Here is a 57671-nt window from a genome sequence, read left to right on the forward strand (position 1 = left end):
CCTGGCCTTTGTCGTCCAGAGTGACTGGGTTGCCAATCGGATTGCCGTTCTGGTCCTGCACCTGCACGGTCGCGCCCGGCTTGCCGGTGACCGCTACATTGCCGGTCTCAGGATCGACAGTGCCCAACTGCGGTGCCAGCAGCGGCACGTCAACGTTGGTGGCTGGAGACTGGGTGTCACCTTCCTTGATCACCACGCCAACCTGCTGGCCGCTGGTGTTGCCCGGCAGGGTCACGGTGCCCTGGCCTTTGTCGTCCAAAGTGACTGGGTTGCCAATCGGGTTGCCGTTCTGGTCCTGCACCTGCACGGTCGCGCCTGGCTTGCCGGTGACCGGCAATTCCCCGGTGTCGGGATTTAGCGTGCCCAGCGTCGGCTTCATCAGCGGCAGGGTGAGTGCTACGGAGGGATCAGACTGAAGGCCATTCTCCGTCTGAGTCGTGGTGATAGTTTGATGGCTGGCACTTGAAGGTAGCTCGACCTGCACACGTCCATCATCACCCAGCGTGCCGGAGGCAAGTACCTGACCACCCTCCCCCTTGACCTCAAATGCAGCGCCGGGGCGGCCCTGGATAGCGAGCTTGTTGGCCTGAGTATCGAAACTGATCACAGGCGCAGACGGTTTGGTAGCGCTGACAGAAGCGTTTGCGCCACCGCCACCGCCACCGCCACTGTGACTTGCCAGCGCCACTACGCCGCCAAGCCCAAGTGCACCAATGAGCCACATGAAGGTGTTGTCACCGTCCTCCACAAGCAGCTCATCTACATTGGAAATCTCTTTTAAAGAAAGTGATGCCTGGCTTGGCTCATAAGTCGCGTGCCAGAATTTCCCTTCGTTTTCCAACACCAACTCATTGTGCAGACCGTCAGCCGCCACAACAAAAAAGCCCTTGAGCACGACCTGCTCACCGGACTTCAACACGATGACCAAATCGTCGCCAGCCCGGGAAGCAGACTTCAGCGTTTCAGGATTCAACGAAATCTTTACGATACTGGGGCTGCCAACGGTTGTGGAATGACCCGCTGCCTGCTCTACCAGTTTTCCAGATTTGATATCTATCAAACTAACCTGCGCCATACGTGCTTTCTCTCCAAATATGAGAAATCCGACTGAGCACCCTTCAAACAACGTCGAAGACTGGTCAGCCAAACCAATAACGCCCGGTCACACATGCGGTGTTCGGACATTTACCGGCGCACATACTCGTGAGAAATTTCCGGCCAATATGTAGGACATTTCCCAGCAGCATCACCACTGACTCGAGCAGGCGTTTCAGAAAAAAGGAGAGAAAACCAATGACGATCATTGACGAGCCAGCCAACGCTGGCCCGTTTTTTGACCTGACTATCGAGCGGAACTGATCAGTTGAGAAGGCTCCCAACCTCCGCCTAGCGCCTTGTATAGCTGGACTTGACTGTCCAGCTTAAGCAGTTGATCACTCAACAACCTTTGTTCAGCCGTGAACAACAGTCGCTGGGCATCGAGGAGGGTCAAATGGCTGTCTACACCCGTTTCGTAGCGCTGCTGCGCCAAATCGAAATAAGCGCGACTATCCATCACCAGATCACGCTGTGCCTGCAACTGCTTGCCAAAGGTGCCCTGCGCCGCCAAGCCATCGGCCACCTCACGAAACGCGGTCTGGATGCTCTTTTCGTACTGGGCAACGCTGATGTCTTTCTGGATTTCGGCGTAATCCAGGCTGGCGCGCAACCGTCCTCCATTGAAAATCGGCACGCTGATCTGCGGGGCAAAGCTCCAACTGCCCTGGCCGCCATTGAGCAGGTCACCCAACTCACTGCTGGCCGACCCAGCCGTCGCAGTTAAGCGGATCGAGGGGAAGAATGCCGCCCGAGCCGCGCCGATGTTGGCATTCGCAGCCAATAACTGGTGCTCGGCCTGCAGGATATCCGGACGGTGGCGCAGCAGATCGGACGGCAGGCCCACGGGAATATCCGCCAGGACGGCGCCGTCCAGCGGCGCGCCATTGGGCAGGTCATTCGGCAGGTTGGCACCCAGCAGCAGCCGCAGGGCATTGACGTCCTGGGCAACTTGCCGGGTGTACTGCAGCATTTGCGCCTTGGCCGTGTCGACTTGAGTGCGCGCTTGACGTACATCGAGCTCGGAAGACGTACCTGCCTGATGTGCCTGGTTGATCAGCGCCAGGCTCGCGCTGTAGCTGTCCAGGGTTCTGGTGGTCAGCTCAAGCAACGCCTGGTCCGTACGCCACGTTAGATACGCACTCGCCACATCGGCGATCAAGCCGATACGGATGCTGTTCTGCGCCTGTGCGGTGGCCAGGTAATTTTCCAGGGCCGCCGCGTTGAGGCTACTGACGCGCCCAAATACATCCAGCTCATAAGAGGTGATGCCGACATTCAGCCCATATTGACTCTGAATACCGGCGCTCCCCGTACTCGACAGATCAGCCGGCAACCGCTGCCGATTGCCGCTGCCACTCACATCCACAGAGGGAAACAGTGCCGAGCGCTGGATCCGGTATTGCGCACGATAAGCCTGGACATTCAGGGCCGCGACCCGCAGGTCCCGATTGTTCTCCAGGGCCACGGCAATCATCCGTCGCAGCCCGTCATCGCGGAAAAAGTCATTCCACAGTACCCGGGGCGCATTGGCCTCGATCAAGCCAGGCTGAGCATAGGCAGCGCCTTGCGGCCAGGCGTTCTCGGCAGGCACTTCCAACCAGGATTTTTTCGGAATCAGGCTGCACCCAGGCACGCCTAATCCGAGGCACACACAGAGCGTCAACGTTTTAAGTCTCATGCTTGCTCTCCCGACGGGGCGTTATCCGGTTGTTTTTTTTTGCTCAACAGGCCGGTGACGAACGTGTAGAACAAGGGCACGAAAAAGATCGCCAGGAAGGTCGCCGCGAGCGTACCGCCCACCACGCCGGTGCCGATGGAGTGCTGGCTGCCGCTGCTCGCGCCGACAGCCCGGGCCAAGGGCAACACGCCCATAATGAATGCAATCGAGGTCATGATGATCGGCCGCAAGCGCAGGCGGGCAGCCTCCACGGCAGCTTCGACCAGCGTGCGTCCCTGGTGCTCGTAAAGGTCTTTGGCAAACTCCACGATCAAGATCGCATTCTTCGCCGCCAAACCCATGGTGGTGAGCATCCCGACCTGAAAGAACACGTCGTTGGACAGCCCGCGCAGCAAGGTCGCACAGACAGCCCCGAGAATACCCAGCGGCACCACCAGCAGCACCGACACCGGAATCGCCCAGCTCTCATACAGTGCGGCCAGGCACAAAAACACGATCAGCAACGACAAGGCATACAGCATTGGCCCCTGCGCACCCGCGTGTCGCTCCTCATAGGACAAGCCGGTGTAGGACATACCGATGCCAGGAGGCAACTGCGCCGCGATGCGTTCAACCGCTGCCATGGCATCACCGGTACTGTAGCCAGGGGCCGGTGTACCCAGGAGTTCGATGGCAGAGATACCACCGTAGCGTTCCAGCTTCGGCGAACCATACACCCACTTGCCCGTGGCGAACGCCGAAAACGGCACCATTTCGCCCTGTGCGTTGCGTACGTACCACTTGTCGAAGTCTTCAGGCGCGATGCGTGAGTCCTGGTCGCCCTGCACATACACCCGCTTGACGCGACCGCCGTCGATGAAGTCATTGACATAGGCCGAGCCCCAGGCGACCGACATCGTCTGGTTGATGTCGGCGATAGACACCTGCAGCGCCCGCGCCTGCTCATCATTGATGATGACCTGGTACTGCGCTTCATCATCCAGGCCGTTAGGCCGGGTCAGCATCAACGTCGGATCTTGTGCCGCCAACCCCAGGAACTGATTACGGGCAGCCATCAGGCCGGCATGCCCGATGTTCCCGTTATCCTGCAGGAACACGTTGAACCCGGTCGAGTTACCCATCTCCAGAATCGCCGGGGGCACTAGAGCAATAACGTTGGCGTCCTTGATCGTGCCGAACTTTGCGTTCAACCGATCGGAAATAGCGAACACCGATTGATCCGGTGAGGTGCGCTCAGCAAACGGCCGCAACGCCACGAACGCGATGCCGCTACTCTGGCCGCGACCGGCAAAGTTGAAACCGCTCACGGTAAAGGCCGACGAAATACCAACACTCTCATCTTCCAACAGGAATTTACGCACCTGATTCAGGACGTCTTCAGTCCGCTCAGTACTGGCGTTCTGTGGCAGTTGCACCTGAACCGCCATGATGCCCTGGTCTTCGTCAGGCAAAAATGCCATTGGGATCTTGGTAAACAGCAACCCAGCTCCCACGGTCAGTAACAGGTAAATACCCATGAAGCGCCAGCGCCGCGTAAGGATGCCTTTGACGCCGCGCTCATAGCGCAGCGTGTTTTTTTCAAACGTGCGGTTGAACCAGCCAAAGAAGCCTTTTTTCTCGTGCGCGCCGGCTTTATGCGGCTTGAGCAAGGTGGCACACAGCGCAGGGGTAAATATCAGGGCAACCAGCACCGAAAAGCTCATCGCGGCAATGATGGTGATCGAGAATTGCCGATAGATCACGCCCGCCGAACCGCTGAAGAACGCCATCGGCATAAACACCGCCGAAATCACCAGGCCGATACCCACCAACGCTCCGGAAATCTGGTCCATGGATTTGCGTGTCGCCTCTTTAGGCGACAACCCCTCCTCGGCCATGATCCGCTCGACGTTCTCCACCACCACGATGGCGTCGTCCACCAGCAAACCAATGGCCAGCACCATGGCAAACATGGTCATCACGTTGATGGTGAAACCGAAGGCGAACAACACGCCGAACGTGGCCAACAGCACCACCGGTACCGCCAAAGAAGGAATCAGCGTAGCCCGAACGTTCTGCAAGAACAGGAACATCACCAGAAACACCAGCACGATCGCTTCGAACAGGGTGTAGATCACCGACTTGATCGAGGCCGCCACCACGGGCGAGGTGTCGTAGGGGAATACAATCTCGACCCCTTCCGGCAGGTAAGGCTTGAGCTCATCCGCGGTTTTCTTGACCGCCGCGACCGCATCCAGCAGGTTGGCACCGGTGGCAAGACGCAAGGCAAGGCCCGCTGCAGGCTTACCGTTGAACTGGCTGGAAATGGAAAAGTTTTCCGCTTGAAGTCCAACCTCGGCCACATCCTTGATACGCACCTGCGAGCCGTCGGGATTGACCTTGAGCAGAATCTCGCGGAACTCGTCCACGGTGGTCATGCGCGTTTTGCCGATGATCGTGGCCGACAGCTCAATACCTTTACGTGCCGGCAAACCACCGAGCATCCCGGATGAGACCTGGACGTTCTGCGACGAAATCGCGTTCATGACGTCCTGGGGCACCAACTGATAGCTGTTCAACTTGCCGGGGTCGAGCCAGATACGCATGGCGTTCTGCGCACCCAAGACCAAAAAATCACCGACGCCTTTGGTACGGGAAATAGGGTCCTGGAGATTGGCCACGATCAGGTTGCCCATGTCGAACTCCGACATTCGACCATCGGTTGAAACCAGCCCCAGAATCAACATGAAGTTGACCTGATACTTCACCACCCGAATGCCTTGGCGCTGGACTTCTTCGGGCAACATGGGGGTAGCCAGTTGCAGCTTGTTCTGCACCTGCACCTGCGCGATGTCCGGGTCGGTACCCTGATCGAAGGTGACGATGATCTGCATGCTGCCATCGGTGTTGCTGGATGAGGAGATATAACGCAAGCCATCCAGGCCATTGAGCTGCTGCTCGATCACCTGTACCACCGTGTCCTGCACGGTCTGTGCCGACGCACCCGGATAGGTCACGGTGATCTGCACGGCGGGTGGCGCAATATTCGGGTATTGGTTGACCGGCAGCGAAATCACCGCCAACGCGCCCCCCAACATGAGCATCAAGGCGATAACCCAGGCAAAAATCGGCCTGTCGATAAAGAAACGGGACATGGGTATCAGCTCCCTTCGCCGGTCGTGGCGCTGAAGTCGCTGATCAACTCAACGTTAGTGGCCGGGCTGGCCTTGACCTTCGCTCCTGCGCGCAAGCGTTGCACCCCTTCGGTGACCACTTGCTCTCCAGGTTCGATCCCCTTGCCGACCAACCAGGCATTGCCCACGGTGCGCAAGGTTTGCAGCTCACGCAGCTCGACGGTTTCATCCGGTTTGATCACCCACGCCGTGGCGACGCCCCGGCTGTCGCGAATAATGCCTTGCTGCGGCACCAGTTTGGCCGCCTCGCGCACACCTTCCTTTAGCTGGGCATGGACGAACATGCCTGGCAGCAACTTACCCTCCGGGTTAGGAAAAACCGCACGCAGGGTCACGGAGCCTGTGCCGGGGTCGACGCTGACTTCAGAGAACTTCAACGCCCCCGGCAACGGGTATGCACTGCCGTCATCCAGGGTCAGGGTGACGTGTGCCTGCCCTGCGCCCGTGCTCTGCAAGCTACCGGACTCCAGCGCACGCTCCAGCGCCAACATGCGAGTAATCGGTTGGGTCACATCGACATAGATGGGGTCGAGCTGGTTGACCGTCGCCAGTTCCGTGCCCTGGCCATTGGTCACCAGTGCGCCTTCCGTGATGTTGGAGCGCCCGATCCGACCGCTTATCGGTGACAACACCTTGGTGTACTGAACGTTGATGCTGGCTACCTGAACATCCGCCAACGCCTGCTTCCACGCGGCTTGCGCATCGTCATGCTGCTGACGGCTGATCGCGTTGGTTTCCAAAAGGCTCGCGTAGCGTTTGGCCAGGTTGTGCGCAGTGTCCAGGTTGGCCTGCGCCCGGGCCAGGGTGGCCTGATAGGTCGCCGGATCAATCTGGTAGAGCTGCTGCCCTTCCTTGACCTGAGCCCCTTCTTCAAACAGACGCTTTTGCAGGATGCCGCTGACTTGCGGGCGTACCTGCGCAACGCGATAAGCCGAGGTTCGCCCAGGCAGATCAGTGGTCATGACCAGGGACTCGGCCTTGACCGTATAAACCCCAACCTCCACCGGAGGACTGGCGGTCGAAACCTGTTCGGATTGATTACAGCCCACCAGTAACGCGGTGGTGAGCGGAAGGATATGTACAGCACGCGACGGCCATCTGAGCTTCACCAGAAGCACTCCCCAGGATCATGAAAAAAAGTTAAGTGAACCACGATAAGATTCAGTGTATCACTATACGATACACAAAAATCAATCCGTACGGTTCAAAAACCCTTGGCGAGCGCTCATACACTGCGCAACCACATGCGCCAATGGAGTGATCACCAGGACCAAAGGGCGCTATCGGGTAAGATGGGCGCCCGGCAAAAAGGCGAGCGAATACGACATGAGCGACGAGACACTCAAGCAGGAACAAAAAAACGGTGGCATCCAGGTCATTGCGCGGGCCGCCGCCATCATGCGCGCGCTGGGAAACAACCCGAAGGGCTTGAGCCATGCGGCGATTGCGCAAGCCGTCGACCTGCCTCGATCAACGGTGCAACGGATCATCACCGCCCTGGAAGAAGAACGCCTGGTTGAATCCATCGGCCCACAGGGCGGCTTTCGGCTGGGGACCGCACTGGGCTTGCTGATCAACCAGACCCAGAGCGACATCATTTCATCGGTTCAGCCCTTTCTGATTGAGCTTGGCCAACTGTTGAACGAGTCGGTGACGTTGTCGTCCCTGATCGGCGACAAGGTGTATGTGATCGATCGAGTGGTGGCTGAACGGGAATTGCGCATTGTCTTTCCGATCGGCATCAACCCCCCATCGTTTGCAACATCCAGCGGCAAGATACTCCTGGCCGAACTGTCACCTCAGGACCTCGAAGTCATCCTGCCAAAACAGCTGCCGGCGCTGACAAACTCCACGTTGAACAAAAAGGCCTTGTTGGCACAACTGCAACAGATCCGTGCCAGTGGCATCGCTGAGGAAACGGAAGAGTACATCGAAGGCATCTGCTCCTACGCCACCATCATCCGCACCTACCTGGGCAATTTCTCCATCACTGTCGTGGCACCGGCCTCGCGGGCCAAGGTGCATGTCGAGCGCTTTCAGGCCGCGTTGCTGGAGACAAAACACGCCGTAGAACGCGTGATCGGCCGCCAGCAGGACTGAGCGACTGCAGTGGACTCGCGACGAGCGGCTGTCACGCTCAAGCGCTGGAAAAGGCGTTCCGATAAGCAACCGGGCTTGTGCCCAGCAGCCGTCGGAAATGCTCTCGCAACGATGTCGAGGAGCCAAACCCGGTGCGCAGTGCCACCTGCTCCACGGACAAATTCGTGGTTTCCAGGATGTATTGCGCCCGTCGCACCCGCGCCTGTAATAGCCACTGCAGCGGGGTAACGCCCAGTTGTTCGCGGAAGCGCCGGCTTAGCGTTCGGGTACTGACCGACGCCCTGCCCGCCAGTTGCTCTAGCGTCAAAGGCTGGTCCAGATGCTGCTCAACCCACGCTTGCAGGTGTTGGAGCATCCCGGTTGATTCGGGAGGCTGGTGAACGATGAACTGAGCCTGCCCCCCGGCCCGTTCCAACGGCATGACCGCATGGCGCGCCACATCAGCCGCAATCTGAGCGCCGTGATCGCACCGGATCATGTGCAGGCATAAATCCAGGCCGGCGGATGCACCAGCAGAGGTCAGTACCTGGCCGTTATCGATAAACAGAACGTTGGGGTCGACGGTGACAGGTGGATATCGGTTGGCCAGCATCAGCGCTGCGGACCAATGCGTGGTGACCCGCAAGCCATCCAGCAACCCGCATTCCGCCAGGATGAACGCCCCCGTACAGATCGAGGCCACCCGAGTGCCCGCCGCCGCGGCGTCACTCAAGGCATCCAGCAGTTTTTTTGGCAGAGGTGCGGTGAAATCCAACGCGCCGGGCACAATGATCGTGTCGACATTGGCCAGCTCGCTCAACCCCCACCTCACGCGCATGTCAAAGTGCGCAGACTTGACCGTTCGCGAGGGGCCGCAGACCAACACCTCATAGACCAGCTCGCCAGTCTCGCGGCGCGCACGCCCGAACGTTTCAAGCGGTATGGTCAGGTCGAACGGCACCACGCCATCGAAAGCAAGCACAGCGATTTTATGCGCAGCAACGTGAATTGACATTTGGCTGTCCGATTTGGCTCGAATCCTTCGGTAATTGGCATTTTAGCCAATTGGCTTGGCATTGCAAGGTCGCCATACTCGACCGTCTACCCTTCATAGATACCCATCCCGATGACCGATTTACCTGTCCGCTCCTCTGATTCGCTACGGCCATTGCGGTATGCCGCCTGCGTAGAAGGCAGCAGCTTGCTCATCTTGCTGACCGTCGCCGTGCCGCTCAAACATTTCTTTGGGTACCCGGCGGCAGTGCAAGTCGTCGGCCCATTGCATGGCTTGGCATTCTTGACTTATTGCTGGCTGGCGATCAGCGTCGCCGCCAGCGAAAAATGGAAACCCACCAAACTACTGGGCGCCCTTGCATTGGCCTTTATTCCGCTCGGTGGCTTTTTTGCAGCCCGGTTTCTATGGCGGCGCAATAAGCAATCGCCCGAACAGCCCAAACTTGAGCAGAGCAATGGCGCATGACCTACCTGCTGATCAAGTCAGTGCATCTATGCGCCGTTTTGTTCTGGATAAGTGGGCTGTTCATGTTTGTGCTGTTGTTGCTCGCGGGGCGCGACCTGCCTGGCCCGGTCTTGCCGCTTGAACTATCACGGTTACGCACGCTGCGGCGCTGGTGCCAGCACATTACCGTGCCCGCGATGCTGCTTACCTGGCTGAGCGGCCTGACCCTCGCTGCACAAGGTGGTTGGGTCGGCGCCACCTGGCTATCGCTCAAATTGGTATGCGTGCTGAGCTTGAGCGTATTGCACGCGGGGTTGAGCGGCTTCCTGCGACGGCGAATGGAACACCCGACGGACACACCACCCGCGCGTTTGGTGCTGATAATGCCAAGCCTGATGATCGTAGCCGCTGCGATCGTTTTCCTCGTCGTCAACAAGCCGTTTTAGATCACCACGGCAAAAGCCCTGGGAAATTTCCTACATAGAAAGACTCATCACCCACGTACTTTCACGTTTCCTCCTTTGAGTTATCTCGCTAGCCGCTCGCATCGATGTGATCACCTTCGCGAAGCGGCTTTTTTATACCTCTAACCTCACTGTTGGAGATCATAGGAAGCCTTGTCAGTTTCACTGACGCGATAACCCCATCCCGGTATCGCCAAGAGTCGAATCAACAGCCGGCGATGAGCAGGGGAATTCCCTACTCAACCTGGCCCATTTCTCTCTTAGCGTTACAGCGTTCGCCCCGCCAGCGTTTTCCAAGCAGCCTTACCGGGGGACTTGCTGCTGGTATGGGTGAACTCCATCCATGGTGAAGCACCGTCCCTCAACGCGCAGCAGCGAGATGCCGCTGGCTTGGAGTGATGCGACCCGCCCGAGGGCAGGAGACCGTGATGAGCACGCCACTTCCTTGCTACCACTGCACCTTGCCGGTGCCTGCCGGCAGCCCCCATACCGCTGTCGTCCTGGGCACAACCCGCGAGTTCTGCTGCGCGAGCTGTCAGGCCGTGGCCCAAGCCATTGCTGCCAATAATCTGGAGGGTTACTACGGCCACCGCAGTGAAGCCTCGACCAACCCCGAAACGTTGCCAAAGCAGTTGCCGGATGAGCAAGTGCTATACGACCGGGTAGATGTACAGCAACACTTCGTCCAGCATGAGGGCGAGCTGGCCACAACCCTCCTGATGATTGAAGGCATCAACTGCGCCGCCTGCGGCTGGCTGATCGAAAAACACCTGCGCGCTCTGCCGGCGGTGGCTGAAGCACGACTGAACTTGTCCAACCATCGCTTGAATGTGCGTTGGGATGACCAGCAGCTACCCCTGAGCCAGGTGCTTAACGAGATCAGACAGATCGGCTACGCCGCGTACCCCTATCAGGCCGATCATGCGTCCGAACAACTGGCCAGCGAAAATCGCCTGGCCCTGCGTCAGCTGGGTGTTGCCGGGCTGCTATGGTTCCAGGCAATGATGGCAACCATGGCGACCTGGCCGGAATTCAATTTGGATTTGAGCCCCGAGCTGCACACCATCTTGCGCTGGGTAGCGTTGTTTCTCACCACACCAATCGTCTTCTACAGTTGCGCGCCATTCTTCAAAGGTGCCCTGCGTGACCTGCGCACCCGTCACCTGACCATGGACGTCTCGGTGTCCCTGGCGATAGGCATCGCCTATATCGCCGGGATCTGGACCGCGATTACCGGAGTCGGCGAGTTGTACTTCGATGCCGTGGGTATGTTCGCCTTGTTCTTGCTCGCCGGACGCTACCTGGAACGTCGAGCCCGCGAGCGTACGGCGGCCGCAACCGCGCGCCTGGTGAATCTGCTGCCGGCCTCGTGCCTGCGCCTGGACGCCGACGGCCAAAGCCAACGCATCCTGCTCAGCGAACTGCGCCTGGGCGACAAGGTACTGGTGCATCCCGGCGCCATCCTGCCGGCGGACGGCAAGGTCCTCGAAGGCCAGTCGAGCATCGACGAATCCCTGCTCACCGGCGAATACCTGCCGCAACCGCGCAGCCCGGGCGACGTGGTTACCGCCGGCACCCTCAACGTCGATGGCACGCTGACCTTGCAAGTCCTGGCCCTGGGCCAGGACACTCGCCTGTCCGCGATCGTCCACCTGCTGGAGCGAGCCCAGACCGAAAAACCACGCCTGGCCGAAATCGCCGACCGCGCCGCCCAATGGTTCCTGCTGTTCTCGCTGATCGCTGCGGCCGCCATTGGCTTGCTCTGGTGGCAACTGGACGCCTCACGGGCCTTCTGGATCGTCCTGGCAATGCTCGTCGCCACCTGCCCCTGTGCGCTGTCCCTGGCCACCCCGACCGCATTGACTGCCGCCACCGGCACCCTGCACAAACTCGGCCTGCTGCTGACTCGCGGTCATGTACTCGAAGGCTTGAATCAGATCGACACGGTGATTTTCGACAAGACCGGCACACTCACCGAGGGCCGCTTGACCTTGCGTGCAATTCACCCCTTGGGCGATCTCGACAGTCAGCAATGCCTGAGCCTGGCCGCAGCCCTGGAGAACCGCTCCGAACACCCGATAGCCCGAGCCTTCGGCCGTGCGTCGCTGGCTGCCGAACACGTGCTGAACATACCCGGGTTGGGTCTGGAGGGCTGGGTGGGCGAGCAACACCTGCGCATCGGCCAGCCAGCGTTCGTGTGTGACCTGAGCGCCTGTGCAGTTCCGCCGATGCCGGATGAGGCCGGCCAATGGCTGCTGCTGGGCGATAGCCAAGGGCCGGTGGCCTGGTTGGTCCTTGACGACCACCTGCGCAGCGACGCCCCCGCGCTGCTTGCCGCCTGCAAGGCGCGTGGCTGGACCACGCTGCTGCTGTCGGGCGACAGCTCGCCAATGGTTGCCAGCGTCGCCACCGAACTGGGTATTGACGAGGCCCGCGGCGGCCTGAGCCCGAATGACAAGCTGCAAGTGCTGCAACAATTGCATCGCCAAGGCCGTAAAGTGCTGATGCTCGGCGACGGGGTCAACGATGTCCCGGTGCTGGCCGCTGCGGATATCAGCGTGGCCATGGGCTCGGCCACCGACCTGGCCAAGACCAGCGCCGACGCGGTGCTGCTGTCCAACCGCCTGGATGCGTTGGTGCAAGCCTTCAGCCTGGCACGGCGCACACGTCGGATCATCATTGAGAACCTGCTGTGGGGGGCGCTGTATAACGGCCTCATGCTGCCGTTCGCCGCCCTGGGGTGGATCACGCCCATTTGGGCCGCTGTCGGCATGTCCATTAGTTCGTTGACGGTGGTACTCAACGCCTTGCGCCTGACCCGGATGCCGCGCCAAAACTCCACCTCAACCCCATGAAAAGGGCATGGAGCGAGCCTCCCTGCCCTGCTTAGGCTGTCTAGTCTCACTCAGCCTGTAGCGCGCCCGCCACCGTCGAGATATCAGCGATCAGCGCCATGGCGGACAGCGCGGCTTGATGCACGTGCGGCGCCGCCGCCGCACAGGCATCGGCGGCCACCGTGATGGCATAGCCCAGGTCTGCAGCTTCGCGCACCGTATTCTCGACCACCGAATGCGTGGCCACGCCCGCAACGATCAGGTGCTCCACCCCTAACATACGTAGCGTCTGCTCGACGGCGGTGCCCTTGAACGCGCTGATACGCGTGTGCGTCATCACGAACTCACGCTCGCTCGGCTGCGGCGCCAGCGACGCCATGAACTCTGCCCCCCACTCTCCGTTGCGTACCGCGCCCAGCTCCACGGTCTTGCGGAATATCGGTGTGTTCCTGGGGCAGTCCGCGTAATCGGGGCGAAAAGCAATGCGTACGTGCAGGATCGGCAGTTGCTTTTCGCGAGCGCCCGCCAGCAGCCGCCCGGCTGCTTCGATCACTTGATCGCGCATCGGATCATTCTCGGCCAGCCCCACGCGGATACGCCCCTTGGGGTGAAGCACTTCGTTCTGGTAATGCAAGGCAAGCACGGCGGTACGAACAGTCATGTCATTCATTCCTTATCGGGGATCATTAAGAGCGAGGCAATACGACTGAGGGGTCAGCCAGCACCGAGCGCTTGCGCGACATGCAAGCCCGACACGCCACCCACACCAGGCCCCGGATGGGTCGAGGCACCGATATGCCAGAGATGGGCCACGCAGGTCGTGTGATTACGCGTGGCGCGCAACGGCCGCCACAGCATCGACTGGTCCATCTCGCATGAGCCTCCATACGGATCGCCACCGACCAGATTGACGTTGAGCCCCTCGAGGTCGGCGGGAGAGAGAACATGGCGCGCCAACACGCTTGTGCGGATGCCGGGCAACTGCCGGGCAATCTGTGCCAGCACCCGGTCTGCATAGGCTTCTTTCAGGCTTTCGGTCCAGCGCCCATCAGCCGGCACCTGTATCTGGCCTGCTGCATCGCCACGAACGATACGCGGGCACGCGGGCAGTTGAATCCACAGGGTGGCCCGCCCGGCGGGCGCGCGCGAGGGGTCGTGGATCGTAGGTTGGGCAATGCAAATGGTGGGTTCTGCCGGCAGTAACCCTCTGTCTGCTTCGTTGATGGCGCGCGAGATCGAGTCCGGCCCATCACACAGATGAATGTAAGTCACCGAATCGAGCTCCGCCACGGGCCATTTGAGCGGCTCGGAGAGCGCCAGATGGATCTGCATGTTGCCCTTTCCGTAACGGTAGGACCGGCTTTGCTCCAGCACTTGCCTCGGCACATGATCCGGCTCAAGCAGTTGCCCATAAAGCTGTGTCGGCGTCACGCTACAGACGATATCACCGGCCTCGATTTTTCGACCGTCAGCCAATTGCACGCCGTACGCCCTTCCCTTGCGGACCAATACACGCCGAACATCGGTCTCCTGCTGAAGATGCCCGCCGGCCTTGCGGATCACCGCTACCAAGGCGTCAACCAGGCCCTTGCTGCCACCACGCACCAGAGGTAATCCAACGTTTTCAAGCATCGATGAAATGACTTTGGTCATCAGCGACGACATCGCACTGTCGGGCCCCAGCCCGGCGTGCAGCGTCCAGGGCGCAAGCAGCGCGCGCAGCGCCGGGCTTTTCACCGCGCCATCGAGCCAGTGCCGGCACGACATCATCGACTCACCCAAAAAATCGCACGTAGAATGCATACCTCTTTTGAGCACCTGCAGCGACAGCGCACAGGCGGTGGACGCCCGCCACAGCTCATTGCCCAATAAAGGGAAGATTAACTTTTCGTGGCGTTGCAGCCCCTCCATGGCTCTGGCGAAGGCCGCACCGTCTCCCACAGCCAGGCGTTCGAACCGCGCGAGATTTTCAATACGCGAAGTCGATAACCATGTGTGGGAACCGTCAGGCAAGAGCACACCGGTGGAGGCCACACTGGTGCAGAACACCAAGCCCTCTGCGCGTAAGGCGTCACCCAACGCAACATAAGCAGGCCCGGACACAAACAGTGGGAACGCCATGGCCAGGGTGTCATGCACGAACCCTGGCAGCGTGAGTTCATCACTGCGGATACACCCGCCAAAAACCGTTTCGCGCTCCAGCACCAACACCGAGCGTCCGGCTCTGGCAAGCATCGCCGCGCACACTAATGAGTTGATGCCACTGCCGACGATAATGACGTCGTATATTTGGGATTGGTTTATTTTCATGGCAGCAGCATGGGGGTTCATTGCGCACGCGCACTATCCATTTCCCGCATCAGGGCTGTCCATTTTTGGCAAGTTTGCCGTTTGCGGCGGTAGCAATATTTTGGGGTTGGACATTGCGCTCAGAATGTTCGTACTATCCGATGAGCCCAGAGACACACCTTGATCCGGCCCTATTTTTCACGCTTTGAAACGTCGATAACGCCAGATTTTTTCGATGTAACTTTTATAAAAAAACCAAACATCTTCTCTTACTGCCGTGAGAGCCACCGATGAACAGCTCCTTCCAGACACTCGATTTATCCCGCATGTACAGCAACCTGGTCTTTGAGTCGCGCAGTGCGGCGGACTTTCAGGCACACCTGCGCCAGGCACTCAACAATCACGTGATGAGCTGGGGGCCTGGCGAAGTGGACTCGGCGCTGTACAGCATCGATACCCGGCATCTGAGGCTGATGATTCTTCGCTATGGGCCGGCCGTTGAGATCCGGCCCGACCCGTTCGATGGTTTCATGTTGGTACAGGTGCCCTTGCGCGGACGCTCCGTCATCAAAAGTGACGGAGAGATCACCTCTATAGGCCCTGGCCAGGTCGCCGTCCTTGCACCGCGACGTGAAATCAGTTTTCGCTGGAGCGAAAACTGCGAGCAACTCATTCTGCGGGTGCCGTCCGCCTTTGCCAAAGCGGCTGCCTCGCGGCTTTATACACCGCTTACGGATCTGAACGAAGGAGAGGATCTGGCCCCCGTGGTACTCCTGGACAGTCACGTGGCTGCGCAATGGTGCAGCCTTGTTCAGTCGTTGGTCGACCAGATAAACCCTGGGCATAGCGAGGGCTTCGGCCACTGCCACCCCGCCTGGCTGGAGTATCTGGAGATCGGGTTGGCCCTGCTCCTTTTAACCCACATACACAAACAGCCTGACACACCGATCAGTCATGCGTTACAGCCCCGCTCAACGAAACGCTCGGCCCTCGACGCCGCGCGCCAGTACAGCCTTGCGCATTTGTGGGCGCCCATCTCACTGGAGGACCTGGCTCGCGCGGCCGGAATCAGTTCACGCTCACTGCACACCTTCTGCAAGCAGGAGTTCGGCGTAGGCCCAATGGCCTGGCTACGCGATATACGCCTGGAAGAAGCCCGCCGCAAAATCCTGGCCCGCTCGTCCAACAGCATTACCGACATCGCACTGGCGGTTGGTTTCGGGCATCTGGGCAGGTTTTCAGCGTACTACAAGGATAGGTTTGGCGAATTGCCAAGCGCCACGTCGGCATTGCACAAATGCACAATGCCTTAGGTTGGGTACGAAATAAGCCGGAACTTGTCAGGCGGGAACGACGGCGATAGCTTCGATCTCGAATAACATACCGTCGAGTGCCAGGCGCGGTACCGGGATCAAGGTACAGGTGGGTTTTGTCGCTGCGCCCCAGACCTGATTCAGTGCGTTGCCGAAAATCCCCAAGCGCTCATGGCTGTGGTCAACGATCAGTACAGTCAGCTTGGCCACCTGGTTGACTTGCGCGCCTGCAGAAGCCAAGGCAATTTTCAGGTTTGCCAACGCTTGCTCCACTTGAATCGAGAAATCATCGGCCAACTCAAGGTTGACGTTCTCCCCCCCCTGGCCGGAGATAAACACCAGCCGCGTGCCAGCAGCAATTTGCGCCACGTGGGAATAACCGTTGCCGCTCGGATCGTACAGCCCCAAAGGGTTCGTCAGTGTCAGCGCAGGCGCCTGGGTAAACAGGCCTTGCTCGTTGTCTTTCATGGTGTTCACTCCGTACTACTTAATAGGGGATCTGAGCCAAATAAAGCACTTGATGCTTGCTCGCACTCGTATTCAGATGGCGTGGAGCAGTCGCTCGTTTCTACGGCATACTTCATTCGTCGCGCCAGTAATCCCATCCGTGATTGGCGCAAGATGGGGCAGCAGTATGGAGAGTATTTCGTCGCCAGCCTGCTCCGGTGTACCCGTTGTAAAAGGTGGTGCTGGATCGTATTCAAGAAACAGCGTCATGGCCTTGGCAACATCTTCGCCAATCAACGTCGCCACGACCTTCAGGCCGAAATCGATACCCGAGGTAATCCCGCCGCCCGTGATCCGATTACCGTCAAAGACGATACGTTCCTTGACCACTATTGCACCCAGCCTGCCAAGCTCATTACGCGCTGACCAATGAGTCGTCGCCTTGACGCCCGTCAGAAGTCCGGCTGCGGCCAGGATCAGTGAACCTGTACACACCGATGTGATGTAGCGGCTGGAATGGCCTTTTTCCCGGATGAAAGACAGTATCTCGGCGTCCCGCATCATGCGACCGGTACCCGGCCCCCCCGGTACAAACACTATATCGAGATCGCTGGGGCAGTCGGCCAGTGTGCAATTGGGGTTGATCAACAGGTTTGTGTCGGTTTGTACGGGCTCCAGTGTCTTCCAGACGAGATAGATGTCGGCAAACTTGCTGAATACCGTTTCCGGTCCCAGCAAGTCCAGCAATGTCATATCTGGATAGCACAGCATTGCGATCTTTAACTTGGTATTCATAGGCCAGCTTTCCTTTAGGTTGGATGTCTTTCGCCATCGATCCAATAGGTAACATCGCCGGTCCTTTGGCACATGGATGATCCGCAAGGGACTTACTTGGTCGTCGATTTGCTTACTTTACGCAGGATCATGAACACGCCCATAAAGGCGCTGATCAAACCACTGATCAGTCCGGTAATGCCATGTCCTATTGAGTGCTCAAGGGAAGAGAGAGGCAGCGGTGAACTCTGGTTCACCAAAAAAGATATAACGGCTGAAATGATCCCGCCGATCAAACCTGCAATAAGCGATTCTTTCAGAATAACGTTCATAGACACGTTTCCTTTTACGGTTTTCAAGAAGGTATTCATAAACAGGTACAAGTGGCTCCGAACGTTCGGCGCTACTCCTGGCGTGACATGGAAAACCAGGCACGCGGCGAGTGCCCCTGGTCCGGCCCCAGGCAACTGAAACCACCGTCGACGGGTATGTCCGCCCCGGTGATCCAGGAGGCCGCGTCAGAACAGGCAAATGCGACCGCCGCCCCCACCTCCTCGCCCCTGCCGACCCGGCCGAGCGGGTGAAGCCGCGCGCCAACCTCATCTGCCCTATCAATGGAGCCTGCGCTGTGTTCAGCCAACGACGGCGACCACGTCCAGGCGGGAGAAATACTGAGACAACGTATGCCTTTTGGCGCGAGCGTGACGGCGATGTTTTTCGTGATCTGCAACAGGCCGGCTTTGGAGGCGGGGTAGACGGCGCGGCCCGATGTACCGAACTTCCCCCCCGTACTGCCCATATTGACAATGACGGAGCCCCGCCCCATGACGACAGCGGCCCGCTGGGCAAAAATCGCGGCGGAAACCAGGTTCACCCCTAACGTGCGGTGCCAATCCTGCCTCGATGAATCAAGCCCCTGATCGAGATAGATACCTGCACAGTTCACCAGTACATCCACCGCACCAAAACGCTCAAGCGTGCGTGCGATGCAGGTATCGATCTGCTCGTCAATCTGCACGTCGGTTGCAACGAACAGGCATGCTTTACCCAGCAGCCTAAGCACGTCGTCGTTCAGGCGAATGTCGGTCAACACGACCTTCGCGCCCTGCCCAAGCAACACTTTGGCGATATCCAGGCCCACCCCCTGCGCAGCGCCGGTGACAATCGCCACCTTGCCCGCCAGAGGGCCTTTTGCGCCGGCGCCACCAGCGCTCACGGGAACACCTCGATGTTGCTGAAGACGCTGTCGCAATTGACCAGGTCGACCCGTTTGAGTGCGATCTTGAAACCTTCGGGCGACTCAACCAGCTTGTGTACCACGCGCCCGGATAAATACCTCAAATCGAGCCGATATTCGCTGACATGCAGGCGGGAACTCACGATCAGACGCTCTTGAGCATCACGTCCCAGCACGCAGACATTACTCACCACGCGGCTGGTTCTTGTCGGCGGCTGTTGCGACCAGTTGCGCTCGTTCAGCAGACGCCGCACGCGCGTCTCACGCAGCATGGCGTTTTCCCAGAAAATTGAAATGTGCTCGTGAGGACTCGCCTGGTCGGGGGCTCGCGGCACCCAGTAGCGACCGTTTTCGGCCCAGAGGGCCAGCCAGCCATCGAACGCTCGTTCATCAAGCAACGACGCTTCGCGAAACAGAAATTGCTCCACCTGGAAGGTCAGTTGTGCGTCCGGCGACGTGGGATGTATGGGTTCGATCGAGATATCGAGAAAGCCATCATTCAACACAATGCACCTCCAGTCGCTGTTGTTCTTTGTGTGGTGTCAACGGCTCACTTTCCATATATTGCCGCCAGGCAGCGAACTGGTTGCGCATCGGCAGTTCACTGGTGCCATTGATCGAGACGGCGCCATCGGGCAAGACCACATCCGTCCCCGCATAACGATGCTGGCTGATCCAATCGCCACCCGCTGTCGTGTTACCGACCTGGCAGCGGCGATACACCTCGACATCGTCCGGCATGACGTTCGAAGACGGCGAGTTCACCACATTGGCGTACGTGAGTGCCCGGTCGAACACTTCCGGCGGTGCGCCCACACAACGGAAAACCTGGATCTCGACCAGAGTCCTGTCCACCGATACCGGGCGAATGACGCGAAACTGCTGGAACACATTGTGAGGTGAGCCGCTGCCATAAATAATTGTGTTATGCCGGCTCATTCCCAGGATTTCACGCGCCCGCTCTTCACCATAGGCATCGCTCAGGCAAGCGAAATGCCGACGTGAAACTTCATCACGCGTTGCCGCAGCGGGATCGAAAATGCCTTCCATGTAACCATGACCATAGTGATAGGCACGCAACTCGAGTTTTTCCCAGAAGCTGTACGGCTCGCCGTTACCGTCCTGAATCAACAGCTCGAACGGCATCTCACCGATTTCCTCAGCCTGCTCGCGCGCGGCGATCACCGAGGACTCGTGGGTAACCGGACCATGCATCGTGTCATGCAGGTTTTCGTAGAACATCTTCCAGTTCGACAACTGCATCACCCGGAACACGCCGCCTGCCACCTCGACCTTGCCAACAGGCGAGCGGTCGCAAAGGTTGTCGATCGAACTCGCCGCGCCGCCCAGGAACTCGACCAGGCCCGGGCCACCCACGCTCTGCTTGGCAAAGACGAATCCTCGATAGTTGTCGACCTGTGCCACCGGGACCATAGAAACCTCGGGGCTCGACGGGTCGAAGGAAGTGCCCTCCAAGCCCGCGCGCATGGGGGTGGTCAGCAGTGAGCCATCGAGCTTGAACGTCCAGGCGTGATAGGAACAACGGAAAAACTTGCCGACGCAACCCGCACCATCAGCAACCAGGTTCGCTCCACGATGTGGGCAGCGGTTATAGAGCACGCTGATCTTCTGGTCGTTGACCCGCACCATGATGACTTTCTGGTCGCCAAGCTGGGTGGTGTGGTAGTCGCCGGTCTTGGGCACCTGGCTTTCATGACCCACATAAATCCAGGCCTGGCCGTAGATCCTCTGCATTTCCAGGGCAAATATCTCGGGGTCGGTATAGACGCGTTTATGAACGCCGTCCGGACGCACAAGCTGCCTCAATTCATCCGTGCTAATCATGGAGTGAACCTCTTCTTATTGGCTGATCGAAACACCGCTTAAACACTGCGAGCTACGATTTTGCCGTCGCCCTTGACGATCAAATAGCCAGGAATCGCAAGGCACTATCCGTATTTCGCGCAGCACAAGGAGCAGGTTCCAGGCTGTGCCAGAAACGGATAGATACGTCCTGCCAGATTGCGGTTTGCGGATATTCGTCGCGCTGCTGGCTACCTAGACTTTGATCAACCTTGCCCTGCGCAAACAAGCGCGGCCACCAGAAACAAGGGTTCGATCATGCAAGCGATAAAAAACGAACAAACGTTGCGTGTGCGAATAGCCGAAGCAAGCACTCCGGCAAGCGGGGTCCGAATGCTCAGGCTTGAGTCTCATGATCCTGACCAGCCGTTGCCGGCCTTCACACCCGGCGCGCATATCGGCGTTTCGGTACAACTGCAAGACTGCCAGGACTGGCGTCAGTACTCGTTGATAGAACTGGAATACGGGAATGGTTCGACTGGCGCACCGCAGTGCTACCTCATCGCCGTTCGCCTCGACGAGCAGGGCCGTGGTGGCTCGCGCTTCATGCATCAGGCCCTGAACGTCGGCGACATCATCGAAATCACCGAGCCGCGCAACGACTTTCCCCTGCGCACGGCCGGCAAACGCGTATTTCTGGTCGCTGGCGGAATCGGCGTCACCCCGCTGGCCACCATGGCGGCCGCCTGCAGCTTCCACGGGCGTGAAGTCAAGATGGTGTATGCCGGCCGTGATCGGGCGTGTATGGCCCTGATCGATCAATTGCACGCTTTGCTGGGCGACCGGCTGTTCGTGCATACCGATGCAGAGGTTGGGGCACCGATGGATATCCGTGCTTTGTTCGACCAGTTCGACAGTGACGACGACATCCATATATGCGGGCCTGCACCTTTGCTCGACGCCATGCTCGCCGAGGCCCAACGACGCGATTGGGCCCGCGACAAACTCAACTTTGAACTCTTCGCCCCCCCGGCCACGACACCCGGCGACAGTGCCTTCGATGTGGTCCTGGCCGGCAGCGACCGCAGGCTCCATATCCCGGCCGACAAAAGCATTCTCGACGTCCTGATCGAGCAAGGCTGTGACCCCTTGTTCGATTGCAAACGCGGGGAATGCGGCGTGTGTGCGACGACCGTCCTCCAGGGCGAAATCGACCATCGCGATTACGTGCTTACAGAGCGCGAACGGGTGGCCAACAACCTCATGTACCCCTGTGTTTCGCGCAGCCGGTCTGCCGTTCTGGTGCTCGATTTATAAGCGGGCACACGACCGTACAGACCCATTCACTGACTGTTTAAAACGCTTCATGCGGAGCCACTAAAAATGACCCAGCCAGAATTTCCCGTGACCAACCTCGCCGAGATACTCCTTCAGACCGCCACCCTCCCCTGGCGTGAAAAATCACTGAAGGGAGTGCATGAAAAGATGTTGTTTCGCGATGAGCAGACAGGCGCCTCCATCGCACTGATCAAGTTCGACAAAGACACAGGCATTCCGCAGCCGCATATGCATGCCTCCAACCAATCAATGTTTTGTCTGTCGGGCAAGTACGAATACACCTCAACCGGCGTCACGCTGGTAACGGGCTCTTTCTACTGTAACCCCAAGGGCAACGTGCATGGCCCCACCTACGCACATGAAGAAACCATCGTGGTTGAAATTTATGACGGCCCGCACTACCCGCAAAAACCCGATTGGTACACAGACGAACGAGATGCCCATTGACCGCAGGCGTGGCGTGTGAGCGCACGCATTTGATGCCCACACAAGAAGAACAAAGGACAAACATGACCGGAAAAACCGTACCCGCCGAACACCTGACCCGCCTGATCGGGGCCATCTTTGAGTCGCTGGGCCTCGCCGCAGACGATGCCACCTGCACGGCCCAATCGCTGGTCAGTGCGGACCTGGAAGGCATCCCTTCCCACGGGGTTTCCCTCGTGCCGATGTACGTCCAACGCATCAAAGCCGGCAGCATCAACGTCGACGGGCAACCCTCCATCGTGGAGGACCACGGCGCAATGGTAATCATGACGGCAGCCAACACCCTCGGCCAACTCTCTTCGGAGGTGGCCGTCAAGCTCGCCATCGAACGCGCGCAGCAACACGGGATATCAATTGTGACCGTGCGTGACGCGTTCCACTTCGGCACCGCCGCCTATTGGTCGAAAAAGTTCGCCCATGCGGGCATGGTCGGCTTCTCATTTTCCAACACTCGCCCTTTGATGCCCGCACCCGGTGGCGCCCAGGCGCTGGTAGGTAACAACCCCATGGCCATTGCCTTCCCGAGCGCCACGGGCGACCAGCTGGTGGTGGACATGGCGATGAGCGCCACCGCCATGGGAAAGATCCGCATCGCCCAGGCCCAAGGCAAAAGCATTCCCGAAGGCTGGGCCACTGACGCTGAAGGCCGGGCGACCACCAGCGCCAGCGATGCCATCAACGGCATGCTGTTACCGGCCGCAGGCCCCAAGGGTTTCGGTCTGGCGGTGGCCGTCGACCTGCTCTGCGGCGCACTCTCGGGTGGAGGAGTCGGTGCCGCTGTGCGCCCGTTGTACGGCGACACGAGCCAGCCCTACAACTGCTCCCACGCCTTCATCGCCATCGATGCCAGCCGCATCGCCGGCGGTAGCGGGATTGGCCTCCAGGTTGCGCAGTTCTCCCAGTCGATCCGCGATTCGCGTCGGGCATCGGGCACCGAAACGATCTATGCGCCCGGCGACCTGGAACGTGCCAACCGCCAACGGATAGCCGGCAATTGCGTCCTGCATGCCACCTTGATCGATGAACTCAATGCACTGGCCAAGGCGGCCAACAGTGACCTACGCCTCTAACACTTTTTTATGTCACCAGCGAGCACTCCCATGAAAACCCAGATCACCTCTGAAAAACTGGCCAAACCCAACGGTCACTTCTCCCAGGCCACGATGTGCCAGGCCCAGGGCAAGTTGCTGTTCATCTCCGGTATGACGGCGCGTGCCGCCGACGGCAGCATTACCGGGATCGGCAATATCGAGCTGCAAACCCGCCAGGTCTGCGAAAACCTCAAGGCCGCCTGTGAAGCCGCCGGCGGCTCTCTGGAAAACATCTGCCGCGTTGATGTTTATGTGCGCAACATCGAGCACTTTGACGTGATTCACCGTGTGCGCCGTGAGTTCTTTGTCTCCCCGGTACCTGCATCCACGATGGTAGAAGTGGCCAAGATGGTCAGCCCCGAGTACCTGATCGAGATCAGCGCCATCGCTGTTCTGCCTGAATAAAAAAGGATACGACCGTGAAGCTTGGAACCATTCGAATAGACGGCAGAGTGCGCGTAGCGTGCCTGTTGAATGAGCACGGCGGCACCCTGGTCCCTGCGTATTACGGTGACCTCGTTGATATCATCGCCGGGGGCCAGACCATCCTGGAAATGGTGCGCTCCTCGGCCCTGGTTGGCGAGGCCGAGCAGTTCAACCTGACCGACGTCAAGGTCCTGGCACCGATCCAGCGCTTCAGCCGCGATGTACTGTGCACCGGCTGGAACTATTGGGACCACTTTTACGAAAGTGAGGGTAAACGCGAAGGCCAGGATGTGCCCAAACCCGATGCACCGACCTTCTTCACCAAAGCCCCCACCGTCACTATTAGCCCCGATGACGACGTAGCCCTCGATGCCAGGCTCTCGCAAAAGTGGGACTACGAAGCCGAGATCGTTGTGGTGATTGGCAAGACCGGGCGCAGCATCCCCAAGGAACGTGCGCACGAACATATCTTTGGTTACTGCCTGGCCAATGACATCTCGCAACGCGATCTGCAACGCCGCCATGGCGGGCAGTGGTTCAGAGGCAAGAGTCTCGACGCCACCATGCCCCTGGGGCCCTGGATAACCCTACGCGATGACATCGCGATCAACGACGTCGGCATCGAGTTCGAGCTCAACGGCAAGCTCATGCAGAAAGCCAAGGTCAGCGACATGGCCTTTCCTATCGAGGAACTGATTGCCGAGTTGTCCCTGGGGCTGACCCTCTATGCCGGCGATATCCTCCTGACCGGCACCCCCAGCGGCATCGGCAACGCCCGCACCCCGCCGGTTTTCCTGAAAGCCGGCGACCGGATCGTCACCCGTGCCAACGGCCTGGGTGAGCTGCGCAACACCCTTCGCGCAACCGATCTTTCGACCTATACCGCGTGATGGAGCCCAGCATGCAAAAACTACGCGTTGAATATCTGGCAGGCTACGGCCTGGAGGTTCCTGATCTCGAGGTGGCCGATGCGTTCTACTCGGCTTTTGGGCTTGAGTCGCAGCACCTGGGAGCATCCCGACAACTGCGCTCCAAACACACTGGCCCCGCCGATATCGTTCTTCTCAAAGGCGCACAAAAGAAGCTCCACCACCTCTCGTTCGCCATTCGCGATATCGACACGGTGCGCTTCGCCGAGCACCTGCAGGCCTCGGGAATACCTGTAACGACACCACCGTTCGGTGCGATTCGCGAAGGGTTGTGGTTCCAGGATCACTGGGGCACCTGGATCAACCTGGTTCCGGTGGAAACCAAGCCACCCGTGCTCGAACTGCCGCCGCTGACCTTTGAGCCACGCGTCGATCGACACTACTGGCAGGAGCTAGAGCGCGAAACCAAGCCAAACCGCCTGGGGCATATGCTCATGTTCACCCATGACTATGATCGGGTCGAAGGGTTTTTCCTGGATGTTCTGGGCATGCGCATCGCGGATCGGGTGCCGGGCAAAGTGACCTTCCTTTCAGCCGGCACCGGCATCCGCGATCACCACTGCTTCGGGTTGATTCCAAGCACCCATCGCGGCTTTCAGCACAGCAGCTTCCAGGTGGACTCCGTGGACGCCATCGGCTTTGGCGCCTTGCAAATGCAAAAGGCCGGGTACAAGGAGGGCTTTGGCCTGGGCCGTCATGCGCTGGCGTCCAACCTGTTCTATTACATCCGCGACCCATGGGGCAGTTGGGTGGAGTACTACAGCGACATGGACAAGATCAGCGAGTCCTGGGAAACACGGGACTGGAACGGCCTTCCGTATATCTGGCCCGAGTGGGTGCCCGAGTTCTGGAGCAAGGAAATGAACGCCAACCTGGAAACCGGAGACTAGGATGATCGAACTCGACGTTCACACACACCTTGCCCCCATCAATGCACAGGCGCTCGAGGCGATCCCGGGCGTGACCTGGGACCCGGACAGCGAAGCCTTGACCCTCGATGGTCACCGCATCGGCATACGTGACCTGTTTCATGCCGAACGGTTGATCGCGCGCATGGACAATCATCAGATAAGCCGGGCGCTCGTATCGATTCCACCGCCCCTGTATCGCCAGCACCTGCCTAGGGACCAGGCGCTCGTCTGGACGCGCTATCTGAATGACGAATTGCTGAAGATTACCGAACGCAGCGAGGGCCGGTTGGGAGCGCTTTACTACCTGCCCCTTGAACACCCGGACCTACTGAATACGTTGTGCGAAGGCTATGAAACAGGCGGTTTCGAGGGTATTGCCCTGGCAGCCGGCGGCCATGCCGAGATCGTTTACTCGCGCAAAGAGTATGACGTGCTGTGGCAATGGCTCGATGACTGCAAAGCGTTCGTCTTTCTGCATCCAGGCTGTTGCCAGGACCCACGTCTCACAGCGTTTTACCTTGAGAACCTGATCGGCAACCCAATGGAAACCGGCGTCGCCGCCGCGCACCTGATGATGGCGGGCGTACCCGCACGCTATCCGGACATACGCTTCTGCCTGGCCCATGCGGGGGGCACCCTCCCCTCCCTGGTCGGACGCATGGAACGAGGCTTCGATACTCAACGCCCTGGAGTCGATACGGCAATCGAACGGCCACTGCAGAGTGCCAAGCGCTTTTATGTCGACAATATTGCCCACCATCCCGGCCTGTTGACGCTTGCAGGCCAAGTCTTTGGGCAGCAACACGTGATGTATGGCTCGGACTGGCCGTTCCCGATGGGGTTGGCCGACACCTGAGCGGTGCAGCGCAAGTATGTTTCGTATCCCGACTCTAAAACCGTGAAAGTGAGTAATGTCTGATGAAACCTACAAAAAAAGTACTGAATGGTCATGCTCAAGTAAAAGTCGCCATCGTTCAGACCGCTCCGGTCTTCCTCGATCGTGATCGCACCATCGACAAGGCGTGCCTGAAGATTGCCGAGGCCGCAAGCCAGGGCGCCCAGATCATCGTATTCAGCGAAGCCTGGATTGCCGGTTACCCTTACTGGGGTGAAGGCTGGGAGTCACGTCTGGAGGACTGGGCGGATGTACGGGCCAAGTTCTTCGATAACGCCTTGATCATCAATGATGAGGAATGCGCCCAACTGTGCGCCGCCGCCGCCCGCGCGAATGCGGTCGTGGTGATCGGCTGCAATGAAATGGATGCTCACCCGGCTATACACACCACCTACAACAGCCTGCTGTACATCGATAACCACGGCCAGATACTCGGACGGCACCGCAAGATCATGCCGACCTTCGCCGAGCGCACCATCTGGGGCCGTGGCGATGGCAGTGACCTGCTTTGCCTCGAGACGGACTACGGTCGCATCAGTGGCCTGATCTGCGGCGAAAACCTGATGACACTGGCCCGTGCCCACCTCATCTCCCAAGGCGAAGACTTCCACGTGTCGGTCTTTCCGGGAGCATTCACGTTGCACACCGGGCCCAAGCTCGAAGAGTTCGATGCCGAGGCCCGCAGTTTCTGGGGGTACGCCAGTTGCAGCAACCACGCCTCCGAATCAGGCGCTTTTGTGCTGGGCTCTTGCGGCTACATCACACAAAACGACTTTCCTGACGACTTCGCGCTGCGCGACAGCCTGAACATCGATTATGCCCAGGGTGGGAGCGCAATCTTTGCGCCAGTGGGCGTTCCCGTGACACCGCCCACACCTGGCGACACCATTGTCTACGCCGTTTGCGAGGCGCGTTTCATCAAGGTGGCCAAGGCTGTGATCGATACCGTCGGCCACTATTCGCGGTCGGACATCTTCACCTTGAATGTGCATCCACGCCTCAGCCCCGGTTCAAATCTGTGGTCGAAGCGGGCGCTCGAGTCCATTTCACCTGGAGAGCTGAACCGCATTGCCGACCGACATGAGGTGAGTGTCGCCGCTATCGAAGAGGCAGTCGTTGCTGATTCTTGAGGGCACTTTTCAAGCGCTGCACCCCTTCAGGCACGCTCTAAAGCCCTCGCGTAAAAGGACTATAAAATGCAAACAGCGCTCCCCCACCCACTGCCCGTCGCCATCATCGGGGCGGGCCCAATTGGCCTGACCACAGCACTCGGCCTGGCGTACTACGGTATTCCCTGCGTCATCTACGAAGATGACGCAACCTTATCGTCGGACACCAAGGCAGGCACCCTGCTGACCCGCACACTCGAGGTTTTCCGACGCTACGGTGTTGCCGACGATGTATTGCGCCAAGCCCTGCGGGTCGATGAAATCGGTGAGATCGACAAGCGCACCCAAAAGTCGACATTCCCTGTACTCCTCGATGCGCTGTCCCTGGAAACCCGTTACCCGTTCGTGATCAATTTGCCGCAACAGGATCTGGAACCGATTCTGGGCGCGGCGCTCGGGCGCACCGGTCTGATCCAGATCAAAATGCAGCATAAACTGCTCGACTTTGAGCAGGACCAGGACAGTGTCCGCCTGCGCATACAGACGCCGGATGGCATCATTGAGGAGCAGGCCGCATTCGTCCTGGCCTGCGATGGTGGCCGCAGCACAGTCCGTGAGCGGCTGGGCATCGCCGTGGAAGGTACCTCGCTGCCGGTCAAATATGCCCTGATCGACCTGGTGGTCGACCTCGACCTGGAAAACCCGCGCAACTATCCTTACCTGGCCTATTTCGCCGACCCCGAGGAATGGATGATCCTGGTCCGCCACCCGCACTGCTGGCGGTTTCTCTACCCGCTGGCCGAAGGCGTGGAAGAACCGAGCGAGGACGAGCTGCGTGACAAATCGTTGTCGTTTATCGGCCAGGTGAGCAACGTCAAGGTGCTTAACCGGGTGACGTATCGCGTACATCATCGTGTCGCGACGCGCTGGCGAAACGGGCGAGTGTTTCTGATGGGTGATGCCGCTCACCTCATTACTCCCATGTGGGCCTTGGGGCTCAATACGGGCGCACTGGATGCCTCCAACCTGCCTTGGCGGCTGGCGTGGTTCTTAAAGGGCTGGGCGAGCGAACAGATCCTCGACGGCTATGAGCGGGAACAACGCCCCCTCGCTATCCATGGCTCGGGCGAAATGGCGGAAGCAGCACGCTATTCAATGTCCATGCGCGGCGATGCGCGGGTAGCCATGTCGGACAATAACTGGAGCAATGCCTACACCCGCACGATGCTCGGCGTAAAACTGGACGTGGCCGGGACCAATGAATGGTCGATGGTGACCCGCTCCACCCGCCCTGCCGTAGGCCCCGGCGACCGGCTGCCGGACTATCTGGTGCATACCCCCGACGGTAAGCAAGTACGGGTTCATGACCTGTGTTCCGGCCGGTTCACTGCGTTGTACTTCAGCGACGTGCGGCGCCGTCCTGTCGTTCCGGAAAACGGCTCGGCGGTGCTGCAGCACTTTGCCGTGTCCCGCTATGACGCGCCCCACGACTCCGGGCTGCGCAACCGCAGCCTGCTCGACCCGGGAAACGCCTTTCTGGAAAGGCTCGGCATTTCATCCGACACCCTGGTGCTGGTGCGTCCCGATGAGCATATCGCTGCCATCGTTGCGCTCGATAATGCGCAAGGCCTGCACCTTGCCGCGTCGCTCTATACGTCGATCACGGGTATGTCACCTGACATCGCCACAGAAGGACAACAGGTATGAAGGTCAACTACGACTTCAGAGGCCATACCATCATCGTCGCAGGCGCCGCCTCCGGGATCGGACGAGCCACCGCTTTGGCCTGCCGTGATGCGGGGACCACGGTGGAGGCCGTGGACATTGACGAAAAGGGCCTGCAACCGTTACGTGCCGATGGATTGTCGGTGCACGTACTGGATATCGCAAATGCCCAAGCTGTACAAACGACGGTGGAGGCTATCGTTGCACGCACCGGGCGTCTGGACGGGGTGGTGCTGACCAGCGCGATCCAGACCCGGACCACCATCGAGGCGCTGTCGGATGCCGAGTGGCAACGCCATCTGGACGTGAATCTTTCCGGCATCTTCTATTTCCTGCGTGCGGTGTTTCCGGTGATGAAACAACAGCAGTCCGGCTCCATCATCGCCTTTACCTCAGGCCTTGCCAGCAACGGCTGGCCGGGAGCGAGCGCCTATGCTACGACGAAGGCCGGCATCATTGGCCTGGTCAAAAGCGCCGCACACGAGCTGCGCGAGCATGGTGTGCGCATCAATGCAGTGTCACCGGGCCTGGTTGCCACACCGGTATTCCTGAACTCTGCCAGTGAGGAAGAACTGGCCATGTATGAACGCTCGCTTGGCATTTCCTCGCCACAAGAAGTGGTGCCTACCCTGATGCATCTGCTCTCGGAGGCGGCGTTGACGATATCGGGCAATGTGATCGAGCGGCGTCTGATCCCTCGATCACAGCTTCAACCTCAACCCCATCAGAAAAATACGACTGCTTAGGAATGAAAGGTAACGCTTTCGGCTATGGGCACACGGTCGACCTGCGTTCGGTTGCCTGGAGCATTCGCATCCGGGTAACCAAACGACATTCCAAAGAGCATTTTCATTTCTTCGGAAATACCCAGGACCTCTCTGATCGTCTGCGCGAAGAAACCAAGCGAGGTTTGTGGAATCCCCCCTAACCCTCGGGCAGCAAGCGACAGGAGGAAGGTCTGCGCGTACATACCCACATCACCTGCTGTTCGCACACTGTCGCCAAAAACCGGCATGAATAGAAAAACAGCCTGGGGCGCGTTGAAAAAGGAGAAATTCAAGGCTGTTGCCTGACGGCGTCCCTCCTCGTCTTCGCGCATGATGTTCATCGCCTCATAATAGGCTTTACCCTGTGCGTTCTTGCGATCGCCATAGGTGCCGTAGAAGGCGTCCATATCAAACGAAAAATCCGGGGTGAATTCGCCAGCCGTGTTTTTCGCGTGAAGCACCTGAGAAAGCTCTACTAATTTCTGGCCACTGACAGGGAGCGGATAGCACACTCAGCATGGACCATCTGAGTATTCACTTGGGTATAAAGTGAAATACCAGAACTCGGCACAACACTAAACGGCGAGAACGTCATCGTTCTACCATAAAGCCAAGTTATAACTAAGTATCAAGCGATTCTCATCTATGTCACTGAGAAAGTTGCTGCGCGTACTGGCGTTGCGAATCTTGAGCCCGAAGTCCTTGAGCGGACCACTCTGAATGACATAACTCAGGTCGGTATTTCGCTCCCAGGTCTTACCTTCACTCAAGCCCGGGCCACGATCGACGTTGTCACCTGACACGTAACGGGTCATCAGGCTTAGGCCGGGTACACCCAGCACAAAAAAGTCATAGTCATAACGCACTTGCCACGAGCGCTCATTCTGATTACCGAAATCATTGATTTGCAGTAAATTAATCAGCGCATTATCTGCACCGTTTATGTAGGCAAATCCGGTGCTGCCACTCAGATGCTGATAACCAGCGCCGAGGTTATGCCCCCCCGACTTATAAGTGAATAACGCACCCATGGCATCGTTATCCACATTGCTACCGCCGTCGTCGCTGGAGCGGACGAACCGCAGATCGGATTTGAGGTTCCGTCCCTCCCCCAGCGGCAAGTGGTAAACCATGTTTAACAGGTGTTGTTTATAGATGCCGTCCAGGCCGCCATAGTAGTAACTGGTGACCCATTCCGGACGCCATTGGTAGCGGCCACCCCCGAACAGAAGCTCGTTGCTGCTTTTGGCCTGGCCTAGCGTAATGTTACGCTTGCCTCCATTGAATACCGTCAGTTCCTCATTGTTTGAGGAGTTGCGCTGATTGACTCGATCTATGCGACCAAGATCAAGACTCAGATTATCGATCTCGTTGCTATTGAGCCATGCACCACGAAAAGTTTGCGGTAACAAGCGACCGTCGTTACGCATCAAGGGTGGCAGAACTGGTTGAAGGGTGCCAATCTTGAAAGTGCTTTTTGACGCGCGAAGTTTTGCTGTCAGGCCAGATTCACCGTACTCATCTTTAGCGCGTGCTGACGCCTCGCTAGCATTCTTAAGCAGACCAGTACCGGCTCGATCAGGACTGGAGTCCAGTTTCACACCCAGAAGGCCCACGGCATCAATACCGACCCCCAGCGGCCCCGCAGTGTAACCGGACTCGAAGCGCAGAATGAATCCGTGGGCCCACTCCTCTGCTTTATTCTGCCCGGCGCCGACGTGCCGGAAGTCTCGGTTCATGTAAAAATTGCGCATATCAAGACTGGCCTTGCTGTCGTCCAAAAATGCAGCAGTCGCAGATTCAGCAATGCCTAACGCAGAGCCCCAATAGAGGATATAAACCATGAATTTAAAGTTGCAAAGCATGGATAGTTAGTCCTGTGAGTATTTTTATTAGTGTTGTTGTTCTTACTTTTCTGATTACTCATAAGCATCACCTAGCTTGAAAACTCGTCACGACACTTTCCTACCCTCACATCAAAGGCCTCTCTTCCAGAGATAGCTGCCTATCACGATGCCTATGAGGCAAATAATCGCCATGTAGTAGGCAGGCCCCATGGGACTTGCCTTGAGCAGTAGGGTTACGGCTATTGGAGTGAGTCCGCCGAAGATCGCATAGGCCAAGTTGTAGGAAAATGACAGCCCGCTGAAACGGACTGCCGCTGGAAAGGCTTTGACCATCACGAACGGCACCGCACCAATGGTGCCTACAAACAAGCCGGCCAGTGCGTACAGCGGGAACAACCAGTCGGGGTGGTCGAAGAGGCAGTGATAGAAGGTCCAGGTAACGATCAGCAGCGCAGCGCTGCCGAATACAAATACTCTCCCGGCGCCTAAGCGATCCGCCAGCGCACCGGAGGCCACGCAACCGAAGCAGAGAAATACAATCGCCAGGCTATTGGCTTGCAATGCAGTGGTCGCTGGGAAAAGGTAAATAGTTTGCAGCGTGGTCGGGGTCATCAGGATGACCACAATAATGGCGGCCGACAGTAGCCAGGTCAGCAGCATGGAGATTGCAATCGCCCCGCGATGCTCTCGTAGCACCGTACGCAATGGCATTTCTTCGGCCAAGGCTTTGCGCAATTGCAGCTCGGCGAACACCGGGGTTTCATGCAACCAGCGGCGAAGATAGACCGCGAACAAACCGAAAACACCGCCAAGCAAGAACGGGATTCTCCAAGCGTAATCGGACACTTCGATTGGGGTAAAGACGCTGTGGATTAGCGTCGCAACCAGCGAACCGAGCAGAATACCGGCGGTCAGGCCGCTGGTCAGCGTGCCGCAGGCGTAACCCATGTGTCGTTGCGGCACGTGTTCGGACACGAAAACCCAGGCCCCCGGAACTTCACCACCAATCGCCGCGCCCTGAATCACCCGCATGAGCAACAACAACATTGGCGCCCAAATACCAATTTGCGCATAGGTCGGCAACAAGCCCATGATCAATGTTGGTACGGCCATCATGAAGATGCTCAAGGTGAACATCTTTTTGCGCCCCAACAGGTCGCCAAAATGCGCCATGACGATACCGCCCAGCGGTCGCGCAAGATAACCAGCAGAAAATATGCCGAAGGTCTGCACTAGGCGCAGCCATTCGGGCATGTCGGGCGGGAAGAATAGTTGGCCAACTACGGCGGCGAAAAATACAAAAATAATAAAGTCATAAAATTCCAGCGCACCGCCCAGAGCAGAGAGTGATAACGTTTTGTAGTCATTGCGAGTCAGGGGGCGTGCGGGTTGCTCGGTGATCGGAGGCATAATGGTCATCGAAACACTTCTCTTATAATTAGAAAGATTAAAATTCCAACGACGCTGGCCGGCGCTTGCGACCTCAGTTCAGCGAACCATGAGTAAATGAGGTAGGCAACCAGTCAGTTACGTTCAGCAACGCAGCGGTCCTCGACACTTTTCGGGAGTCGAACCTGGTTCCTCATAACGTGGGCATACAGTGGTAACGTATTCATGTCAGAGAGATGAATACAAGCCAATAGCGCTAGAAATATATAAAAGAGAAACGGCTTTCTGTAGGAAATTTCCGAGAGCAGCCATTGGCGCGGGCATAAACCTAGCGGCCCCTATGTACTTTCGCTGCATGGCTTAGGGTTGTGTCAAGTTTCACGAGCGTGGCTAGTCGCCTGGAAACATGCCATTAGCATTAGCAGCCTTTTCAGGAACCGTTTGGATAGCATCCCAATGTTCGACAATTTTTCCGTTTTCCAGCCGGAAGATTTCGATAATTGCCAGCGTCACGCCCTCGCCACGGCCAGTATTTTTGACGTGTAAAATAACAATGTCTCCATCGACAAAAACCTGTTTTACCTCGCTCTTGGAATCTGGAAAATGTTGCTTGAGGAAAGACACAAACTTCCGGAAACCTTCAGGCCCATCTTCACCACTTGGGTTGTGTTCGACGTATCGCTCGCCAAGATAGAGTGCTGCTTTATCAAAGTTTTTCTGGTTCAGTCCCTGTTCAAAAAATTCAAGCACATTACGTTTGTTCTGCTGTTCCTGTTGAGTGTAATCCGCTTGAGCATGGCCGGCAAATAGAAAAGCCAGCGTTAAAAAAGCAATATACTTTTTCATAAAAATTATTCCATCCAGAGAGGAGTTCACGCTCATACACGGCAGAATCTCTTCAGCCGACCGAGCATTTTGTCATACGAAATACAGTTCAATTGAATCTGGTATCTGCGCTGAGATCATCACCAGAACGAATAATAAATTTCGAACTCAGAGACGACAGTCTGAGCGCATTTCAAAGTGGGCAAATCGCTACCGTAAAGCCTTTCAAATTAAACAAGAATTTTTTATCGCCAAATAGCAATGGGATCATTCGCTCGCCATGGCAATGCGGTTACATTGCACTCAACACTCTGACCTTTGGGGTAGTTTCTATAAAATACGTCCTTATAGTACTCCTCAATCCCTAAAATTCGCGCATGTGATTCTTGACTCTCTTTTGTACCGAGGCGTCGACGAATTTCTTTGTCAAATATATTTTCAAAATTTTCACCAGCACCATGCGTCATGCCTAGTTTTTTGCGCCAGACAACCTCAGCAGGTAAGAGATTTTCCATCGCTAGTCGAAGAATACGTTTTTCGAAACCATAAACTTGCACGAATTTCTGTTCAGGCGGTACTTGGTTTAGAAGACTTGTCACTCGGGAGTCCAGATACGGATAACGCATTTCTAACCCAAAGTGAGAAACTACCCGGTCTCCGAGCAATTCGGTCCTGTGCATCTCGGCAAGCTGTTTTACAGTTTCTGACTCAAAGTCGGCAATGGTTGGAGCATCTCGAAAAAACCAATAGCCACCAAGCATTTCATCGGGCCCTGTACCATCGAGTAGTACTTTGATGTCGGTATTCTGTCGTACATACCGAGCGACCAGATAAACGAGTATCAGGTTGGGCAACATTTCAAAATTGAATGTCTCGGAAATTAGAATGACCTCATCAATGAGTGAAAACACCTCATCTAAATCAGTAACAATTTCATGGTGAACAGAACCGATATGTGAAGCAACCTTTCTGGCGTAGATGGCATCCTCGTTGGGCAATCCTTCAATCCGCAATGTAAAGGTAGAGATGGGTTGTCCGTAATACTTTGCAGCCAGCGCGGCCACTGCACTCGAATCAATTCCGCCGGATAAAAAACATCCAATATTAACATCAGCATGCAGCCGTGAAACAACGGATTGTTCAACTACTATTCTCAGCGCTTCGGCAGACGCCTCAATACTGAGTACACTTTTAGGCAGCAAGTGGGTCGACTTGTTGGTAAATGTACGAGACTCTACCTGAGTGATAGACCAAGAGGTCACCTGCCCTGGTGGGAAGTGACGAGCTTCTCCTTGCGTTATACCTTTAAGCTCTGAAGATATGGTGATTCCTTGCATCGACTCATGCATTGAGACGTATAGCGGGCGTACTCCCACGCTATCCCTGGCTGCAATGACTTGGGATGTACTTGCATCAAAAATCACCAGCGCAAACTCGCCCTCCAAATGATTTACGAAATCAACACCTAGCTTTTTATACAAAGGTAAAATAACCTCACAATCGGAGCCTGATACAAATGAGGCATCAGCAAGAAACATTTCTTTCAGGAAAACATGATTGTATATTTCACCATTGCAAATTACAAATGATCCATCATCGAAGTAAAATGGTTGACTACCTTTGTAGGAGCGGTCGTTAATGGCAAGACGATGGAAGCCATAAGCAACTGAAAATTCAGGGACCAAGGGAAAGGGGATACTTTGGAAGGAGCTGGAGTCAGGCCCTCGGTGTCTCAAATTTTGAAAATTAGCATAAGCCATTGCTATGTTACTGTTGAGCGTCACCGATAAAAATATACCGCACATATCATCACTTCTCCATGTTGGAAATAACAAACAGCCCGCGCATTTCAAGTATTCGGAAATTTTCGTAATCAGCACGTATTTGGTCGGGATCATCATTTGAAAGCATCAGCAGTCCGGGTTGCGATGCAATGTCTCGGGTAATTCTTAGTTTGGCACCAACATCGGGCAATCCAGTCAGAGATTTGAATGATGCCAACCCTTTTATAACGTCAAAATTTTTATACCCTTTGAGATAACCGTCAACGTCACTAACCAGCGCAACAGCGTAGACAGCTTTTGTAGGAGACTGGTGATTACTCGTTATCCACTCCCCATCCCCTGCCAGTACGCTGATTGTGGCATCGACATGCGAAAAGCCTTGAGCATCGGTCATAACATCGTGCTGGATGCCGCCGGCGGGACGGGTACCAAGCTCAATTAAAGTGGGGATGCCTTGGTCAACCATTAATTCAATGTGTGCCGGGCCATGGGTGATATTAAGGGCATCCAGTACTTCTTCACAGTAGTCGACTATTTTTGAGTCATGGGCCAGTCGAGGCTGGAGTTCCTCACGGTCATAAATATAAGCTGAACCTTTATCAAATCTGTAATCTTTCCATATTTCGACTATGTGGTGTTGACCGCCAGAACTGGCAGTATTTACCACGTATTGGATACCACGCAAGAGTTGCTGCACCAATGCGGTGGAATTAAAAATCCCTAGCGCGTTGTTTTTTCCAAGAATCCGATTCAACGCCATTCGTGCCTCGTCGGCGGAATGGCAAATATACACATCGTCAGAGGCAGCGCTTGAGAGCGGTTTGACCACTAACGGATATCCCAAGTTTTTCTCTACACTTACTAATTCATCGACACATGACACTTCGAATGATTTAGCCGCCCGGACCCCTTTTGCCAAAAGGACTTGAGCCATCAGCAATTTATTACGCCGTGCGGTGCTGAGCTCACAACCATTCCCAGCCAAGCCCAATGCTGAACTGATGGTGTCCGCTAGCGCAACACCCGTCTCGCATCCAGCCACGATATGGCTCAGACCTTTGATGGAAGATATTTGGTTGAGAGTATGACCAATATCACCATTATAATAAAAGGTGCAATCATAATCCTCAGCTACAAACGTGCTCGTCAAACGATCTGTTTTTTCGCTTCGCTCCGTGGATGACAAATGATAAACATTATAACCTTTTTTTCTCAGGAGGCCGGCATAGAGTGCCCCACTTGAGTAACCGTCCACCACCAGCCAACTGTTTATTTCGAATGTATTTGAGTCGGACAAAGAATTATTCATGTTTTGATCGTCGTGTTGGACCGTGTTTTATAGAAAGCACTGGTCATGGATATCAGGGTAACGGCCGCTGCTGCAAAGTAAGTGCTAATTGATAGATTGCCTCCTCCCGAGAGAATAGGATACATAGCCAACGTAATAACAGGGCCAGCGGAAATCACAAGGTTAGTGGTCATGGGGTCTGTCTTCTCAATGCCTTTTTGCAAAGCCCATAAACTGACCACCGTTCCACCCACAGCCACAAAAAGTACGATAAAAACATTGTCAAAAAGCACGCGCATTATGGAGGAAAGAGGGGACGCAAGTATAAAGGCGACGATTAGTAATAGATAAAATCTGTGCGCCATCACTACGGCGGTTGGCACCTGTAACTCAGACAGTTTTTTTGAGAGAACAGTAGTTGAGGCGATTGTGCACGCGGACCCCACCAAGAATGTCAGCCCCAGGACCGTATGTTGATAGATCACTACCGACAAACTTTCTAAAAACCAATAAGATGAAGTTAAAAACAATCCAACCGCACAAACAATTTCACGCCGTGGCGCAGCAATGTTTCTAATGACACCGTTGATGATCAGAGTCGCTACAGGAATGACGCCTGCATAGAGCACAGAAACTGCAGGAGCAGATAGGTATTTCAATGAATAATACAGTCCAAACCAATTCCCCAGCGTTACTACGTTTAATGCCAGCATTTCCGGCAGAATTACTCGCGATGAAAAGCGCGCAGATTTTGCGTCCGACGCAACCTTACCAACTAGCCAATAAATAACGACTGCAATGCCAAAAACTATAACCAGGTAATCGGCCGGATTGGAAATACTGAGAAGCCGCTCCAAAATTATATCTTTGGTAGATGACAATATGACGTACGAGAGCACTAACAGCAACCCTAGGGACTCGCCGTTAAAAAACTTGATGCGTGTCATTCATATTTACTCTACTAATATGCTGAATAATTACGTAAAGTCAAACACTTTAAGTTTCGAAAAAATCTCGCTTGAGTATTCAGCCGTTGGGTATGGAGCCCCCCCCAAAAAAAAGTAGGAGCCGACGAATCGAATTATTGTTTGCCGCGCGACACCATTAAGATATATTGGATAAAACTCGACAAGGTACAATGAGCAAAGATCATTGTCCAAGCTATTGATAATAGTGAAGCAGAAGCAAGCGGAATGGCAGGTAACATTATAGAGGCTCCTTTTGTTATCTTTGAAATTGCCATTTTTTCTGACTTACTCTGCTGCCAACTTTTTATTGAAAAACAGATAAAACCTTAAACTATATTTTTTGGTCTCGCTCTTACACATCTCGGCATTTTTGCCATTTCGCCGCCCATGAAGGCTCAGCGAGATGATGGAACTTCACCCCTTATGAGTAGCGTTCACTCGGGACACGCTAATTTTGACCCTGCCGCTGTAGTACGGATATCCACAAACCGCAATTCAGCATGGCGTATTCATCCGTTTCTGGCACTGACCAAGACACGCTCTTACCAAGCGAAAGATCTCTGAGCAACCGGTATCATTAAATCACGCGGTATGCGCGGAGCGCTGCCGCACGTTGGGGCTGCGTAGCGACCCAGCGAACAACCAGTCGCCCATGGCCGTATCTGAGCTAACGTGGGCATAAGCGATCACTTTCACTCTTACACGTACCGGTAAATCGCAGCTCGGTAATCACAGCGCTAAGAGTGGTACTGCCCAGTTCTGGTAGGAGACTAATAAGCGTCCGCTTACGCGCCTGTAGGAAATTTCCGAAGACAAGCCTACTAGCCTATGCACTCTGAGGTCTGCGCAAAAACACCGCCGGCCGACTGTTCAGTCCCGCCAGTAGCTTCACTTGGTGCGGCGGCGCTTACGGCGGTTACAGCCGCTCGACGTTCAGCCTGCGTGTCGACGAACATCATTTCAATCAACGCCAGAGAAAACGGCGCCAACCGGGCTGAGTTCTCAACACTTATCGTGAGCGTCTGGATTCCATGTGCTGGAGAGAAGTATGACCCTAGGACCCAACAACCAAGTCCAGTAATCACCCGGATAGAAAGACGGTCCGACTGCCGTGATGACAAGCAAGGTATTGCCTGCTCGCAGCCGCCGTTTGGGCGTGAACCACGCGCGGAACGCTTCAAATTTTTTATTAGCATTACCACCCTCCCTGCTTGATAAGCCACAAAGCAAATAACTCACTTAATCGAATCACGCTAGCCGGCGAGACAGGCGCACGCCCGGAAGCGATATGCCTGGGCTGCCGCCGATCGCTTCATCAATCCTGCGGTCATTAGCTAACCGCAGGGGCATTCTGATTGCTCCTAGAACGTCCATGAAGCCATGGCGGAGGTGCTCTGGTCGTGAAAGCGCTGGCCTATTTCGCCTGTGTACCTCAACCCAATGGAAAAGGCCGGCGTCAAATCCAACGTAGCGCTGAACGCCAACTGGGCCGTGTCCTGCTGCACGGGCAAGCCGGAAATATTCACGAAGTCTCCTTGGGACTGCAACTTCAAACGAGTGTCGGTGGTTTTCTCCGTGAATGCGTGTTGCAGCCCGGCGCTACCGTTCAGACGCACGGCCATGCCATTGGCCAGAGGATGAACAGCGTTCACGCGCGCACCGAGTCGGGCCGAGGTCACGTCCATGCGGCTTTTTTTGCCACTGAGGGCGAAGAGGTTTTCCTTCTCTGAAAATGCTTTGGTTTCAACGTGGACGTAGTTGAGCCCGATAAAGGGTTCCAGCGTCACTGTGTTGAAGTGAATGTTGTGGGATAGCTCGGCAAAGGCCTGGCGGGTGCTGCCGTCATAATTGCCTTTGAGTCGCGTGGAGCCATTCTTGTGGGCTACATCGCGCTTGCTGTCGATCTCATGCCAGGCATAGGCCGCGCCGAGGCGCAGGGTGAGACTGTCGAACTGTTTGCTCGCATAGGCAGCAAGGCTGTAGGTTTCGACGTCGGCCGAAGCACTCTGCGTGGACAGCGAGGCGGAACTGTTTTGATAGCTGGCGGCAAGACCGGCTTTCAAGCCGCTTTCTTCGTCCTGTCGATCAAACCCTCCGATGACGCCTTGAATCGAACGATTGAGTTTGGCGGCATCGCCCTCCCGGTTTTGTGTCCCTCTGGAATCGAAGGCATACCCCCAGACGCCAAGGGCACGTGGGTTGTGCTCTGTCTCGTAGAGACGATTGAGCGTGGCGTTGCGCACGTAGCTTGAGTCTTGCAGCAGCGCATTCTTGAGTGAAGCATGCAGCTCGCCCGTCATGGGTTTCATGATGTTCTTGAACTCTTCCCTGGAGAGTCCGATCAAGGCATCGTTTTCTTTCTGGGCCCAGGTAAGAGACGGGGTCGGCGCAGCGTTCGGTGTGGGAGCTGCGTCCAACAGGGCAGCGGATGGGGCCGGCTCTGGTGTGGTTATAGTTGACGATGCCGTGCCAGCGACTGGCAATGTCGCGAGCGGTGGGATGACCGGCTCTTCGTATTGAGTGATAACAGGCTGGGATGTATCAGACAAAGTAACAACAACAGGTTCGGAGGTTGTTGGAACAGAGGGTTCAGAGGTCACCGGGGAAGGCTGTACGTCGTTGGCCGCCGAGCCTTTGCCTGGCAACGTTGCCGCCGGACCGGCCGGTATCGTGGTGAGCAACTGCGTGGCCAGGGCTTTTTCGTTCTCGTTCTTGAGCAACTCTGCGGGGCGAATATCATTGCGCAACAGGTTCAGGTTTACCTGGTTGGGTTCGTAAGCAAGGCTGGGCGTGAGAAACGCCAGGTTGGAGGTCACTTGGGCAAATTGACCACTGACGCCTTTCTGCGCCTGGATAATGGCCAGCGTGGTGTTGGGCCTGTAATCGCCGGCTTGTGCCTGGACGTCCACCAGACCACCTTGCAGATCCGCGCGCCCGGCCACTTCCAGTTTGTCGGTACGCCCAGCCGCATCGACCTCCACCCGGTAAATCGACTCGGGGTTGAAGGTCAGGTCTTGGGCAACACGCAAGGTGCCGATCGAGTTGCCCGGGGCGATGATCCCGCCCTTCTTGACGGTGACTGCGCCGACTTCGCCGATACCTTGCAACTGAGCACCGGATTCGACGTAAAGCATCGCGTTGCTCAATGTGCCATTGGCGCTCAGCGTGCCTTTGTTGATATCGATGCGCCCGGCCATATCGCTGACGCCCGTCAACCTGAGCTGACCTGCACCGGTTTTAATCAGATTGGCGTTGCCACTGAGGCTGCCGCCAAAGACTTTATCCTCGTCGCTACCAAAGAGTACGGGGAGCTCGTCGCTCGTTGTGATGCTCGGCACCGGTGGCGTGATCGCTTGAGCAATGGCAGCAAGAGAGGAACTCGGTGCAACGGGCTGGGTTGGAAGGGGTTGAGTGTAAACAGGCTGGGGTGCGTCAGGCACAGTAACAACAACAGGTTCGGAGGTTGTTGGAACAGAGGGTTCAGAGGTCACCGGGGAAGGCTGTACGTCGGTGGCCGCCAAGCCATCGCCTGGCAACGTTGCCGCCGGGCCGGCCGGTATCGTGGTGAGCAATTGCGTGGCCAGGGCTTTTTCGTTCTCGTTTTGCAGCAACTCTGCGGGGCGAATATCATTGCGCAACAGGTTCAGGTTTACCTGGTTGGGTTCGTAAGCGAGGCTGGGCGTGAGGAACGCCAGGTTGGAGGTGACGCTGGCAAATTGACCCTTGATACCTTTTTGCGCCTGGATAATGGCCAGGGTGGTACTAGGACGATAATCACCGGACTGCGCCTGGACATCGACCCGGCCACCTTGCAGGTCAACAGGCCCGGCCACATCCAGCTTGTCTGCACGCCCAGTGGCATCGACCTCGACGTGGTAGACCGACTCGGGCCTGAAGACCAGATCTTGAGTGATACGTAGCGTTCCGATCGAATTGCCGGGCGCGAGCACCCCGCCTTCCTTGACGACAACCTGACCGATTTCGCCGCTGCCCTGCAATTGGCCGCCGGACTCGACGTAAACCAATGCATGGTTCAGCGTGCCATTGACCTTCAGTACACCCTTGTCGATATAGGTGTAACCCATGGAACGGTTACTGCCCGTGAGTTCGAGGGTCCCTGCCCCGTCTTTTATGATGTTGCCGTAACCGCTGATGTCGCCGCCAAAAACCACGTCATCGCTGCGGTTAAAGGTCAGCGTGCCCTTGTTGTTGATATTGCCCAGCACTGAGCCTTGCGTACCGCCGTTACCAATTTGCAAGGTGCCCTGGTTCAGATCGATGCCACCACCAAAGGTGTTATTGCCCGTGAGAATGAGCGTTCCACTGCCCTCTTTGATCAAACCGCCAGGGCCGCCAATATTTTCCTTCCAGGTATCGACCTGAGAAAAACCGGCCAGGTCCAGATCCGAATCCGGGTTTTGGTTGACCGTGAAGTTTTCATAGAAATAGGTGGGGCCGCCAAAAGCCCGAGGCAGGTTGATCAGCCCCCAATTGGCATTCGGGTTGTTGGCATCGAAGGTCCAGCCCGCAAGCGAATTGCTGGGATAAGCCGTGCTGGCCAGAATCTGCCGCCATTCGGGTGATTTCAAATAGGGGAAGCGAAAACGCAGCAAGGCGCCGGCCTGTTGCGGGATATGCTCAGGCGCGAGCACAACGGCGTCACGCGCGAGCATTTGATTGTAGTAACCGAGGCTGTAGTTTTCTTTGGCTTGGGTATCGGTCAAGGGCGAGTCTTGAGCCTCAAGGCAGTTGCGCAAGGTGCCCGAGCACAGTTTCGATGCGTCTACCTGTTTGCGAATATCCTTGCTCAGCTCAAAGAAAGTCGTTGCCAGCGTGTCGTCTTCCAGCATTTTGGACAGGTAATAATAGTTACCGATACGGGACGCGATGGTGTCGGTGGGAAAGTGCGCCCGCAATACGACCCGGCTTTCGCCGTACTGCAAGGCGCGGGAAATGATTTCACTGCCACGCTCTGGAAATACCAGGCTCATGCCCATGGCCGTTTCATAGCCATCCCACGTATGGCCGCTGGGGAAGGATGAACCTTTTATGGACTGGTAATTTTTTATGTATTGTGAGTTCTCAAGCACGTCCTTGGGTCGACCACGAAGGAACTGGTCTTTTAATATGAAATCTGCAGTTCGTTCTTTTTTTTCATTAGCGTCATATGAGTAGCTTGCCCGGTTGTATAGTTCTACCAAGTGACTGTATGAATCGAAGGTTGAGAGATCCAGCGGCGCGCCGGGTGTTTTTTCAGGGGTGAGGGAGCCTAGCGCTGACTGCGTCATGATCGCCCTCTTATAGACAGATTTCTGGGATGCATCGCTGATGGCGAGCCGATATCTGTCGCCGCTGTCCTGCGCGTAGGCGATAGACCCTAGTCGGTCAAGGTTTGCCGCTTCTGACCCTGGTTGTGGGTAGCGAGTGATGACATGGCTTTGCAGTTCTTTGAACCAGGCCGTTCTTTTGGAGTCAATCAGCCCGTTAGCGGTGTCGATATCAATGTCGGCTAATGCAGATACTGGTGAAGCCAACCAGACAAAAAATACATATTTCAAAGCAGTGTATTGGCCAAGTAGGCGCACATCTGAAATTTTGATTGTTGACGGCATGATTCTTCCTGAGTCATTTGGCTTAGTTGGAAGATACCGTTATGCAGTTTTTTCTTTTCGGTTTTGTTACTGAACTATCGAAAACACCCAAAAAACACTTTTCAGGCACCGCCCAGTTAAATTTTAAATTTATTATTCTTTTAGGAAATTTCCGATTGATTAATTTTTAATTGCAATAATTTCAAATTTCTCTTTATAAATATTTATGTTAGCCATAGCAATACTCAGCATTTGCAGAGTAATTAAAGTGCAGGTTAGTTTTTAGCCGCACGCTCAGAAACGCAGAGCGACACGCCGGATTGCTCGTGGCATTTTACTGTCCGTCGAACTCGCCAAACTACATAACGAGACGACGCCAATCATCATCGGGCATCAGGATAGGTATGACCATCAAGCTAGCTTCTCAGACTTTGGCAGTTTGAAACGCTTTTATTGGTAGGTAAGGCGCACATCATCCAAAGTAGCCGGTGGCAGCACCAAGAGTAGATGACCTTAATCTTCGTTTTACTTCTAACGCTGCAGACCTCAAAGGTGAGCTGCTCTCCCGGCTGAGCCATACGCTGGCCCTTGAAAGGCCACCGATAACTGTTGCACCGCCTGACCCATCCAGGCGCTGGCCTCATTGGATACTCTCAACGGCACTGGCACTCCACTGCCTGACTTGCGTCCTCCCGACCGGGAAATGCTGAGATCAAAAGGCCTGACATTTCAGGGCCTAAAACTGAGATACCCAATCAACCGCAGCGCAGGAAATTTCCTACATGCATTTCGGACAATGCATGGAATTAATGGCCCGAACATTCACCCCAATTTGAAAGGTGCTGCCATTGCTACTTATCACTAGGAGGACCGGCGAACGCTTACGTATCGACGACGAAATTCAGATCAAGGTGATTGACGTTATAGACAGTCATGTCTCTTTAGGCATCCAGGCACCCAAGCACATCTCGATCGCTCGATCCGAACTGCATGAAAGAGCTATAGATGCCGAGGACAAAGACAAAAGGCCAGGCTCGCCATCCGCACCTGAATCACCATTGCCAAAAAATCGGTCATGACAGACCGTCCCGCGATTGATAAAGCGCAGTCACGCTGCGAACTTATTATTTTGCGTCGCTCTGAATCATATCGAGTACGCAAATGATCGAGGCATACGACATGGCTCTACATTTTCCCTCCCGCAACATCTGTCGGTTTGATACTGCGGGCGAGCGCCGTCTGGCTGAACGCCTGGAAAAGAAACTGTCGGACGATTGGCTGTGCTGGTTCAATGTACCTGTAGGCCCAAAAGGCTTGCGGCCGGACTTCGTGCTGATGCATCCGCAACGAGGGATTCTGGCGCTGGAGGTAAAGGACTGGAAGGTGGAGACCATCGAAAGCCTGACCGCTGAGCACGCCAGGATCCGTGTCGAAGGTCAATTGAAAACCGTGGCCAACCCGTTAGCGCAGGCTCGGATCAACACCCTGGAGGCCGTGAAGCTGCTGCAAAATGATCCGGCATTGCAACAGCCAGCCGGTTCTATTCACGAGCGTAGCTTACTGATGCCCTACAGCTGGGGCGTGGTCCTGACAGAGATCACCCGTAAGCAGTTCGAGAGCGCCGGGCTTGCCAATGTGCTGGCTGAACAGCGAGTCATCTGCCGAGATGAAATTACTGAGGCGGTAGAAAGCGAGGGCTTTGAGGCGCGCCTGATCAGGATGTTTGCTCAGGTGTTCGCCTGCCACCTCACAGATGAGCAAATTGACCGAGTGCGCTACCACTTGTTTCCGGAGGTACGAGTAAACCTCTCACCGGGTCAGTTTGGTCTGTTCAACGCTCACGAAGCGCCGGTGCCGAGTTTGATCAAGGTGATGGACTTACAACAGGAACAGTTGGCGCGGTCCATCGGCGAAGGCCATCGCGTGATCCATGACAACGCAAGGGGCGCACACTGGACGACATGGCCGTTATTTAACGACATTGGGCTCAAGCCGAGCACATTGAAAAAATCCTGAAGGACGCTGGCATTCCATTTGTCTCCACGCGCCTCACCCAAGACCGCAGCAAACTCTACGATGATGCAGATACAGTCAAAATCTTCAGCATGCATTCCAGCAAAGGCCTGGAGTTCGGCTTGGTTATCCTCCCCTATCTGCACGACATGCCCATCAACGGCGCAGATGACGAAGATGAAACACGCGTGCTATACGTGGCCTTGACGAGGGCCATTGATCGCTTGCTGATGATGCACCGTGATCACTCCAGCTTTACCCGGCGGGTCCAGGAGGCGATCAGGGCGGTCAGCGAGCATTTGGCGGGGAACGATGCGCATAACATTGAACTATAAAAAGACCTCGAACTGAGCAGCAGTGAGGTCGATCATTGAAGGTCACGTCGCGCGGACGTCTCATTGCTCCTAGGCTTCAGGCATCGCCGAAGAATGGTGATTGAGAATCTTCCAATGGCCGTCCACCTGTTCGTAGACAAAGGTATAGCGCGCCTGCACCTGACGCGTCTTGCCGGTCGCCTCGGTCAGGGTGAAGGTGTAGACGCCGCTATCCACGGCCACGTTACTGCCCAGCAGGCTGATGTCGCGGTAGTTGATTTGGCCTACAGGCTTGAGCGCTATGAAGTGATCGAAGTAGTCCTTGATCTGAGCCGACGTGGTGCGCAGCTGATTGGACATGGTTGGCTGCAGCACCGCGTCCGGCGCGTACAGGTCGACCACCGATTGAGCGTTACCGGTCTGCAACATGCTGTTCCAACGGTCAAACAAACCGGCAATCTCACGGTCCTTCACGCTGTCAGGCACTTGGGCCACAGCGTTGTAGACATACGGAGACGTCTGCGCTGCTTGAACAAACGGTGCGCTCAAGGCAAAAAGCAAGGCAATGGTCGGGGTTTTGAATTTCATTGCGATATTCCAGTGGTGGTCGTTGCGCACACTTTGCCAACCCGCCAGCCCCCCGACATCGGCCAACCGGAATCATTTAGCTATGCCATTTGGCAGATGGCACCCCGTACCGTTAACAAGGTTTAATGACCCTCCCTGCGCCCGTGGCGCTTGCCCCAACGCCGGAGCCCAAGCATGCAAACCCTGCCACACGACCCCGGTAGTGCCTTGGCCATCCGCACCCAATATCGGCAATCGGAGAGTCGCGCGGCGCGCCTGCGGCTGTTGGTACATACCGGGCAGGAGTTGACCCGGCTGGCCCCGGACGCCATGCGCGAGCAAGTATTGGCACGGGCTTGCGCCTTCCTCGCGATGGACCACGGGATGCTGCTGGAGTGGGACGCCGACGGACGCGTTAGCACCACCGCCCGGCATGGCTGCCGTGATCGACTGAACAGTCTGGAGATCGCCGCCGACCGTACAATGCGCACGCCGCACTGGCAGGATCGTCCGGGGGAATCCTTGCCCAATGTGCTGCGGGTGCCGTTACGCGGTGGCGACGGGAATGCCTTTGGCGCCCTGGTGCTGGCCAACAGCGTGAGCCTGCGGGCGCCGGACAACGAAGACAGCGAATCCATGCAACTGCTCGCTACCCTGCTGGCTGCGCACCTTGAAAATGACCGATTACTGACAACGCTCAAAGCCCGGGATCGCACTCTGTCGGATCTGGTCAAACGGCTGTTTTGTGCGCAAGAAGACGAACGTAAGCACGTCGCCTATGACCTGCACGACGGCCTGGCGCAAACCCTCGCGGGCTTGCACCAGCGGCTGCAAGGTTTTGCCGGCCGCTGCCCGACACTGCCGGACACCCTCGGGGCAGACTTGCAGGCGATTCTGGCACTGGCCCAGCATTGCGTGGTTGAAGGCCGGCAACTGATCAGCGGCCTGCGCCCGACGGTGCTCGACGATTTCGGATTGCTCAAGGCGGTCGATAAAGAAGCTGATCGGCTGCGCGAAGCCGGAATCAGCGTGCATTGGTTAACGCGTTGCGAGGTGCGCTTTCCCAGTCAGGTGGAGATCGGTTTGTTCAGGATCGCCCAGGAAGCGATCAACAATATCCTCAAACATGCGCACGCCAGACAGGTGCAACTGGCGTTGGAACTGCACGACGGTCAGGCCTGGCTGCGGGTAAAAGATAACGGCAAAGGCTTTGCTGCCCCCGAACGCCAACTCGATACCGACAAAACTCGACATCTGGGCCTGGTCACCATGCAGGAACGCGCCAGCCTGTTGGGTGGACGCCTCACCTGCACCAGCGCAATCAACGGCGGTACCCAACTGCACGTCGGCGTACCCGTGAACCTGGATGGAACACCCCAATGACCCACCTCCTACGTCTCGTGCTCGCTGATGATCATGAAGTCACGCGCACCGGTTTTGTCGCCTTGCTGGCCGGTCATCCGCAATTCGAAGTGGTCGGTCAGGCCCGCGATGGTCAGGAGGCCGTCGAGCTGTGCGAACGGTTGCTGCCGGATATAGTGATCCTCGACATCCGCATGCCGTTGCTCAACGGCCTGGGCGCTGCACGTCTGCTTCAGCAACGCCTGCCGACCCTGAAAGTGGTGATTTTCACCATGGACGACAGCCCCGACCATCTTGAGGCGGCCATGAGTGCCGGCGCCGTCGGTTACCTGCTCAAAGACGCCAGTCGCGACGAAGTGATCGACGCCCTGCAGCGCGTCGCTGCCGGTGAAGAAGCCCTCAATCGTTCCGTCAGCGCCCGCCTGCTAAGACGCATGACCGAACGTAATGCGAGTGGCGGTACACCCACCGAAAACCTCACTGCACGAGAACGCCAGGTACTTGGGCTGGTGGCCAACGGCATGAGCAATCGCCTGATCGGTGAGAAACTGGGGATTACCACCGGCACGGCAAAAGCCCACGTCGAACGGGTCATCGGCAAACTCGGGGCGGCTGACCGAACCCAGGCTGCGGTGCGTGGCATTGCTCTGGGCCTGGTGACCCAACCATGAAGGTGTTTTATGTCGGACGCTGGGCCGACCTGCCGCTACGGGGCAAGGCCCTGGTGGTGATTTCCCTGCCATTGGTGATCCTGTTGCTGTCACTGGTGTTGATCTACATCACCGAGCGCCAGACTGCCCGTGCCGAAGAAGACGTGCGCCGGGTATTGCTGGTGCAAGGCGATATCCAGACTGTGCACACCTTGCTCGCCGAAGCGGCCGCCAGCGTGCGCGGTTATCTGCTTACACATCAAGAAGATTTCCTGCCGGGCTATCTGAAAGCCAAGCCCCTGATCGAATCGGCCCTGCGCCGCCTCGACAGCCATGTGCGTGATGAACGGGTGCGTGCACAACTTACCGCCATCGCACCGCTGATCAACAGCAAAATCGATGGGCTGGAGCAAATGCTTCGCGATCGAGAGGCTAAACCGGAGTCGCTCACCACCATCCTGGTCAATAACAAATACATCCTCGATGAATTGCGCGAGCATATCGGCACCATGCTCACCCTTGAGGACACGTTGCTGGCCGAGCGGACTGCGGCGGCATACGCGACCCGTCAGCGGCTGTTGTTCTCAACCTTACTGGCCGCCCTCTGCGGACTATTTGGTGCCATCGTGGCGGTACTGTTTTTGTCCAAAGGGATCGTAGCCAGGGTGCAGCAGGTCCAGGGCAATGCCCAACGCCTGGCCCTGGGGCAACCTTTGCAGCCACAACCGCCGGAGAACGATGAGATTGGCCAGTTGGGCACTCGTCTGGTGGAAGCCGGCCTACTGCTGGCTGAACGTGAACGCGCGTTGCGCGACAACGAAGAACGCTTGCGGCTGATCATAGACGGCGTGAAGGACTACGGGATCTTCGCCCTCGACACCCAGGGTTATGTCACCAGTTGGAACGCCGGCGCCGAGCGAATCAAGGGCTATACCGAGCAGGAAATCATTGGCCAACACTTCTCAATGTTTTACCTGCCGCAAGAGTGCCCACAGCATCCCGAAATGGCCTTGCGTGAGGCCACTCGCGACGGGCATTACATGGAGGAAGCCTGGCGTTGCCGCAAGAATGGCAGCCGCTTCTGGGCCAGCGTGGTAATCACTGCGCAATACGACAGCAGCGGCACGTTGCGTGGGTTCTCTAAAATCACCCGGGACATTACCGATCGCCGCGCCGCCGAGATTGCGTTGCGCACTGCCCGCGAAGAGGCCGAGCGCGCCAGCCTGGCTAAAAGTGAATTCCTGTCGCGCATGAGCCACGAACTGCGCACCCCGCTCAACTCGATCCTGGGCTTTGCGCAACTGCTGGACATGGACGCGCCCCCTGGGCAAAAGGCGCAGATCGGTCACATACTGCGTGCCGGCCAGCACCTGCTGATCCTGATCAATGAAGTGCTGGACATTGCCAAGATCGAAGCCGGACGCCTGCCGCTGAACATCGAATCCGTGCCCTTGGCAATCGCCTTGCAAGAAGCCTTGACGCTGGTCTCGCCAATGGCCGCCGATGCCGGCATCCAGCTGGCACCGCTGCCAATCCTGGCCGCTGACAGTGGGATCGTCGCCGATCGACAACGCCTGACTCAGGTGTTGCTGAACCTGCTGTCAAACGCCATCAAATATAACCGGCCTGAGGGTCAGGTCAGCATCGAGGTCAAGATTGATCAGCAACGAATCGCTGTGTCGATCAGCGATACCGGCAAAGGCATTGCGGCTGATCGCCTGGTTCGCCTGTTCAAGCCGTTTGAACGCCTGGAGACCGACCCGAATGTGGAAGGCAGCGGCCTTGGTCTGGCACTGAGCAAGAGCCTGCTGGAAATGATGAACGGAAGCCTGACCGTGCAAAGTCAACCCGGCGTCGGTTCCCGATTTACCCTGGAGCTGGCGTTTGTACACTTGCAGGACGCCGTCGGGGCAGCCGCTGCCGCGCTCGATAATCGACCGCTGATCCCTGCACTTGCAGACCCCGAAGTTCAGGGCAAGGTGTTGTGCATCGAAGACAACCTCTCCAGCCTGGCGCTCATCGAAACCGTGCTGCAACGGCGACCTGGGATAAAACTGCTCTCGAGCATGCAAGGTCAATTGGGGCTGGACCTGGCTACCCAACATGCGCCACAGCTTATCCTGCTGGATGTCTCGCTGCCGGACATTGACGGGCTGAACGTTCTGCAGCGCTTGCGCCGGTGCGCAATCACCCGAACCACCCCGGTGCTAATGATCACCGCCGATGCCACCGACCTCACCCGCCAGGCCTTGAGTGACGCGGGCGCGACCGCCGTGCTGACCAAACCGATTCACATTCCTTCGTTCCTTGCCCACCTCGACCAGTACTTTCCGGAGCCCGTGTGAACCCCGACCTGCGCATTCTGATCATCGACGACAAACGCCCCAACCTCGATCTAGTGGAGCAATTGCTGGTGCGTGAAGGGCTGACCAATGTGCTGAGCAGCACCCAACCGTTGCGGACTCTGGAGCTGTTCAACAGCTTCGAGCCGGACCTGGTGATTCTCGACCTGCACATGCCCGAGTTCGACGGCTTCGCCGTGCTGGAACAACTCAACCGGCGTATCCCAAGCAGCGAATACTTGCCGATTCTGGTGCTCACCGCCGACGCCACCCGCGACACACGCTTGCGCGCCCTGGCCCTGGGAGCCAAGGATTTCATCAGCAAACCACTGGATGCGCTGGAAACCATGTTGCGCGTCTGGAACCTGCTGGAAACCCGCGTGCTTTACAAGACCTTGCGCACCTTGGTGCCAGCGGATCAAATCGATTTGCTGCAAAGGCGCGGTTCAAAGTCATCAGACTGAATAGCTCGATCACGCAACGCCCAAAGAACGCGCCGAAGCGTCTACTCCCCAAATCACAGGCAAAAAAAAGCCACTCGTTAGAGTGGCTTTTTCTTTAATGCTTGGAGCGGGAAACGAGACTCGAACTCGCGACCCCGACCTTGGCAAGGTCGTGCTCTACCAACTGAGCTATTCCCGCGTCTTGGTGGTGTGCATTCTATAGATTCCAGAACACACGTCAACCCCTTGATTCAAAAAAGTTTTATTTCTTTTCAACCGTCGTGCGCAGATGGGGCCAGGCGGCGCGCAGGTATTGCAGCATGGACCACAGGGTCAGGCCCGCGGCGATCAGCAGCAAGGCGTAGCCCAGCAGGACCCAGAAGGTGAAGTTCGACGGGTTGGCCAGCAGGATGACCAGCGCCAGCATCTGCGCGGCGGTTTTCCATTTGCCCATGTTGGACACGGCCACGTGGGCCCGTGCGCCGATTTCGGCCATCCATTCACGCAGGGCCGAGACGACGATCTCGCGACCGATGATCACGGCAGCTGGCAGGGTCAGCCACAGGTTGCCGTGTTCCTGGACGAGCAGCACCAGGGCTACGGCGACCATCAGCTTGTCGGCCACAGGGTCGAGGAACGCGCCAAACGGCGTGCTCTGCTCCAGGCGTCGTGCCAGGTAGCCATCCAGCCAGTCGGTCGCGGCCGCGAAGGCAAAGACCGAACTGGAGGCCATGTAGCTCCATTCATAGGGCAGGTAAAACAGCAAAATGAAAATCGGAATGAGCAGGACGCGTAGAACGGTGATCAGATTAGGGATATTCATCGGCACAACTGGCTACGAGGTGAGAGGGCATTCTACTCGCTGTGTAGGTTTGCATAAATCAACTCAGCAAGCTTTTTACTGATACCGGGGGCTTTGGCTATTTCTTCAATGCTGGCACGGGACAATTCCTGCAAACCACCAAAATGTTTCAACAGTTCGCGGCGCCGCTTTGGCCCTACGCCCGCCACCCCTTCCAGGGTTGAGGTGCGTCGGGTTTTGCCACGTCGGGCGCGGTGGCCAGTAATGGCGAAACGGTGAGCCTCGTCGCGAATCTGCTGAATCAGGTGCAACGCCGGTGAATCGCCCTTCAAGGTGAACTCATGGGCCGCATCATTCAAGTACAACGTTTCAAAACCGGCCTTGCGCGTCGCGCCCTTGGCCACGCCGAGCAGGATCAGGTCGGGCACCGCCAACTCGTTGAGTACGTCACGGGCCATGGACAATTGGCCCTTGCCGCCGTCCACCAGCAGGATATCCGGCAGCTTGCCCTCGCCGTCCTTGAGTTTGCTGAAGCGTCGGGTCAGGGCCTGATGCATGGCAGCATAGTCGTCGCCAGGGGTGACGCCTTCAATGTTATAGCGTCGATAATCGGACTTGATCGGCCCTTCCGGACCGAAGACCACACAAGACGCCACGGTCGCCTCGCCGCTGGAATGGCTGATGTCGTAGCACTCCAGGCGTTGCGGCGGCTCGTCAAGCTTGAGTACGTCAGCCAGCGCTTCAAAACGTGCGGCCACATGCTGGCGGTTGGCCAGGCGCGCACTCAGGGCCTGTTCGGCGTTGGTCACCGCCAACTGCTGCCAGCGCGCACGCGTGCCGCGCACCCGGTGACTGATGTCCAGTTCACGGCCACGCAGTGCGTGGATCGCCTCGATCAACGCAGGGAAGTCTTCGTGCACCACGTTGACGATCAGTTCGGACGGCAGGTCGCGCTCGGGGCTGCTGACGTAGTACTGGCCGAGGAACGCCGCCATGACGTCGGCCACCTCCTCCTCGATTCCCGTCTGCGGAAAGAAGTTCTTGCTGCCCAGCACCCGGCCGCCACGCACACTGATCAAGTGCACACAGGCGCCGCCAGGATTGACGAAGGCCGCAATCACATCCACGTCACCGGTGCCGCCTTCCATGCTTTGCTGGTCCTGGACCCGGCGCAGTAAGGACACCTGGTCGCGCAGCTCGGCGGCCCGCTCAAAGTCCAGGACACTGGCCGCCTGCTCCATGGCACCGGACAACTCGTCGGCCAGGGCATTGCTGCGCCCTTCCAGGAACATCACCGAGTGACGCACGTCCTCGGCATACTCCTGCGGCTCGACCAACCCCACGCAGGGCGCCTTGCAGCGCTTGATCTGGTATTGCAGGCACGGGCGGGTGCGGTTCTTGTAGAAGCTGTCTTCGCACTGGCGCACAAAGAACGTCTTTTGCAGCAGGCTCAGGCTCTCGCGGATCGCCCCGGCGCTGGGGTATGGACCAAAATACTTGCCCTTTTGCTTCTTCGCCCCGCGATGGATGCTCAGGCGCGGAAAGTCACCGTCCGACAGAAACACGTACGGGTAGGACTTATCGTCACGCAACAGAATATTGTAGGGCGGCCGCCATTCCTTGATCAGCGTCTGCTCAAGCAGCAGCGCCTCGGTTTCATTGGCGGTGATGGTGGTTTCGACCTGGGCGATCCGCCCCACCAGGGCGGCGGTCTTCGGCGCCAGGCCGGTCTTGCGAAAATAGCTGGCCAGGCGTTTCTTGAGGTTCTTGGCCTTGCCGACATACAGCAGGCGCGCCTCGCTGTCGAACATGCGATACACGCCGGGCCGACCACTGCAGGTTGCAAGAAATGCACTCGGATCAAACGCGGCTGTTATTTCAGTGGCTTGCATTTCAGGCGCTGGCGTCCACCATGCCGTGGCGAACCGCCAGCAAGGTCAGTTCAACATCACTGCTGATGGATAGCTTCTCGAAAATTCGATAACGGTAGGTGTTCACGGTTTTCGGCGACAGGCAGAGCTTGTCGGAAATCGACTGGACCTTCTGGCAGCCCACAATCATCAAGGCGATCTGAATCTCGCGCTCGGACAATGCATCAAATGGCGAGTCGCTGACAGGCTGAAACGACTTGATCGCCAGTTGCTGGGCAATCTGTGGGCTGATATAGCGTTGGCCGGCGAATACCAGGCGGATGGCCTGGACCATTTCCGCGAGCCCCGCGCCCTTGGTCAGATAACCGGCCGCGCCGGCCTGCAGAAGCCTGGTAGGAAAAGGGTCTTCTTCACAGACAGTGACCACGACGACCTTGATATCCGGATGACTGCGCAACAACTTGCAGGTAGCGCCAAGACCACCAATCCCCGGCATCTTGACGTCCATCAAAACCACATCGGGTTTCAACTCGCGCGCCTTGATCAGGGATTCCTCTCCCGACTCGGCCTGGCCGACTACTTGCAGGCCATCGATGTCAGCCAGCATTCGTGTAATGCCTGTACGAACGAGATCATGGTCATCGACTACTAGCACCCTAATCAAGCAGACACCTCGCGAAATGGTCTTATAGGTTGCTGAACACCTTAGCAAAAAACCAAGGCACAGACCTAGCTGAACGCGTCATATATATAGAGTTTCAATACGCTACGACCGCCTGCCGAGCGACAAACGGGGTTGTTTCCTGGGTAAAAGGTCAGGATTCCTTGAGGACCGGCCGGGTTTTTCCAGGCACCACAGAGGAATACTCTGCCAAGGTGCTGCTCAGCCTGCGGACAGCCAGCCAGACTCCATACGCCAGAAACAACCCTCCTCAGCGACAATACTCAGGCCCTTGCGCTGATAGAGTCTTTTTGCCGGATTGGTCTTGAATACGGTCAACCGCAAGTAACCCCGGCTTTCCGCCCTCGCCTTGGCGATCATCTGCTCCAACACCCAACTGCCCGCGCCCTGGCAGCGCAAAGCATCAAGAATGTGCAGTTCGCGAATGTACAACGCATGATCATCCCGGCTCAGGCTCACAAACCCCAGCAACCTGTCGCCCTGGCAGATCAACCAGTTCTCCCGCCCGGCCCAGGCGGTATCGAAGCCTTTGTCGGACCACGTCAGATCGTACTGTCGATAGTAGTGATCCATCGCCTGATGCGTCAGGCTGCGCGCAAAGGCCAGGTGTTGATCCGATGCAGCCCTGAGCGTGAATGCCATAACAGTGTGCTCCATGGCATCACAGCGCGACTGACCAGCCACTCCAGTTGCCTGCCTCCCTGCGCGCGATGACCAGGGCATCGCCGACACCTGACGCAGCCGCAATCAATGCGCCGTCGGCGCCCCAGATCGCGCTACGTCCGGCACATACCCAGCCACCGGACGGCCCGCCATGGTTGGCCATCAGCACCACCATCGAGTGTTCGCCAGCATAGCCCTGGAGCAACGCACTATCGGCAGCGTAACCACCGTCGCTGATCAAAACGCCTGCCGCATAGACTGTGGCCCCGAGCGCCGCCGCATCACGCGGATGGCTGGCGTGGGAAAAGTCAGCGCAAACCGCCAGGGCGATCCGGTCATCACCCCATACCAACGCCTCGCCACCCTGTCCCGGCATAAATGCCAGTTCTTCACCGGAGTGCAGATGTTGTTTGCTGTACACCGCCAACGAACCATCGGCGGCCAGTACCAACGCCCCAATCAGCACCCCAGTGCTCGACGGCAAGCGAATGGGCATGCCGACCACCGCCGTCATGTTCAGCTCACGCGCCATTTCCCGCAGCGGCGTCAGTACCGCGTCGTTCGGCGCGATCGCCAACTCCATTGCCAGGAAAGGTTCATAGCCGGTCAAGGACAGTTCCGGGAACACCAGCAATTGCACGTCGTGCTCGGCAGCAGCGACCATAAATGCCAGGTGGCGCTCGATATTCGCTGCCAGGTCGCCAGCGATGGAGCAGGTTTGGGCACTGGCAAGGGTCAAGGTGGTCATGGTCGCGTCCTGGCAATGGGTGTGAGTATCCATCCAGCATATCGGGACTTGCGTCATAGCGCTAAGTCACTCATCGCGATAGAAATTACTGATTGAATCCAGCAGCGTGCCTCAGTTAAGCTCCACCCCATCATTTGGAGAAACACCATGTTGCAACTCACCCTCACCCAGGCTCGCCCTACTGCCAACGCACAGCGTTCGGTCGTGGCTACCCGCGTGAACGGTTTGAGCGCACTGGTCAGCTTTTATTTTGGGTATTGGTTTAGCCACTGGCGCGCCTGATACCTGAAATCGGCGCCCACTACTCAAGGGGTCGCCTGCCAGAGAAATCTAACCCCCGGTCGGCTCCCCGACCGGGGGTTTTGTTTTTTCAGCCCTGAACATTTTTTGCTACACACCGAACTTAAAGGGAATCACACCATGAACTACACCACTTATTACCGTTACGACACCTGCACCGCCTGGCGATTTAGCAAGCTCCGTTCGGGACAGCCTGCCGCCTCCGATCGGTCACCTATTGGTGGCAAGCCAACACACGCAGCCAATACGGCCAATTGTCGAACACCCCAGTAGGGCAGAGCGTGCGGGAACAGCCCGCCGCTTGCCCAGGAAGCCGAAACTATGAACTCCTCCATCGCCGCCCTGCCCGTCACCACCCTGTCCAGCGCCAATGAAGCGCTGACCCAGCGCTTGCCCAGCGCCCTTGAGCTCAAGCACCAGTTGCCCCTGAGCCCGTTCCTGACCGAGCAAGTCAATGCTCATCGCCAGGCTATCCGTGCAATCCTCAATGGCGAAGACAGCCGATTGCTGGTCATCGTCGGACCCTGCTCGATCCATGATCCTGAATCCGCCATGGAATACGCGCGCAATCTGAAGAAACTGGCCAATGACGTCAGTGACCAGATGTTGCTGGTGATCCGCGCCTACGTCGAAAAACCGCGCACCACCATTGGCTGGAAAGGCCTGGCCTACGACCCGCACCTGGATGGCAGCGATGACATGGCCGCTGGCCTCAGCCTGTCCCGGGAATTGATGCGCGAAATGCTGCGCCTGGGCTTGCCGGTCGCCACCGAGCTGCTGCAACCGATGGCCGCCGGTTACTTCGAAGACGTGCTCAGTTGGGTCGCCATCGGCGCGCGCACCACCGAATCGCAGATCCATCGGGAAATGGCCAGCGGCCTGGGCATGCCTGTCGGC

Annotated in this window: 51 protein-coding genes and 1 tRNA gene (1 of these 52 cut by a window edge); 24 read left to right on the forward strand and 28 right to left on the reverse strand. The window is 57.0% G+C overall.

Features of this window, described 5'->3' with window-relative positions:
* The 4 genes from BFQ03_RS23005 to BFQ03_RS23020 all read right to left on the reverse strand — a co-directional run.
* On the reverse strand, positions 1 to 1075 hold a 1075-nt coding region (locus BFQ03_RS23005), incomplete at its 3' end, for a BapA/Bap/LapF family prefix-like domain-containing protein (RefSeq protein ID WP_139115729.1).
* A gap of 267 nt (positions 1076 to 1342) precedes the next feature.
* Positions 1343 to 2776, reverse strand: a complete 1434-nt coding sequence (locus BFQ03_RS23010; RefSeq protein ID WP_065944103.1) for an efflux transporter outer membrane subunit — start codon at positions 2774 to 2776, stop codon at positions 1343 to 1345.
* Positions 2773 to 5910 (reverse strand): efflux RND transporter permease subunit, encoded by a 3138-nt coding sequence (locus BFQ03_RS23015; RefSeq protein ID WP_065944104.1) that lies wholly within the window; start codon positions 5908 to 5910, stop codon positions 2773 to 2775. Before BFQ03_RS23015 ends, BFQ03_RS23010 begins: the two co-directional genes overlap by 4 nt.
* A gap of 5 nt (positions 5911 to 5915) precedes the next feature.
* The gene (locus BFQ03_RS23020) at positions 5916 to 7001 is read right to left on the reverse strand and encodes an efflux RND transporter periplasmic adaptor subunit (protein ID WP_275656703.1); all 1086 of its coding nucleotides are present in this window, start codon (positions 6999 to 7001) and stop codon (positions 5916 to 5918) included.
* 274 nt (positions 7002 to 7275) lie between these two features.
* On the opposite strand from BFQ03_RS23020, the gene BFQ03_RS23025 reads away from it, so the two are divergent.
* A complete protein-coding gene (locus tag BFQ03_RS23025; RefSeq protein ID WP_065944105.1) occupies positions 7276 to 8049 on the forward strand; it encodes an IclR family transcriptional regulator in 774 nt (257 codons plus the stop codon).
* A 37-nt stretch (positions 8050 to 8086) separates the two neighbouring features.
* On the opposite strand, the gene BFQ03_RS23030 is transcribed toward BFQ03_RS23025, so the two are convergent.
* Positions 8087 to 9043 carry a GlxA family transcriptional regulator gene (locus tag BFQ03_RS23030; RefSeq protein WP_065944106.1) on the reverse strand — a complete coding sequence of 319 codons (957 nt, stop codon included), beginning with the start codon at positions 9041 to 9043 and terminating at the stop codon, positions 8087 to 8089.
* 111 nt (positions 9044 to 9154) lie between these two features.
* On the opposite strand from BFQ03_RS23030, the gene BFQ03_RS23035 reads away from it, so the two are divergent.
* The 3 genes from BFQ03_RS23035 (at position 9155) to BFQ03_RS23045 (ending at position 12806) form a co-directional block, all read left to right on the forward strand.
* A complete protein-coding gene (locus BFQ03_RS23035) occupies positions 9155 to 9508 on the forward strand; it encodes a DUF3817 domain-containing protein (RefSeq protein WP_065944107.1) in 354 nt (117 codons plus the stop codon).
* Positions 9505 to 9933, forward strand: a complete 429-nt coding sequence (locus BFQ03_RS23040; protein ID WP_065944108.1) for a CopD family protein — start codon at positions 9505 to 9507, stop codon at positions 9931 to 9933. Before BFQ03_RS23035 ends, BFQ03_RS23040 begins: the two co-directional genes overlap by 4 nt.
* Positions 9934 to 10379: 446 nt before the next feature.
* Entirely contained in the window at positions 10380 to 12806 is a 2427-nt protein-coding gene (locus tag BFQ03_RS23045) for a heavy metal translocating P-type ATPase (RefSeq protein WP_065944109.1), read from the forward strand.
* 46 nt (positions 12807 to 12852) lie between these two features.
* Here the strand turns inward: BFQ03_RS23045 and BFQ03_RS23050 are convergent, their stop codons facing one another.
* Both BFQ03_RS23050 and BFQ03_RS23055 read right to left on the reverse strand, forming a co-directional pair.
* Entirely contained in the window at positions 12853 to 13446 is a 594-nt protein-coding gene (locus tag BFQ03_RS23050) for a cysteine hydrolase family protein (RefSeq protein ID WP_065944110.1), read from the reverse strand.
* 53 nt (positions 13447 to 13499) lie between these two features.
* Complete coding sequence (locus BFQ03_RS23055; RefSeq protein WP_065944147.1) at positions 13500 to 15095, reverse strand: phytoene desaturase family protein; 1596 nt, start codon at positions 15093 to 15095, stop codon at positions 13500 to 13502.
* Between the two features lie 269 nt (positions 15096 to 15364).
* Here BFQ03_RS23055 and BFQ03_RS23060 point away from each other — a divergent pair, with 269 nt between their 5' ends.
* Positions 15365 to 16387: an AraC family transcriptional regulator gene (locus BFQ03_RS23060; protein WP_065944111.1), complete on the forward strand. Its 1023-nt coding sequence runs from the start codon at positions 15365 to 15367 to the stop codon at positions 16385 to 16387.
* Between the two features lie 27 nt (positions 16388 to 16414).
* On the opposite strand, the gene BFQ03_RS23065 is transcribed toward BFQ03_RS23060, so the two are convergent.
* From BFQ03_RS23065 to BFQ03_RS23090, 6 genes are all read right to left on the reverse strand, one after another.
* Positions 16415 to 16855: a RidA family protein gene (locus tag BFQ03_RS23065; RefSeq protein ID WP_065944112.1), complete on the reverse strand. Its 441-nt coding sequence runs from the start codon at positions 16853 to 16855 to the stop codon at positions 16415 to 16417.
* 72 nt (positions 16856 to 16927) lie between these two features.
* Entirely contained in the window at positions 16928 to 17629 is a 702-nt protein-coding gene (locus BFQ03_RS23070) for a DJ-1/PfpI family protein (RefSeq protein WP_065944113.1), read from the reverse strand.
* 92 nt (positions 17630 to 17721) lie between these two features.
* Complete coding sequence (locus BFQ03_RS23075) at positions 17722 to 17940, reverse strand: hypothetical protein (RefSeq protein ID WP_065944114.1); 219 nt, start codon at positions 17938 to 17940, stop codon at positions 17722 to 17724.
* Positions 17941 to 18011: 71 nt separating this feature from the next.
* Positions 18012 to 18824 carry an SDR family oxidoreductase gene (locus BFQ03_RS23080; RefSeq protein WP_065944115.1) on the reverse strand — a complete coding sequence of 271 codons (813 nt, stop codon included), beginning with the start codon at positions 18822 to 18824 and terminating at the stop codon, positions 18012 to 18014.
* A complete protein-coding gene (locus tag BFQ03_RS23085; protein ID WP_065944116.1) occupies positions 18821 to 19351 on the reverse strand; it encodes an aromatic-ring-hydroxylating dioxygenase subunit beta in 531 nt (176 codons plus the stop codon). The genes BFQ03_RS23080 and BFQ03_RS23085 overlap by 4 nt, the downstream gene beginning before the upstream one ends.
* The gene (locus BFQ03_RS23090) at positions 19341 to 20690 is read right to left on the reverse strand and encodes an aromatic ring-hydroxylating dioxygenase subunit alpha (RefSeq protein ID WP_065944117.1); all 1350 of its coding nucleotides are present in this window, start codon (positions 20688 to 20690) and stop codon (positions 19341 to 19343) included. The genes BFQ03_RS23085 and BFQ03_RS23090 overlap by 11 nt, the downstream gene beginning before the upstream one ends.
* A gap of 351 nt (positions 20691 to 21041) precedes the next feature.
* Here BFQ03_RS23090 and BFQ03_RS23095 point away from each other — a divergent pair, with 351 nt between their 5' ends.
* The 10 genes from BFQ03_RS23095 (at position 21042) to BFQ03_RS23140 (ending at position 30304) form a co-directional block, all read left to right on the forward strand.
* Positions 21042 to 21965, forward strand: coding sequence for a PDR/VanB family oxidoreductase (locus BFQ03_RS23095; RefSeq protein WP_204839931.1), 924 nt, complete (start codon positions 21042 to 21044; stop codon positions 21963 to 21965).
* Positions 21966 to 22031: 66 nt separating this feature from the next.
* Positions 22032 to 22433 (forward strand): cupin domain-containing protein, encoded by a 402-nt coding sequence (locus BFQ03_RS23100; RefSeq protein ID WP_065944119.1) that lies wholly within the window; start codon positions 22032 to 22034, stop codon positions 22431 to 22433.
* Between the two features lie 62 nt (positions 22434 to 22495).
* Positions 22496 to 23542 (forward strand): Ldh family oxidoreductase, encoded by a 1047-nt coding sequence (locus BFQ03_RS23105; protein WP_065944120.1) that lies wholly within the window; start codon positions 22496 to 22498, stop codon positions 23540 to 23542.
* A gap of 30 nt (positions 23543 to 23572) precedes the next feature.
* Complete coding sequence (locus BFQ03_RS23110; protein ID WP_065944121.1) at positions 23573 to 23968, forward strand: RidA family protein; 396 nt, start codon at positions 23573 to 23575, stop codon at positions 23966 to 23968.
* Between the two features lie 14 nt (positions 23969 to 23982).
* Positions 23983 to 24879 carry a fumarylacetoacetate hydrolase family protein gene (locus BFQ03_RS23115; protein ID WP_065944122.1) on the forward strand — a complete coding sequence of 299 codons (897 nt, stop codon included), beginning with the start codon at positions 23983 to 23985 and terminating at the stop codon, positions 24877 to 24879.
* Between the two features lie 11 nt (positions 24880 to 24890).
* The gene (locus BFQ03_RS23120) at positions 24891 to 25808 is read left to right on the forward strand and encodes a VOC family protein (RefSeq protein ID WP_065944123.1); all 918 of its coding nucleotides are present in this window, start codon (positions 24891 to 24893) and stop codon (positions 25806 to 25808) included.
* 1 nt (position 25809) lies between these two features.
* Complete coding sequence (locus BFQ03_RS23125; RefSeq protein ID WP_065944124.1) at positions 25810 to 26685, forward strand: amidohydrolase family protein; 876 nt, start codon at positions 25810 to 25812, stop codon at positions 26683 to 26685.
* Between the two features lie 62 nt (positions 26686 to 26747).
* The gene (locus BFQ03_RS23130; protein WP_065944125.1) at positions 26748 to 27854 is read left to right on the forward strand and encodes a carbon-nitrogen hydrolase family protein; all 1107 of its coding nucleotides are present in this window, start codon (positions 26748 to 26750) and stop codon (positions 27852 to 27854) included.
* A 66-nt stretch (positions 27855 to 27920) separates the two neighbouring features.
* Entirely contained in the window at positions 27921 to 29540 is a 1620-nt protein-coding gene (locus BFQ03_RS23135) for an FAD-dependent monooxygenase (RefSeq protein ID WP_065944126.1), read from the forward strand.
* On the forward strand, positions 29537 to 30304 hold the full coding sequence (locus BFQ03_RS23140; RefSeq protein ID WP_065944127.1) for an SDR family NAD(P)-dependent oxidoreductase: 768 nt from the start codon (positions 29537 to 29539) through the stop codon (positions 30302 to 30304). The genes BFQ03_RS23135 and BFQ03_RS23140 overlap by 4 nt, the downstream gene beginning before the upstream one ends.
* Here the strand turns inward: BFQ03_RS23140 and BFQ03_RS23145 are convergent.
* From BFQ03_RS23145 to BFQ03_RS23180, 8 genes are all read right to left on the reverse strand, one after another.
* Positions 30301 to 30837 (reverse strand): nitroreductase family protein, encoded by a 537-nt coding sequence (locus BFQ03_RS23145; RefSeq protein WP_239695275.1) that lies wholly within the window; start codon positions 30835 to 30837, stop codon positions 30301 to 30303. The two genes, BFQ03_RS23140 and BFQ03_RS23145, sit on opposite strands and share 4 nt — an antisense overlap.
* A gap of 87 nt (positions 30838 to 30924) precedes the next feature.
* Positions 30925 to 32190 (reverse strand): OprD family porin, encoded by a 1266-nt coding sequence (locus BFQ03_RS23150; RefSeq protein ID WP_065944128.1) that lies wholly within the window; start codon positions 32188 to 32190, stop codon positions 30925 to 30927.
* Positions 32191 to 32301: 111 nt separating this feature from the next.
* Positions 32302 to 33582: an MFS transporter gene (locus tag BFQ03_RS23155; protein ID WP_164365965.1), complete on the reverse strand. Its 1281-nt coding sequence runs from the start codon at positions 33580 to 33582 to the stop codon at positions 32302 to 32304.
* Between the two features lie 369 nt (positions 33583 to 33951).
* Positions 33952 to 34407, reverse strand: a complete 456-nt coding sequence (locus tag BFQ03_RS23160) for a nuclear transport factor 2 family protein (protein ID WP_065944130.1) — start codon at positions 34405 to 34407, stop codon at positions 33952 to 33954.
* A gap of 224 nt (positions 34408 to 34631) precedes the next feature.
* Positions 34632 to 36287 (reverse strand): asparagine synthase (glutamine-hydrolyzing), encoded by a 1656-nt coding sequence (asnB, locus tag BFQ03_RS29310; protein ID WP_083204901.1) that lies wholly within the window; start codon positions 36285 to 36287, stop codon positions 34632 to 34634.
* Entirely contained in the window at positions 36196 to 37479 is a 1284-nt protein-coding gene (locus tag BFQ03_RS29315; RefSeq protein ID WP_083204902.1) for an ATP-grasp domain-containing protein, read from the reverse strand. The genes asnB and BFQ03_RS29315 overlap by 92 nt, the downstream gene beginning before the upstream one ends.
* On the reverse strand, positions 37476 to 38405 hold the full coding sequence (locus BFQ03_RS23175; RefSeq protein WP_065944133.1) for a hypothetical protein: 930 nt from the start codon (positions 38403 to 38405) through the stop codon (positions 37476 to 37478). Before BFQ03_RS23175 ends, BFQ03_RS29315 begins: the two co-directional genes overlap by 4 nt.
* 1382 nt (positions 38406 to 39787) lie before the next feature.
* Entirely contained in the window at positions 39788 to 44038 is a 4251-nt protein-coding gene (locus BFQ03_RS23180; RefSeq protein ID WP_083204904.1) for an autotransporter domain-containing protein, read from the reverse strand.
* Between the two features lie 818 nt (positions 44039 to 44856).
* Between BFQ03_RS23180 and BFQ03_RS29325 the strand changes: the two genes are divergently transcribed.
* From BFQ03_RS29325 to BFQ03_RS30845, 3 genes are all read left to right on the forward strand, one after another.
* Complete coding sequence (locus tag BFQ03_RS29325; protein ID WP_083204905.1) at positions 44857 to 45096, forward strand: carbon storage regulator; 240 nt, start codon at positions 44857 to 44859, stop codon at positions 45094 to 45096.
* Positions 45097 to 45178: 82 nt separating this feature from the next.
* The gene (locus BFQ03_RS23185) at positions 45179 to 46033 is read left to right on the forward strand and encodes a nuclease-related domain-containing protein (RefSeq protein WP_065944135.1); all 855 of its coding nucleotides are present in this window, start codon (positions 45179 to 45181) and stop codon (positions 46031 to 46033) included.
* 11 nt (positions 46034 to 46044) lie between these two features.
* Complete coding sequence (locus BFQ03_RS30845; RefSeq protein ID WP_239695277.1) at positions 46045 to 46365, forward strand: 3'-5' exonuclease; 321 nt, start codon at positions 46045 to 46047, stop codon at positions 46363 to 46365.
* Positions 46366 to 46434: 69 nt separating this feature from the next.
* Here the strand turns inward: BFQ03_RS30845 and BFQ03_RS23195 are convergent, their stop codons facing one another.
* A complete protein-coding gene (locus tag BFQ03_RS23195; RefSeq protein WP_065944148.1) occupies positions 46435 to 46932 on the reverse strand; it encodes an SgcJ/EcaC family oxidoreductase in 498 nt (165 codons plus the stop codon).
* A gap of 174 nt (positions 46933 to 47106) precedes the next feature.
* Here BFQ03_RS23195 and BFQ03_RS23200 point away from each other — a divergent pair, with 174 nt between their 5' ends.
* Genes BFQ03_RS23200 through BFQ03_RS23215 form a run of 4 tightly spaced genes read left to right on the forward strand, consistent with a single transcriptional unit; the run spans position 47107 to position 51729 of the window.
* On the forward strand, positions 47107 to 48294 hold the full coding sequence (locus BFQ03_RS23200; RefSeq protein WP_065944137.1) for a sensor histidine kinase: 1188 nt from the start codon (positions 47107 to 47109) through the stop codon (positions 48292 to 48294).
* Positions 48291 to 48944 (forward strand): response regulator, encoded by a 654-nt coding sequence (locus BFQ03_RS23205; RefSeq protein ID WP_065944138.1) that lies wholly within the window; start codon positions 48291 to 48293, stop codon positions 48942 to 48944. The genes BFQ03_RS23200 and BFQ03_RS23205 overlap by 4 nt, the downstream gene beginning before the upstream one ends.
* On the forward strand, positions 48941 to 51268 hold the full coding sequence (locus tag BFQ03_RS23210; protein ID WP_065944139.1) for an ATP-binding protein: 2328 nt from the start codon (positions 48941 to 48943) through the stop codon (positions 51266 to 51268). The genes BFQ03_RS23205 and BFQ03_RS23210 overlap by 4 nt, the downstream gene beginning before the upstream one ends.
* The gene (locus BFQ03_RS23215; RefSeq protein WP_065944140.1) at positions 51265 to 51729 is read left to right on the forward strand and encodes a response regulator; all 465 of its coding nucleotides are present in this window, start codon (positions 51265 to 51267) and stop codon (positions 51727 to 51729) included. The genes BFQ03_RS23210 and BFQ03_RS23215 overlap by 4 nt, the downstream gene beginning before the upstream one ends.
* 102 nt (positions 51730 to 51831) lie before the next feature.
* Here BFQ03_RS23215 and BFQ03_RS23220 read toward each other — a convergent pair.
* The 6 genes from BFQ03_RS23220 to BFQ03_RS23245 all read right to left on the reverse strand — a co-directional run bounded on the left by BFQ03_RS23220 (position 51832) and on the right by BFQ03_RS23245 (position 56474).
* Positions 51832 to 51907: transfer RNA gene (locus BFQ03_RS23220), tRNA-Gly, on the reverse strand.
* A gap of 63 nt (positions 51908 to 51970) precedes the next feature.
* Complete coding sequence (gene pgsA, locus BFQ03_RS23225; protein ID WP_029293776.1) at positions 51971 to 52531, reverse strand: CDP-diacylglycerol--glycerol-3-phosphate 3-phosphatidyltransferase; 561 nt, start codon at positions 52529 to 52531, stop codon at positions 51971 to 51973.
* 32 nt (positions 52532 to 52563) lie between these two features.
* Complete coding sequence (uvrC, locus tag BFQ03_RS23230; RefSeq protein ID WP_032861471.1) at positions 52564 to 54387, reverse strand: excinuclease ABC subunit UvrC; 1824 nt, start codon at positions 54385 to 54387, stop codon at positions 52564 to 52566.
* A gap of 16 nt (positions 54388 to 54403) precedes the next feature.
* Entirely contained in the window at positions 54404 to 55045 is a 642-nt protein-coding gene (gene uvrY, locus BFQ03_RS23235; RefSeq protein ID WP_029293774.1) for a response regulator transcription factor GacA, read from the reverse strand.
* Between the two features lie 219 nt (positions 55046 to 55264).
* A complete protein-coding gene (locus BFQ03_RS23240) occupies positions 55265 to 55705 on the reverse strand; it encodes a GNAT family N-acetyltransferase (RefSeq protein WP_032861426.1) in 441 nt (146 codons plus the stop codon).
* 19 nt (positions 55706 to 55724) lie between these two features.
* A complete protein-coding gene (locus BFQ03_RS23245; protein ID WP_032861427.1) occupies positions 55725 to 56474 on the reverse strand; it encodes a carbon-nitrogen hydrolase family protein in 750 nt (249 codons plus the stop codon).
* A gap of 147 nt (positions 56475 to 56621) precedes the next feature.
* Between BFQ03_RS23245 and BFQ03_RS31035 the strand changes: the two genes are divergently transcribed.
* Positions 56622 to 56756 carry a hypothetical protein gene (locus tag BFQ03_RS31035; protein WP_262975311.1) on the forward strand — a complete coding sequence of 45 codons (135 nt, stop codon included), beginning with the start codon at positions 56622 to 56624 and terminating at the stop codon, positions 56754 to 56756.
* A 339-nt stretch (positions 56757 to 57095) separates the two neighbouring features.
* Positions 57096 to 57671, forward strand: partial view of a 3-deoxy-7-phosphoheptulonate synthase gene (locus tag BFQ03_RS23250; RefSeq protein ID WP_032861428.1) — the 5' portion only. Its footprint extends 495 nt past the window's final position; only the first 576 of its 1071 coding nucleotides appear in the window; it begins with the start codon at positions 57096 to 57098; the stop codon falls past the right edge of the window.

Origin of the sequence: Pseudomonas sp. 25 R 14 (genome assembly GCF_900004755.1) — a bacterium.
Taxonomy (GTDB): Bacteria; Pseudomonadota; Gammaproteobacteria; order Pseudomonadales; family Pseudomonadaceae; genus Aquipseudomonas; species Aquipseudomonas brenneri.

Bases quoted from the DNA above. Each gene is read 5' to 3' on its own strand.
- BFQ03_RS23140 (WP_065944127.1), top strand. From the start codon at position 29,537: ATGAAGGTCAACTACGACTTCAGAGGCCATACCATCATCGTCGCAGGC.
- BFQ03_RS23025 (WP_065944105.1), top strand. From the start codon at position 7,276: ATGAGCGACGAGACACTCAAGCAGGAACAAAAAAACGGTGGCATCCAG.
- BFQ03_RS23150 (WP_065944128.1), bottom strand. From the start codon at position 32,190: ATGCTTTGCAACTTTAAATTCATGGTTTATATCCTCTATTGGGGCTCT.
- pgsA (WP_029293776.1), bottom strand. From the start codon at position 52,531: ATGAATATCCCTAATCTGATCACCGTTCTACGCGTCCTGCTCATTCCG.
- BFQ03_RS23075 (WP_065944114.1), bottom strand. From the start codon at position 17,940: ATGAACGTTATTCTGAAAGAATCGCTTATTGCAGGTTTGATCGGCGGG.
- BFQ03_RS23240 (WP_032861426.1), bottom strand. From the start codon at position 55,705: ATGGCATTCACGCTCAGGGCTGCATCGGATCAACACCTGGCCTTTGCG.
- BFQ03_RS23050 (WP_065944110.1), bottom strand. From the start codon at position 13,446: ATGACTGTTCGTACCGCCGTGCTTGCCTTGCATTACCAGAACGAAGTG.
- BFQ03_RS23185 (WP_065944135.1), top strand. From the start codon at position 45,179: ATGATCGAGGCATACGACATGGCTCTACATTTTCCCTCCCGCAACATC.
- BFQ03_RS23045 (WP_065944109.1), top strand. From the start codon at position 10,380: ATGAGCACGCCACTTCCTTGCTACCACTGCACCTTGCCGGTGCCTGCC.
- BFQ03_RS23200 (WP_065944137.1), top strand. From the start codon at position 47,107: ATGCAAACCCTGCCACACGACCCCGGTAGTGCCTTGGCCATCCGCACC.
- BFQ03_RS23030 (WP_065944106.1), bottom strand. From the start codon at position 9,043: ATGTCAATTCACGTTGCTGCGCATAAAATCGCTGTGCTTGCTTTCGAT.
- BFQ03_RS23070 (WP_065944113.1), bottom strand. From the start codon at position 17,629: ATGAATACCAAGTTAAAGATCGCAATGCTGTGCTATCCAGATATGACA.
- BFQ03_RS23060 (WP_065944111.1), top strand. From the start codon at position 15,365: ATGAACAGCTCCTTCCAGACACTCGATTTATCCCGCATGTACAGCAAC.
- BFQ03_RS23205 (WP_065944138.1), top strand. From the start codon at position 48,291: ATGACCCACCTCCTACGTCTCGTGCTCGCTGATGATCATGAAGTCACG.
- BFQ03_RS23055 (WP_065944147.1), bottom strand. From the start codon at position 15,095: ATGAAAATAAACCAATCCCAAATATACGACGTCATTATCGTCGGCAGT.
- BFQ03_RS23130 (WP_065944125.1), top strand. From the start codon at position 26,748: ATGAAACCTACAAAAAAAGTACTGAATGGTCATGCTCAAGTAAAAGTC.
- BFQ03_RS23125 (WP_065944124.1), top strand. From the start codon at position 25,810: ATGATCGAACTCGACGTTCACACACACCTTGCCCCCATCAATGCACAG.
- BFQ03_RS23040 (WP_065944108.1), top strand. From the start codon at position 9,505: ATGACCTACCTGCTGATCAAGTCAGTGCATCTATGCGCCGTTTTGTTC.
- BFQ03_RS23100 (WP_065944119.1), top strand. From the start codon at position 22,032: ATGACCCAGCCAGAATTTCCCGTGACCAACCTCGCCGAGATACTCCTT.
- BFQ03_RS23120 (WP_065944123.1), top strand. From the start codon at position 24,891: ATGCAAAAACTACGCGTTGAATATCTGGCAGGCTACGGCCTGGAGGTT.
- BFQ03_RS23175 (WP_065944133.1), bottom strand. From the start codon at position 38,405: ATGACACGCATCAAGTTTTTTAACGGCGAGTCCCTAGGGTTGCTGTTA.
- BFQ03_RS23095 (WP_204839931.1), top strand. From the start codon at position 21,042: ATGCTCAGGCTTGAGTCTCATGATCCTGACCAGCCGTTGCCGGCCTTC.
- BFQ03_RS23210 (WP_065944139.1), top strand. From the start codon at position 48,941: ATGAAGGTGTTTTATGTCGGACGCTGGGCCGACCTGCCGCTACGGGGC.
- BFQ03_RS23035 (WP_065944107.1), top strand. From the start codon at position 9,155: ATGACCGATTTACCTGTCCGCTCCTCTGATTCGCTACGGCCATTGCGG.
- BFQ03_RS23010 (WP_065944103.1), bottom strand. From the start codon at position 2,776: ATGAGACTTAAAACGTTGACGCTCTGTGTGTGCCTCGGATTAGGCGTG.
- BFQ03_RS29315 (WP_083204902.1), bottom strand. From the start codon at position 37,479: ATGAATAATTCTTTGTCCGACTCAAATACATTCGAAATAAACAGTTGG.
- asnB (WP_083204901.1), bottom strand. From the start codon at position 36,287: ATGATGATCCCGACCAAATACGTGCTGATTACGAAAATTTCCGAATAC.
- BFQ03_RS23155 (WP_164365965.1), bottom strand. From the start codon at position 33,582: ATGCCTCCGATCACCGAGCAACCCGCACGCCCCCTGACTCGCAATGAC.
- BFQ03_RS23245 (WP_032861427.1), bottom strand. From the start codon at position 56,474: ATGACCACCTTGACCCTTGCCAGTGCCCAAACCTGCTCCATCGCTGGC.
- BFQ03_RS23105 (WP_065944120.1), top strand. From the start codon at position 22,496: ATGACCGGAAAAACCGTACCCGCCGAACACCTGACCCGCCTGATCGGG.
- BFQ03_RS23065 (WP_065944112.1), bottom strand. From the start codon at position 16,855: ATGAAAGACAACGAGCAAGGCCTGTTTACCCAGGCGCCTGCGCTGACA.
- BFQ03_RS23180 (WP_083204904.1), bottom strand. From the start codon at position 44,038: ATGCCGTCAACAATCAAAATTTCAGATGTGCGCCTACTTGGCCAATAC.
- BFQ03_RS23160 (WP_065944130.1), bottom strand. From the start codon at position 34,407: ATGAAAAAGTATATTGCTTTTTTAACGCTGGCTTTTCTATTTGCCGGC.
- BFQ03_RS31035 (WP_262975311.1), top strand. From the start codon at position 56,622: ATGTTGCAACTCACCCTCACCCAGGCTCGCCCTACTGCCAACGCACAG.
- BFQ03_RS23015 (WP_065944104.1), bottom strand. From the start codon at position 5,910: ATGTCCCGTTTCTTTATCGACAGGCCGATTTTTGCCTGGGTTATCGCC.
- BFQ03_RS23195 (WP_065944148.1), bottom strand. From the start codon at position 46,932: ATGAAATTCAAAACCCCGACCATTGCCTTGCTTTTTGCCTTGAGCGCA.
- BFQ03_RS23090 (WP_065944117.1), bottom strand. From the start codon at position 20,690: ATGATTAGCACGGATGAATTGAGGCAGCTTGTGCGTCCGGACGGCGTT.
- BFQ03_RS23110 (WP_065944121.1), top strand. From the start codon at position 23,573: ATGAAAACCCAGATCACCTCTGAAAAACTGGCCAAACCCAACGGTCAC.
- BFQ03_RS23135 (WP_065944126.1), top strand. From the start codon at position 27,921: ATGCAAACAGCGCTCCCCCACCCACTGCCCGTCGCCATCATCGGGGCG.